This window comes from Bacillus marinisedimentorum (assembly GCF_001644195.2).
GTDB classification, from domain to species: Bacteria; Bacillota; Bacilli; order Bacillales; family Bacillaceae_O; genus Bacillus_BL; species Bacillus_BL marinisedimentorum.
Genome location: NZ_LWBL02000033.1, coordinates 1 through 57,671, shown reverse-complemented (window position 1 = coordinate 57,671; position 57,671 = coordinate 1). Strand labels below are relative to the sequence as shown.

Below are 57,671 nucleotides of genomic sequence, written 5' to 3'. Positions count from 1 at the left end.
CTTTCCATTTTATCGATTTGATCTTCTTTCTTTACTACCTCACGTGCCGCTTCCACATCCATGTCACTCAGTGACTGGATCGACTGGCGCAGGGTGGAAATCGTAAGATTGAACATTTCATCAAGATCTTCCATTGCTTCATCAGTCATCTTCACTTTATTCGCAATTTGATATTCGACCAATTCAACTACATTTTCAACGTGGTCGCCGACCCGCTCGATGTCACGGACCGAATCCATCAAAACGGAATGGGCTTCCGATTCCTGGTCAGATAAGGAAGCGGAAGAAAGATCGACAAGATAATCGGTAATCTTCCGGTCGAGATTATTGATGGCTTCTTCAAGCTGTCTTGCCATATCAGCATGCTTAGTCTGTTTCGTTTTCAAGAACTGATTTGACTCTTCAAGACCCTTCGCCGAAAATTCTGCCATGCGGAGGACTTCCTCCTTTGCCTGGCCGAGCGCTAGCGAAGCAGACTGCTGGATGAAAATCGGATCCAAGTGTTTCGGTTTGTATTCTACGATCGAATCTTCGCCAGGTATCAACTTTGTGACAATAATTGCAAGCATGGCGATGAAAGGAAACTGAATAATTGTATTCGACGCGTTAAAAATTCCATGCGCAAAGGCAATGGTCATTTTCGGATTCAGATCAAGTGATGTCTGGACAAAAGAAATGACATTTGCATACAGCGGGAGAATAAGCAAAAAAACCGTCGTGCCGATCAAATTGAAGAGCACATGTGTCAAAGCTGCACGGCGGGCAGCTATGCTGGCTCCGATTGCAGCCAGAATCGCTGTAATTGTTGTACCGATATTATCACCGAACAAGACCGGCAGCGCCGCCCCAAGTTCAAGCGACCCCTGGTTGAAAAGCTCCTGCAATATTCCGATTGTCGCACTTGAACTCTGTACAATGACAGTAAAGAGAGTTCCAATCACGACACCGAGGAGCGGATTTTGGCTCATATCAAGTGTAAGCTGCTGAAATGCTTCAAGAGAGCGAAGCGGCTTCATGCCGTCACCCATCAATTCCAGGCCATAAAACAGGGCACCGAATCCAAAAATCCCCTGCCCAACGTATTGCACCTTATGATTTTTAAAGAAGAAAAGCAACATCGTACCGACTGCAATAATTGGGAGAGCATAATCTGAAATTTTAATACCGATGATGAATGCTGTTACAGTGGTACCTATATTCGCTCCCATAATGACACCAATCGCCTGCTTCAGGGTCATGAACCCGGCATTAACAAGTCCAACCGTCAATACGGTCGTACCCGAGCTGCTCTGAATCATTACTGTCACGATTATTCCCGCCAATACGCCCATCAGCGGATTCGTCGTGAATTTATCCAATACATCGCGCAGTTTGTCACCGGCAGATTTTTGGAGGCCATCCCCCATATACTTTATTCCAAATAGGAAAATCCCCAGACCGCCGACGAACTGAAAGATCATCAATTGAATGTCCAATTCCACCAAGATTCAACCCCTCGAGAATATTTTGTCGTTCGACAATTATCAACACACCTTCACTATTATCTTTTAATACCCATTTGTTTGTAAAGATATTTATCCAATTTCTTTTCAAAAAATTAATTTCCCTTTTCCGATTGTGATTTGGCACTTCCTATTGCCGCCGCAAAATGTTTTGGTACAATTAAAATTAGCAGCAGAGAGACAAAAGGATGTGGTTGAATGAACGTATTTAAGCAATTTTATATGAGTTTTGCATCACCAAAGACCATGGCATCATTCCGGTTCCAGGGCATTGGAAAGACGATTTTGTACGTTTTCGTCATGATGCTCATTTCTATGATCCCAGCCTTCATTTCAATGTCGGTTTCGATAAATGCCTGGCTGGATGAAACAACAGCACTCCTGTCAGAAGAAGTCCCGGCATTTAAGATTGAAAACGGTGAATTGACTTCAGAAGCTGACAAGCCGATCATAAGAAAGGAACAGGACTTCACGTTTGTCTTTGATTCGACCGGCGAACTTTCAAGTGCCGATCTAAATGAGTACGAAAATGCTCTGGCCTTGCTGAAGAACCAGGCTGTATACAAAATGGGAGCGGATATCCAGACCCTTCCTTACGAAGGGCTTAGCGGAATGGAAATGAGCAAGGAAAGGCTGCTTACATTTTTGCAGGACAGCGATGACCTTCTATATATTTTGCTGCCGATTCTGTTTTTAATCATGTATATCTTCCAGACCGGGTTTAAATTTATTGGTATCACTGTACTTGCTTTTATCGGAATGATGGCTGCCAAATCACTGGCAAGGAAACTGACGTTCAAGCATATATGGGTGATGTCGGCTTATGCAGTTACAATACCGACAATCTTTTTTGCCCTTGTCAATGCTCTCGGCATTTTCATACCATTTTCTTTCTTATTATATTGGGCAACGGCAATTGTTATCCTCTATCTGGTCATAAAGGAAGTACCGCTCCCCAAAGAAAAAAGGCCGGATGCACTTTAAACCGAAAATGCACCGTTAAACCAATGGGTACTGAAGGTGAAAATTGCAATTGGCGGTTAAAATGGAATCGAATCAGCAGCAAATCAACAAGTAATTTAACATAGTAAATAACATTAAAATTGCTCAGGGCTTCTGATGAACTGCCCTGAGCAATTGTCTATTTATTGGCGTAATAATATATTGCATTTTAAACCGGGGAGTTGATTTCCGCTGCTGAGCTCACTGCCCGCCCCGCGGCAAAGAAGACACCGTATCAGTCATTTAGTTCATCGCCGGCTTTCCTTTCTGCTGCGGTAACAACTATTTTTGTGCCGTCAACTGAAACAACCTCAATCTCCCTGCCTGCTTCAAGCCATTTCCCGTCGGTCACAGCGCTGTATGATTGTCCGTCGATTTCAATTGTTCCGACCGGGTGAAAAGGCGTTTTCGTTACTCCTTCTTTGCCAATAAGGCCCCGATATCCCTGGTTTATTGAATTATAACCCGTTTCACCTGTAAGCCTGTCTCTCAGCGTGACCTTTTGCCATAACTCGCGGTGCGGAAAAATTTTCAGAAATGCCAGTGAAGCTCCGGCTCCCAGCACAAGCCCTGAGCCGGCCATGAACCCGTACACCCAACCGGGCGCCGGCAATGCAACAGATCCAACCATTACTATCAAACCGATGACAGCCAGTGTTCCGTCGTTCACCAGCTTTCCGTCGATCACAATCAATACAAGCCCTACAATAAATGCTGCTGCTGTCCAGGCAGCTGTCACCTCGGATAAATGGTAAGAAAAATAAAAGACCATCAGGCCTGCACCGACAAGGCCGAATATCCCCTTTGCTTTCACGAGGAGCTCTCCAAATAAAAATAATGACGCCAGCAGCATGATGAAAAAACCTGCCGCCGGATTGGCCAGCCATTCCATATGACTTCCCCCTTCATAAAATGTCATCCTGTATATTATGATATACGATTTTTCGGATAAATAGTTTCATTTTGTCATGCTTATATGATGGACAAGCATATAGTGATAAAGAAAGGACGCCGACTGGCAAGTCTTTAGGGAAGACAATGACGCAGCTGTTCTTATTTATATTTTTAATTTTGGCTGGTGCGCCGGAAACTTCCTTGTTGACATTTTATACTTTCCTATATGGTAAAAAAGGGGCTGTTTAACTTGAAACGATTTCTGCTTGCGGGCTGTGCCTGTCTTGTTTTTTACATCATCTATTTTGATTTGACGACTGGAACGCTTCCGGCAAATACTGTTCCGGCAGTTCATACTGCTGCCGCTGGCAAATCCGGTGACGATCTGGATATCCAATATCAAAACCGCGTCGTCAAACCAGGTGACACCGTCCTTTCAGTCGTAGAAAAAATCCACGGCGGAACAAGTCCAGTGCCGATTGATGAAATTATTTCTGATTTTGAAGCATTGAACCCTAATGGAAACCTTGCTGCTCTCCACATCGGCAAAACGTACCGTTTTCCATTTTATGAATAGCTGTTTCCCTATTTAAACCTTGCAGCTTCTAAAAAATTAAAGTAGCCTTTATAATGGAGAAGTATTCACATAAATAATTGACTTTAAATAAGGAGCGATTCCTGCATGAACGAAATAACACATCGCACAAAAACCCGCCCGGTTAAAGTTGGGAACCTGACAATCGGCGGAAACAATGAAGTTGTCGTACAGAGTATGACGACGACCAAAACGCATGATGTGGAGGCAACAGTCGCTGAAATCCTCCGTCTGGAGGAAGCCGGCTGCCAGGTTGTACGGGTGGCCTGTCCCGATGAACGGGCTGCAGATGCCATTTCTGAAATCAAGAAAAGAATAAATATACCGCTTGTGGTAGATATACATTTCAATTATAAATTGGCGTTGAAGGCAATTGAAGGCGGAGCAGATAAAATCCGTATCAACCCCGGTAATATCGGCCGCCGCGAAAAGGTTGAAGCTGTTGTAAAAGCTGCAAAAGAACGCGGAGTTCCGATTCGGATCGGTGTCAATGCGGGATCTCTTGAAAAACGGATTCTTGAGAAATACGGATACCCTACTGCTGATGGCATGGTCGAAAGCGCCCTTCATCATATTAAAATCCTCGAGGACCTTGACTTCCATGATATAATCGTTTCTTTGAAGGCATCAGACGTGAATTTGGCCATCGAGGCTTATGAAAAAGCGTCCCGTGCTTTCGATTATCCGCTCCATCTCGGCATCACGGAATCAGGAACTTTATTTGCCGGCACAGTGAAAAGCGCTGCCGGACTCGGAGCCATTCTCAGCAAAGGTATCGGCAACACGGTACGCATCTCTCTGAGTGCCGACCCCGTTGAAGAAGTGAAGGTTGCCCGAGAATTGCTGAAGTCCTTCGGCCTGGCATCAAATGCTGCAACACTGATATCATGCCCTACCTGCGGAAGGATTGAAATCGACCTGATTAGCATTGCCAATGAAGTGGAAGAATACATTTCTACAATAAAGGCCCCGATAAAAGTCGCCGTTCTCGGGTGTGCCGTCAATGGGCCTGGTGAAGCACGTGAAGCGGATATCGGCATTGCCGGTGCGCGCGGAGAGGGACTCCTCTTCCGCCATGGGGAAATTATCCGGAAAGTGCCTGAAGAAACAATGGTCGAGGAACTGAAAAAAGAAGTGGACAAAATCGCTGAAGAATATTTTTTACAGCAGAAATAAACGAAGCCTGGCGCCAAGCGCCAGGCATTTTTAATGCATTATGCTGTTTTGTTAAAAGAATGGAGCGAAAAACAGGCTGATCGCCAATGAAGCAATACCGATGCCGATCGCCCATGATCCAAGTGCGGCTGCTCCTCTGCGGCGGGCGACAAATCCGACAATGATGCCGGCTGCCCCCATCAACACTGGAAATACGAACAGTGAAATGATGGATAGGGCCAGTGCCGCATAGCCCACTCCTCGTCCTTCATTGGCAGCCTCATTGTTGCCTTCGAGACCACCCTCACCGTTTCGGCGGGTTTCCTCAGCTTCGTTCCTTTGCCTGAAAGCTCCCGTACCTGCTGTATCCGCAACCGGGACAGCCACCTCTCCGGCTGTTTCTTCGGAGTAATCATCTGATGCAAGCCTTTCACTGACTTCTCCTTGCCCGCCATAATAAAGGGCATCTCCTTGTTCTTCCATACGTCCTGGCATACTTATCCCTCGCTTTCTGTTGTGAGGAGCATTTATAGTATGAGCAATCCAGAAGCGATTATGGGTGTTAATGTTTGCTTATTAAAGCTCATGAAAGCCTGCCGCCCCATTCGCTGAATTTAACAAGCTGCCCGAATCGGACAGCTCTGCTTAGTGTTAGCTGGTATGTGAATCAGCAGCACATTCCGGACACCTTCCATAAATTTCGAATTTATGGCCGGTAACATCATATCCATTCAAACCCGGAATTTCTCTCATCGGGCACAAATCGACCCGTTCCGTCTTGCCGCAATCCGTACAAATGAAGTGATGGTGATGCTCGCTTGTTGAGCAGCGGAACCGGAAATGCTTCTCACCTTCAAGCTCAGTCATTTCGAAAATACCGAGATCGGCAAAAAGCGAAAGATTGCGGTAAATTGTATCAAAGCTCAATCCAGGATAATCATCCTTCAAATATGCTAGCACGTCTTTTGCTGTCATATATCGGGTAGTTGAAAAGAAAAGCTCCAGAATATCCTTGCGCTTATCTGTGTATTTGTAACCCTGTTCCTTGAGCAAATCCAATGCGCCTTTCACATTCATATTAATTCACCTCAACATCTCAGCCTTGCCGGCTTTTTTTCCAGAAAATCGCACCAATAAGAATAAAAATTGCAATGATGACGATTGTGCCGCCCGGTGCAAGATCCAAATGATAGGCAGCGAACAGCCCCCCCAGAACCGATACCTCTCCAAATATAACTGACAAAAAAATCGTTTGCTTGAACCCTCTCGCTATTCTGATACTAGCGGCCGTCGGCAATGTCATCAGTGAAGAAACAAGCAGGATTCCGACTATCCGCATCGAAGCCGCAATGATCAAAGCCGCCATCAAGATAAAGGCAAAGTGGATCCATTTTGCTTTGACGCCTGATGCGACTGCATGTTCCTCATCGAATGAAAGGAAAAACAATTCTTTATAAAAAAGACCGATAATGATCGCCACGGCTACCGTTATCACAAGAATAGTCCAGAGATCCATTCGGCTGACAGCTGTAACACTTCCGAATAGGTATCCGAACAAGTCCGCATTGAAACCGTCTGCGAGTGAAATGAAAATGACGCTTAAGCCGACACCGCCGGATAAAATGATCGGCACAGCAAGCTCCTGGTAATGCTTATATACATCTCTCAGGCGTTCCATGAAAAGCGAGCCGATGACAGAAAAAACCATCCCCATGTAAAGAGGATTTAAAAAGGCGAATCCCGCTGTTTGTTTCTGAATAAGCATGCCAAACGCAATGCCACCGAGGGTGATATGGGAAAGGGCGTCTGCGATGAGCGACAATCTCCTGACGACGATAAATACACCCATAAGCGGGGCAAGCAGGCCGATCATCATCCCAGTGAAAAAGGCATTCTGCAGAAACTCATATTGAAATAAACTGGAAATCATAACGTGTCCCACCTTCAATGTTCATGTGTCAGGGTTTGAAGCTGATGTCCATAAAAGCTTGAAAGTTCATCATCTTTCAACTCATCAAATTCACAGGCATCCCCATGGAAAAACATTTTTTTATTCAGACAGGCAATGTGTGTCGCCTGCTCTGTAATCGTTCCGATATCATGTGTGACAAGCAAAATTGTAATCCCGTCCTCATGAAGTTTTTTCAGCAGCCCGTAAAAGCTTTTCACATTTTTCGCATCGACACCGACTGTCGGTTCATCGAGAATTAACAGTTCCGGCTCACTTACTAGCGCTCTTGCAATAAAAACGCGCTGCTGCTGCCCTCCGGACAGCTCACCAATATTCCGGCCTGCATATTTTTCCATCCCTACCGTTTCAAGGGCCTGTCTGATTTTTTCTTTATCCTGTTTTCGATAAAAGCGGAAAAAGCCCATTTTCGATACGAGGCCCATTCCGACAACTTCCGAAACAGTTGCCGGAAAACCGGTATTAAAGCTGTTCGCTTTTTGGGATACGTATCCAATTTTAAAACGCTGCTGAAAAGATTGCGCCGGAATTCCAAACAAATTTATTTTCCCTTCCTGGACTTTCAAAAGGCCCAGGAGCAGTCTGATCAGCGTTGATTTACCGGAACCATTGGGACCTACCAGCCCAATAAACGCCCCTTTCGGAATGCAAAGATCTATATTCTCAAGAACATTCTCCCGTTCATATCTGTATGTCAAATCCTTAATGTCAACAAGGCAATCCAAATTATTCATTAGATATTCCCCTTTTATATTCCATTCTTGCCAGGCGGCCGGACATATATCGGCTAATGGATGTTTTTAGGAATCATTTCGATTTAGCTATGGATGTAGTATACCTAATTGTCCCTTTTTTGTAAATCCTCATGCCTTCGAATTCAGGAGCATGCGCATTCACACCAGTGTGCCCCTCCTTTTTCTTCACTATACAATTCCTCGCAAATATTAAAAAGACACCTTCTCTAAAAAGATAAAGGTGTCTCTGTCCCAGTATTCATCGTGCTGACGCGACAAAATCATGTTCTTCGGCACTTTCCTGAATTTCTTCGGCATACCAGCTTCTGGCGTGCCCATTTTCCTCAATATACTTTTCCATACCATATATACCGCGGTGGTAAGCAGTCAGTGCCTTGTCCCAATCCTTGAATCTCTTCTGCAGGAAATCAAGGTAAACGATTGACAGCTGGATGGAATAATAAGGATCAAACAACAACTCATCTTCGTAAGGCATTCCAGCCATTTCCGCAATCCACGGAGCTGTATTCTTCATGAATTGAGCCATTCCGTATGCATGTCCATATTCTGTCTCTGGTCCTTTTAATGTCGGTTCGAATTTCCCGCCTGACTCCACCTTCAACAACTCAAATACAAGATATGGGTCAATATCGCGGCGAAGTGCCTCATTCGCCATGAAGACACCCCAGTCTTTCTTGAACTTTCCGTCGCTTTTTTTCACAAGGTCATTGGCTATTTCATTTCCGCTTTTCCAGGTTAGATACCCGTTAACCAGTTTGTTCTTATTTTTACCTGTCTCTTTATCAAACGAGTCGAACATCTGTTTTCCCGCGAGTTCTTCATTTGCGGCCTGCAGGCTGTACACTTCCTTTTTCACCTCATGCAACTTAAATTCATAAAAGCCTATGAGCGCTATTACCACAATTACAAGTACAGCGGCATATCGGTTAAGCAGTTTACCCACTTTGTATTCACTCCTTTTGTCACATGACGTTTATCTTACGTGACAAAAGGAGTGGATGCAAGGGAACCGGTTCAGTGTATACACCACTAACAATCGGATATCATTAATTAGCTCACAAAAAGGCGGCGAGTCCTGATATTCTCGCCGCCAAACTTCCTCTTGCTGTAAAATGCTGGGCTATGGTTCTTTTTTCCTGTTTCTAATTTCCTAAATGACCAATTTGTGGATTATGTACTTACTTTTTTGCCCTCAATCGCCTGGCAATGTAAGCAGAGAATCATTCCACATAAATAATCTTTATCCGTCAGACAAACGGCAGAGTGAATGTCGTTCGTGTTCCCCGATCCGGTTCACTTTCAACTGAAAAGGTACCGCCATGATTCTCAATAATATTTTTGCTCAGAGGAATTCCGACGCCATTTCCGTTCTCTTTAGTGGTGAAAAACGGTTTACCCAGCTGCTCAAGAACCTCTGCAGGAATTCCTGGCCCATGGTCACACACATTCACAACATATTCACTGTCGGACACATATGTCTGAAGGATAAACTTCCGGTCTTTTTTAATGCCTTCGTAGGCTTCAATGCTGTTCCGGAGCAGATTTAGAAGAATCTGCTTGATCATCCCTTCATTAACTTCCACTTCCCGCTCCGTTTCCTCAATTTGATATTCAAAAGTTATATCATGCAAGAGACATTCTGATCTGATGATGTAAATCAAAGAGTGGAAAATGTCGGCCGGAATTTGCTTTCTCTTGGTTATTTTCTTTCTGGAAACAGATAAAAAGTCCTCAATGATTTCATTCATTCTCGTCACTTCTGAAAGGATGGTATGATAGTATTTCTTCCAGTCATTTGTAAGGAAAGAAAGCTGCAAAAACCCTCTGATGACGGAAAGTGGATTCCGGAGTTCATGGGCCACTCCGGCGGCCAGCTGTGAAACAGATTCCATCTGCTGTTTATATAACATCAGCTTTTCGAATCGCTGCTGATATGAACGGTCATGTATGCACATGAAAAGCGAGTCGCTGTCCGGAATATAGACCCCCTGGATATGATAAAGCGATTCATCTTCATAATAATAGCGTTCGATCGTCTTCCCGCTGCTGCGTAAATCCTGAACGAATTTCTTCAGTTCTCCCTTTAAAGGAATATCCGTTTCAAGTTCAGAAATGGTCCTGCCTTCAAAAACAGGTCCGCATGCCAGGCCAAACAGTTTACTGAAGGCTTCATTACAAAAAATCAGTTCATTGTTCCTGTTCAGCATAACAATCGAAAGATCAAGCTTTTGACTCAAAAACTCCCTTATGACCAAATCTTTGTCCGACAATTTAAGCAATTGATGGAGCGGAACCTGGTTTTCCGCCAGAACCCGAACATCCGGCATACCAGCCAGATACAGAAATTCACCTGACCGCTTTCCATTATATAAAGTTAATACATTGCCTTCTTCCATGGAATGATACAGAGAAAAACGCCGGGCAAACCCGTTATCTGAAATTTCTTTCAAAAATTGAAAAACTGTATCACGATGTGATGGATGAAAATAGTCGTAAAAACGCTCTTTTTTGTCACCCAGAACCCGGGCAGCGTTCTCATTCATTTCCAATACTTCACCATTGAGGCCAAGGACAAAACGCATTTCTGTCGTAATGTCGCAGTCTTTTTCACTCCCCGGCAGCCTTGCTGACTGTGAACCCAAAATAAGACCTCCCTTCGACCAAACCACACAAAATTACAGATACTATCCTTATTATACATAATTTTCCGCTTTGCCGATAGAGACAGTGTCCCGATTTTCAATTGCTTTTCAAATCTGTCACGTGATCAGCCTTTATTTCATACTGTATGAAAGGAAATTGACTAAATTCGAGGAGGCTTGTGATGAATCTGTTTCAAAGTGTGGTCAATCAGAAATTGAATACTCTTGACGCTGAGGAACTTTTGAAATATGCGGCCCTTTACAAGCTGAACATCTCCAAAAAAGAAGCACAGCAAATCGCTGCGATGATGAATGGAAAGAACATCAACATCTTCAATGACAGCGAAAGGAAAAAGCTGCTCCAAAAAATTGCCCGGCAAGTAAATCCCGAGCTGGCAAAGGAACTGCATCACTTGTTCAAGCAATTTATGAAGCTTTAGGCAAAAGGAAAGGATAAAATCGCAATGACACGAAAAAAGTGAAAACCAATTAAAAGTGCATATTAAATGGGAACAAGGTGAAACACAATATAATTAGGGGGCTCGACTCCTGCGGGAGCAGCGGGACAGCTGAGACCCCGCAGGAGCGCTGCGCTGCCTCCCCTTCACTTGAAGAACACCCCTGATTCTCACGTGGCAACATCTATTATCACGATTCTAAGCTATTTAAAAATAGACATAATCAAGAACAAAAGTGCAAGGCGCCCGGTTAGCGGCGTGCGCATAAGCGGGGGTACCCGCAGGAAGGTGATCTTTCCTTCCGAAGGGGATCACCACTTATGACGATAGCCGCTGGCGCCTGGAGCTGGATGACTCTCTTCTCGCTTTTTATCCACAACGCAATATTCTATAACTTCCTTAACAATGAAAAAAGCATACCAATTCCATACAAATTGATATGCTGATTCATCTGCTATTTATGCTGTTTCTCCTCGTAAACGCAACTGCTTATAAAATCGACTTCCCATTTTATTTTCCAGACATTATTTTGTTTTGCAGCTCTTCATCAAAAAGCTTGTCTTTGATCATGGCAATTTCATGTTTGTAAGGCGCCTTTTTATCTTTCTTTTCAACACCGACATACGGGGTCTCCAAAATTTTCGGGATATCGGCAAGTTCCGGATGATGCACAATATTGCTGAGAGCCTCAAAACCGATATGGCCAAAACCGATGTTTTCGTGCCGATCCTTTCCGGCACCGCGCTCATTTTTACTGTCATTGATATGGAGAACCTTTAAACGGTCAAGACCGATAGTATCGTCAAATTCCTTCAGGACCGAATCAAAGCCGTTCACGATGTCATACCCAGCATCATGTGTATGGCAAGTGTCAAAGCAAACAGAAAGCCGGTCATTATTTTCAACGCCGTCAATGATTTTTGCGAGCTCGTCAAATGACCTTCCGATTTCAGAACCTTTACCGGCCATCGTTTCGAGGGCAATTTGCACGTCGCTGTTATCGCTTGACAATACCTCATTCAACCCTTCAATTATTTTCTTGATGCCCGCGTCCGGCCCTGCACCTACATGGGCACCCGGGTGAAGGACAATCTGCTTTGCTCCGATAGCCTGGGTCCGTTCGATTTCTGAACGGAGGAAATCTACACCAAGTTGAAATGTTGCCGGCTTGGCGGTATTTCCGATGTTGATGATATACGGGGCATGGACAATAATTTCATCTATTCCATTGTCGCTCATATGCTTGCGGCCGGTTTCAATATTAAGTTCCTCAATCGCTTTGCGTCTTGTATTTTGAGGTGCTCCTGTGTAAATCATGAACGTAGTGGCACCGTAGGAAACTGCCTCCTCGCTGGAACCAAGCAGCATTTTTTTACCGCTCATTGAAACATGTGAACCTAATTTCATTTTTCTTACACTCCAATCTGGTCGCTATTGCTCATTCTCTCCCCCGTTATTTTACCATATTGTTATTAAACAGTTTACAGATTTGCAGGGATGCGGCCCTTTAAGTTATATCCCGGTTCCGCCGTTTCCGTTTTAAACTGCTTGATTACCGACAGCTTATGAAACAGATTTATTCTGCAAAAGGGTTAACGTACTAAACACTGCATGTAAAACGGCCAGGAGCTTCTGAAGGCTCTGACCGTTTCCATGTGTTGTACATATTATTTGAATAGGGGATTTAATACCGTTTCGTTTGCTGGATGAGACTCAAAAGCTCACCAGTTAGGGTTATTTTTCAAGTTTCCCCCTTTATTTATTACGTTTGCGCCGTTCCCGCTTCTTCATCGTTTCAATCTGCTGTTTCATTTTTTTCTTGTAGCCCGGTTTCACTTTTTTCGGCTTTTTCACTTTATTGCGGACCGTCTCGTCGATGTGGTCAGGCTGCCGTTTTCTCGCCTTTCTTTTATTGCGCGGTCCGATATCTTCGAGTTCGCCATTTTTCAAATCCACATTATGGAAGGAGATGTTTCGCTTTTCGAGCTTTTCGAGGCTTTCTTCATCCTTTTCCGTATAAAGGGTGTATGCGGTCCCTGATAATCCTGCCCTGGCTGTCCGGCCGACCCTGTGGATATAAAAATCAAGATCCTCTGGAAGCTCAAGGTTGATCACATGGCTGACACCCTGGATATCAATGCCCCTCGATGCCAGATCGGTGGCAACGACATACTGGTAACGGGCGTCTTTCAGGTCCTTCAGCATTTTTGTCCGTTCCCTCGGTGAGAGTCCGCCATGCATGCGCCCTGCTTCAATGCCTTTTGATAACAGATGATCAGCGGCTTCATCGGCTGATTTTTTTGTATTGGCAAAAATCATCACCAAAAACGGATTGAATGTTTCCGTCAGCTGAACGAGAAGTTCCAGACGATCCCTGTGTCTGAGCGGAATGGCATAATGCTCAATATTGGCTGCGGCAGCCTGCTTTGGCGCAACATGCGTAAAACGCGGATTTTCCATATATTTCTTGAGGAAAGGCTTCAATTTTTCAGGAATCGTGGCTGAAAATACAAGAAATTGTAAATTCTCCGGCATACGGGATGCGATCTGATCGACTTCATCAATGAAACCAAGATCGAACATCAAATCTGCTTCATCAATAACAAGTACGCCCGCTGTATTGAGGCGAAGGGCATTTTCCTTCATTAAATCAAGGATTCGCCCCGGCGTCCCGACGATGATATGCGGCTGGCTTTTCAGCTTTTCAATCGTCCGGAGCCTGTCCGTTCCGCCGACAATCAGCTTAGAGTGAATTTCAGGCTGGTGCTTTGTGATCTTTTGCAGCTCATCATAAATTTGCCTGGCCAGCTCCCTTGTCGGAGCGGTGATGACCGCCTGGACTTCATTGCGGCCAGTATCGATTCCGTTTAGCACAGGCAGCAAATAAGCGTGCGTTTTCCCTGTCCCGGTCTGGGATTGGCCGATTGCACTTTCGCCGTTCAAAATGGAAGGAATGATCCGTTCCTGGATTTCCGTAGGTTTGTAAAATCCCAATGTTTCAACTGCATCAATGAGAAATGGTTGTAAATTGAAGCGGGTAAATTTCGTTTCTTTCATAATAAAACTCCTCATCACTTGATTTACCTTTTCACTTGTATAAAGAGGCTTTGATATTAAGCTGTTCAGGTACCTCTTTGCCGTTCCGGTGGTCTTCGAATGCATTGAGCGCTGCTGTCATAATTTTATTGGCCTGCTGTACGAGCGTGGCATCCACCTTTCCAGTCGTTTTGATCAATTTCAGAATATCGGGGTTGCCGTCTACGCCAACCATGATTGTTCTGTATCCGGGTTTCATTTCCTCAAAAGCCGAATACACTCCTTTAAGGATATCATCATTGTGTGCAAATATAGCATCAATTTCCGTTTGCTCTTCTATAATTTTCAAAGCCGCATTTCTTGATACAATCGGATCGTAATCTCCATACACTTCAGCAGATATATTTATGCCGGGATAGCGGGAAAGGACTTTGTGAAATCCCTGTGACCTCTCAATTGTTGCTGAAACATCGGGCAGGCCTTTTACTTCGGCAACATTTCCCGCCGGTTTTCCGAAACGCCGCGTAAGCCTGTCCACGATATAATGGGCTGCCTGTTCACCGATATCTTCATTATCTGATGTGATTGTGGAAGTCAGCTTTCCGCCATTGATTTTGCGGTCAATAGCGAAAACAGGGATTCCTGCTTCGTTTGCCCGCTTTACTGCCGATACGATAAAATCCCCATCAAGAGCAGTTATAAATATTGCATCAACTTTCTGTTCAATTAAAAAATCGATATTCTTCTGCTCCTGGAGGCGGTCATTTTTCCCACTGACAATAAGCGGTACAAAGCCTCTTTTTACAGCTTCGTCTTCAAATTCTTCAGCAAGGCGTTCCGCATACGGATGCTTGAGACTGACAACGTGATACCCGATTTTCACTTCACGTTCTCTCGCTTCTTTCAAAAATCCTATGGAGGCAAGGGCTGCTATTATAAAAACAACAAGGATGATTGCATAGGCCTTTCTCATTTCTTGCCACCGGCCATTACAGGAAGTGATAGTGTGACAACCGTCCCTTTACCAGCCATACTGTCAATATGCAGGCTTCCGTCATGTTCCTGGATGATTTCCTTTGTCATGAAAAGCCCGAGTCCTGTGCCGGTCTTTTTTGTCGTGAAAAACGGCTTTGCGACATTATTCAGTTCCTCTTTACTCATTCCCTTCCCGGTATCCTTCACGGTTATGACGCAATTTTCATCCCCTGCGGCTGCCTTAAGTTCAAGTTTGCCCGTCTCTTGCCCCTCCATCGCTTCAATTGCATTATTGCAAAGATTGTAGAGGACCTGGATCAGAGCATCTTTGTTTCCCCATACAGGAGGCAGTCCTTCAGGGATCTGATAAGAATATAAAATATTCTTTTTGTAAAGGTTTGCTTCTACAAGAAGGTTCACCTGTTCGAACAGTTCATTCAAGTTGACCGGCAGCATTTTCTGTTTTTCATTGCCCGGCCTTGAGAATTCCAGCAGCGAATTGACCAGCATGTTGGCACGGTCAAGTTCGTCAATCGCAAGATCCACGTACTGGATTTTGTCCTTTGAAACATCCGTCCGGATGAGCTGTAAAAAGCCGCGGATCGGTGTAAGGGGGTTCCGTATTTCGTGAACAATCCCCGCAGAAAGCCGGCCGACTGTCGCAAGCTTTTCATTTTGAAGAAGAACCTTTTGCTGTGCGAACCGTTTTTGCTGTTCTTCATGCATGTCATGTGAAAAAGTGTTATATACATCCACAAGCGTTTCAAGTTCAGTATTGCCTTTTACGCTGACTTGATGCGGAAGAGGTTTTCCTTTCGAATGCTTGATTTGTGAAATGAGGTCCAAAATCGGACGCTGCATCCGCGCCGCTATTAAAGCTGCAAATAATATGCTGAAAAACAAAATCAATAAAAGCACAAGAAAGTTATACCGCCTTACTTCTTCCACCGGTTCATAAATATACTTGTTCGGTGTCTGAATGACCATGCTCCAATCCAAGTCATCGAGCGGGTAATAGGAATAAAGATTGGTCCCGTCATCAAAATGGCTGGCAAGTCCCGATTGGACGTCATTCTTTTCCTCAAGGATCCGGTAAACCTCTTCATTCACCCGGTAATCTTGTATAACCGGGCTGTTTGTGCCGAGCACTTTCCCGTTCTTATCAAGCAAATATATCATTGTATCCTTTTCAAGCGGCTTCAGCGACCGTTGAAAAATAGCGTTATGATCCAGTGAGACAGCTCCGCCAAGCACGCCCGTGATGACCCCATTATCATGGACAGGGCCAGCAACCAGGATATAGTCCTGATTCCCGGCCTCATAACGTCCGCTGAACGAATATTCGCCGTTATAAGCCTTTTTAATTGCATCAAGATCAGGGATATTCCCCTCAATCCGGTTATCACTTCCGGACAGCCAATCAATTTTTCCGTTAAATTTATTTATAAAAAAAAGTGAAGTGAATCCTTCGGAGGTATCGAGATATTCCTTGCCATCCTGCATATAATGGCTGCGGAAATCCGGATAACTCCTTTCCAGATCGGCCAGTTTGTCGATCAATCCGTACAGCTGGGGCTCCAAAACGAAATAGCTCGCTTCCGCCCCCTCCTCATGCTTGGAAAGCTGAACTTCTTTCATTTTATCCGACATATTGATGTCCAGCAGGACCACAATGATGATGCTGGATATCAATACAAGCGTGACAAGCGCTGCAGATATTTGAAAAAAATAGGTTCTGGACCAGGTTTTTATACGGTTCAACATGTATCATTACTCCATAATTGAAATTTAGCCATCAATGTATTATAACGAAAATCGACATTTTTTTCACTCCTTCACAAGGATTTCATATGATTTTACGATTTACAGTCTTTTTGTAATCCTGCTTTTTGTCCTTTATAATAGATATTGCATACTTGCGTTCGAAAGAGAGAAACCGGCTGTAAGTCCGGAAGCTGCACTAGATGGACTTCCGGAAGACAGGTACTGCTTTAAAGTAGAGGAGGGCCCATGATGGAGGTAATAAAAATATCACCACGCGGCTATTGTTATGGCGTAGTTGACGCGATGGTGATTGCACGCAATGCGGCAATGGATAAATCTTTGCCGCGTCCAATATACATTCTAGGAATGATCGTCCATAATAAGCATGTGACAGATGCGTTCGAAGAAGAAGGAATCATCACGCTGGACGGAAAAAACAGAAAGGATCTTCTTGAGAATATCGATACGGGAACGGTCATCTTCACCGCTCACGGAGTTTCACCCGAAGTGAAACAGCTTGCCCGGGATAAAGGACTCGTAGTCCTTGATGCCACGTGCCCTGATGTGACGAAAACACATGACCTGATCAGGACAGTAAAAGAAAAGGGCTACCACGTCGTTTATATCGGAAAAAAGGGACACCCTGAGCCTGAGGGTGCTGTAGGAATTGCACCAGACATCGTGCATCTCGTCCAGACGGAACAAGATGTCATGAATCTTGATATAGATAATGACAAAATCATTGTCACAAACCAGACGACGATGAGCCAATGGGATGTCGCCGACATAATGGAGCTTGTACAGAAAAAGTATCCACATGCTGAAATGCACCGGGAAATTTGCATGGCGACCCAGGTTCGTCAGGAAGCTGTCGCAGAGCAGGCGAAAGGTGCCGACTTGACACTTGTTGTCGGTGATCCGCGCAGCAATAACTCCAACCGCCTTGCCCAGGTGTCAGAAGAGGTTGCCGGCACGAAAGCATACAGGATTGCAGACGTGACAGAAATCGATCTTGAATGGCTGAAAGGTGTTGAGAAGGTGGCTGTCACGGCAGGAGCTTCCACTCCGACTCCGATCACGAAGGAAGTCATTAACTTTCTGTCGAATTACGACGAAAATGAGGAAACGACCTGGTTAAGGGAACGGAAAGTGACATCAACCAAAATACTGCCAAAAGTAAAAACAAAAAAATGACATCACACAAAAAGGAAGCCTTCACAAACAGGCTTCCTTTTTTATATGACCATCTGAAATTCAATGCCGTATTAATTGGCTGACTGGAGCCAACCGAAGGCCCGTCCAAACAATGCCGCCAACTGGACGTCGGGGCAAGTGACGGCCAAAGAGGGTCGACGAATGGCAGAAACCTCTGCTGATCTTGTTATAACACATAAACCTGCATATCTGGTGCAAATTCGGAAAGCACGCGGTTTTGTAGTATTGCGGGGCACTAAAGAACTCTTATCTATTCGAGGCAGCGTTTATTACCGAAACGTAAACGGCTCTGTATCAATCTTTGAAGCATACACATCCGTGCCAAGGTTCTTTGAAGATAGATATCTGTCCAAATATTCCTTCACACCCTTTTTCATAACCTTCTCAACGTTATGTCCCGGATCGATAACATTCAGCCCCTGCATCACAGCATCATGGGCGACATGATAATAGACGTCACCAGTGACATATACGTCCGCTCCTTTCATTTTGGCGTTTGACCAGTACTTGTTTCCGTCACCGCCGAGCACGGCGACTTTTTTCACTTTTTCGTCCATGTTGCCGGCAATTCTTACCGAAGGAACATCCAACGTCAGTTTGACATGTTCTGCAAATTGTTCGAGTGTCATCTCATCCGGCAGATAGCCGACCCGTCCAAGACCCAGCACCTCGCCTTTATTTTCAAGGGGGTAAATATCAAAAGCAGGCTCTTCATACGGATGAGACTTCACCATTGCAGCAAGTACTTTTTTCTCGAGGTGTTCAGGGAAACTCGTTTCAAGCCTCACTTCCTTGACGTACTCCATTTTGCCCTGGCTTCCGATATAAGGGTTCGTGCCCTCTTGAGGCAAAAAGGTTCCCGTTCCAGGGCTCTGGAAGGTGCAATGGCTATAATTACCGATATGACCGGCTCCTGCACGGCTGACAGCGTCCCTGACACGCTCAAGGTCATCTTCCGGGACAAACACCGCCAGCTTTTTAAGCTTGACTTCAATCGTCGGGACGAGAACATCTGTCTGGCCGAGGCCTAACCTCTCAGCGAGCAGGTCATTTACACCACCAGGGGCAACGTCCAGATTTGTGTGGGCTGCGTAAACAGCAATCCCTTGCTGCAGGCACTTTTCTATGATCCTGCCGTATGCTGTATCCGTCGCGATTTTTTTTAGAGGATGGAAAATGAGCGGATGGTGGGCAATAATCAGTTCCGCTCCAAGAGCAGCCGCTTCATCTACGACTTCTTCTGTGACATCGAGCGCTGTCAGCACCTTTGTCACCGGCTTATTCAAAGTTCCGATATGAAGGCCGATTTTGTCTCCTTCCATCGCATATGCTTTTGGGGAAAACGCCTCAAATGCCTGAATGATTTCCTGGCCGTTCGCTGCTTTTTTCATAATAGCGCCTCCTTTACAGTATCGATCTTCCACTGCAGCACCTGTTTTTTCGCGGCAACATCCTCCTGCCTTGATGCCTGCTTCAGTTGTTGAAGGACACGTTCCCATTCTAAAAGTTCCCGCTGCCACTTCTTGCGAAAAGCTTTATCGTTACGCCGCATCAGATATGGTCCAAGAAAAAGAGCCTTTTTCCGGTCAACGCCTTGATACGGCTTATCGGGATCGCCTTTTTCGGCAACAAGGATTTCATAGACTTTGTCTTCTTCCTCCAAAATGACTTCATCAATAAGCGTCCAGCCTTTATCAGCAAGCCAGATTCTGATATTGACTGCGCCGACGTTCGGTTGGAGGATAAGCCTTTCTACACTGTCCAGCTTGTCTATTCCCGCATCCAGGATATCACGGATCAGCAGGCCTCCCATGCCGGCGATGGTGACAGCATTCACCTCACCCGTTTCGACTACATCGAGCCCATTCCCTTTTCGTGCTTCAACAAGATCCTGTAACCCGGTTTTTCTGATTTGCTCCCTGGCAGAACGAAGCGGCCCGTCTGCCACTTCGCCGGCAATGCCTTTCTCGATTTTGGCGCCAAGAGCCAGATACGTAGGCAAGTAGGCATGATCCGAGCCGATATCGGCAAGACGCGCGCCCTCAGGAACCCATTCGGCAACTTTTTTTAACCGTGTTGATAACTGTAGCTCATTCATTTGCTTCACCTTTTTTATATATTTTCTTCATTCATCTTATCCGTTCCGACAGGGGTTTTCAACCGCTGGTGTCTTCCCGGACCAAAATCACAGCCGTCCCTCGGAAAAAAAGACACCGTGAGTGCGGCCGGAGGGAAGAAGAGCAAACTAAAAAGCTATCCCAAATGGAATAGCTTTTTTCATCATGTTTATTTTTGCTCTGCAAGATAATCAGCGACAGTCTGGGCATCCTTTTCCGGGACCAATCCGCCTGGCATGCTGCCTTTACCGTTTACAATGATATCCTGGATTTCATCCGCTTTGAGTCGCCCGCCGACATCCTTAAGTGAAGGACCGACTCCCCCTTCAAGGTTTTGTCCGTGGCAAGAAGTACAGCTCTGGTTAAGGATCTTTTCTGCGGCTGCGGCATTATCTCCACCGCCTTCTTCTTTGCCTTCATCCTTACCTTCTTCTTTGCCTTCATCCTTACCTTCTTCTTTACCGCCGCCTTCACCGCTTTTCGCGCCTCCAGCAAGCCATTCTGCAACGCCTGCTGCCTGGTCAGCCGGGATGACGCCTCCAGGCATGCTGCCTTTACCATTATTGATGATTTCCTCGATCTTGGCCGCATCAAGGCGTTCGCCGACATCCTTAAGTGAAGGGCCGACTCCCCCTTCAAGGTTTTGTCCGTGGCAGCTTGTACAGTTTTGCTTTACGATTTCCTCGGGATTGCTTGCGGCCTGTTCTTCACCACCGCCTTCTTCTTCCTTTGCCATTTCTTCCATATTATCGAGGCCGACAAATGAAAAAACAAGCATAAGTAAAATACCGATTGCTGCGATCATTGCAAACGGAATGAGCGGGTTACGCTTCATGACTCCATCCTCCTTATGTACTGCTATTTACTTTTTGCCTTTCTAACCGATTGAGACTACAACTTATTTTACTTTAAAAGACGGATAAGGAAAAGAGAAAAAGTTCACGGTTCTGACACTGAATATATTTTAACATAATATTCACTGTAAATTCGATGAAAAGTTATTTTTTGTCCAGGAAAGTGAAAATTGGGTGCATCAAAAAGTTTGTACAGATGCCCAATTGAATTTTATGTTATTTTTGAAAATTCTGAATGATATTATCCGCCCTTTATATTATAATGTTACTAAAGAGAGCAAAAAACACAAAAATTTACAGTTTCTTTTCCGATCTCCATCACGCTATCCAGGCAGTCAGCCAAAAACGGCTCAAAGGTTTATTTTCAATCCGTTTTGCTGCAAACTGCAGGAACGTAACTTCCCGCCTGTTTTGGCATAATGGCCAAATGCATCCCGGCAAGGAAAGGTATTTGATTCCAACACCAATTTGCAAATCAAAAAGCAATTGAGTAAAATAAATGACAGGAAATGTTAACGGCAGATCGAAGATGTTTACGTCAGGAAGCCCTTACCAGACAAACCCTTAAAGAAAACTCGCCGATTGGCGAACCTTTAGGCAAAGACAGAGGCACAGCTGCCCTTATCCATATTCTTGAAATTGGCTGCCGCATCAAAATGCTTCCTTGCTGACATGTTTCACTTCCTGTACAGCAAAAAAAGTTTACTCCACCGGTAACCGAATGAAGTAAACTTTTTTCCGAAGCTTTTATTCGAGAAAATCTTTCAGCCGTTTACTGCGGCTTGGATGGCGCAGTTTACGCAGCGCTTTAGCTTCAATTTGCCTGATACGTTCCCGGGTGACACCAAAAACTTTTCCGACTTCTTCAAGCGTCCGTGTTCGGCCGTCATCAAGGCCGAACCTCAGGCGCAGCACATTTTCCTCCCTGTCGGTCAATGTGTCAAGCACGTCTTCAAGCTGTTCTTTTAATAACTCGTAAGCGGCCGCATCCGAAGGGGATGTAGCGTCCTGGTCTTCGATGAAGTCGCCAAGATGGGAATCATCTTCTTCACCGATCGGAGTTTCGAGCGATACCGGTTCCTGGGCGATTTTTAGAATTTCCCTGACCTTTTCAGGTGTGAGATCCATTTCTTCAGCTATCTCTTCCGGGCTTGGGTCGCGGCCGAGATCTTGAAGGAGCTGGCGCTGCACCCGAATCAACTTGTTGATTGTCTCCACCATGTGGACCGGAATACGGATCGTTCTCGCCTGGTCTGCAATGGCACGGGTGATCGCCTGGCGAATCCACCATGTCGCATATGTGCTGAATTTATATCCTTTTCGATAATCGAACTTTTCAACAGCTTTAATCAAGCCCATATTGCCTTCCTGAATCAAATCGAGAAACAGCATTCCTCTGCCGACGTATCGTTTTGCGATGCTGACCACCAGGCGGAGGTTCGCTTCGGCAAGGCGGCGTTTCGCCTCTTCATCGCCCTCTTCGATTCGTTTGGCTAGGTTTATCTCTTCCTCGGCGGAAAGCAGGTCGACCCTTCCAATTTCCTTCAAATACATTCGGACAGGGTCATTAATTTTCACGCCAGGAGGAACGCTAAGGTCATTGAGATCGAACTCTTCTTCCTTTTCGAGCTGCTGGGTGTTCGGGTCCTCGTCTGTTTCAGAAACAAGTTCAACACCTTCATTGCCGAGCGTCTCATAAAACTCATCCATTTGATCAGATTCGAGTTCAAATGAAGAGAGCCTGTCAGCAATTTCCTCATATGTTAACACAGTGCGTTTTTTTCCGATTTCAGTTAATTGTTCTTTAACCTGTTCGAGCGTCAATTCGCTCTCGACTTCTTTAGAACGGGCTGGTTTTTCAGCCATGTGTTCCCCTCCTTCCAAACATTGACACAACTTCTATATGCTAAGGCAGGGATCAGCTTCCTTTCAGCTCCTTTTTCATGCGGATGACTTCCATCGCAATGGTAGCTGCTTTCACATAATCCTGCCGTTGTTCCGCTTCGTGCTTTTCTTCTTCTTTTTCTTTTATTTTTAACCATTTTGGATAATCTAACACCTGTTTTACATAATCACGCCATTCGCGATCCGTAAAGTTTTCATTGATCGGTAGCATGGCAAGCTCAGATACGGCTTTTTTCAGGCGTTTATCCTGCAGCCTTTCCATAAATGAACTGATATCCGGCTCATGGCCTTCTTCATAAAAAGCATATAAATAAGCTGCAATGGCATTATGCTCATCAATATTGAATGACAGGCCGATCTCATTCTGGATTTGTTCCGCCAGGTCGCGGTTATAAAACATGTGAGCGATTAGATGGCGCTCCGCATTCTGGTATGCTGGCAGCAGTTTGCCCTGTTTCGGCAGCGGTGCAATCTTCCGTTCATTTCTCCCGCCCCTTTGATCCGGGCTGCCTTCTTTTCTTTTTAGCTGCTTAAAAATCCGGAACTGTTCCTGTTTCAATGCATCCAATGAAATCGAAAACTCCTCGGAGAGCTGCCGTAAATAATGGTCGCGCTCCACTGCCATCGTAAGCTTGCTTATTTCCTCTAATACTTCTTCGATATAACGGATTTTTTCTCCTTCATTCTGAAGGTTTTTTCCCCGCCGCAAGTAATGAATCTTAAATGCTGTTGCTGTAAGGCTTCCCCCTATTACATCCTTCTCAAACCGTTCCGGCCCGAATTTTGAGATGTAGTCATCAGGATCAAGTCCTTCCGGCATGCGCGCAACTTTCACGTAACATCCCGCACTCTGCAGAACATCCAGCGCCCTAATTGCAGCATTGATTCCGGCATTATCCGAGTCATAGCAAATGACCACATTTTCTATATTTCTGCGGATGATTCTCGCTTGTTCATCGGTTAATGATGTCCCCATCGTGGCTATGCCGTTTTTTACGCCTGCTTTCCATGCGCTGATTACGTCAACATACCCTTCGAACAAGACAGCCTGCTGTGTTTTCCTGATATGCGGCCTCGCCAGATGAAGCGCGTAAAGCTGTTTGCTTTTATTAAAAATTTTCGTTTCGGGGCTGTTTAAATATTTAGGTTCGCCGTTTCCCAGAATCCTTCCGCCAAAGGCGATCGTTTTCCCCTGGTGGTCCCATACCGGAAACATGACCCTGCCCCTGAACCTGTCATAATACTTGTTTCTCGATGCATCTCTTCCGATGAGCCCGGTATCAAGCAGCATATCGGCGGAATAGCCGCGTTTGCTTAGAAAGGCGAAAGCCATTGTCGCTGAATCAGGAGCATACCCGATTTCAAACAGGTCAATTGCTTCTCTCGTAAAGCCACGTCCAGTCAAATACTCGAGGGCTTGCTCACCCTCCTTCGTATTGACAAGAATATGATGGTACAGTTTTTTCAAGAGGTTGTGGGCCTCCATCATTTCCTGATGCGGTTTCCCTTTTGAGCTTCCGCCCGATCCCGTGTCCCGGACAGTGTCCGCCGGCAACTCAAGACCTGATTTGTCAGCTATCGTTTTGACAGCTTCGATATAATGATACCCTTCGATCTCCATCAGGAATGAAAAGACATTCCCGCCTGCTCCGCAGCCGAAACAGTGATATATCTGTTTATCAGGTGAAACCGAGAACGAAGGCGACTTTTCTTGATGAAATGGACATAATCCGAAATAGTTCCGTCCCTGCTTCTTCAATTGAACATATTCACTGACTACATCAACAATGTCAACGGAAGTTCGTATTCTTTCAATCAAATCTTCGGGAATTCGATTTCCCATCCTTGCATCACCGTGCTTTATGAGTATTCGCTGTTCAAGAAGAAATCCCTTCATTCTTCGACAAAAAATCATGTAGTTCCTTGCTGAAATGGATACGGTCCGCCTCCTCAAATTTACGGGGGCCTTTTGTTCTTCCCCCGGCCTTCCGCTCCATTGCCGAAAGATATCTTCCCTGAAGCGCCATATCGATATTCCCTTCGTTCAGCCAGCGGCCCCTCGGTGAAATGACATGCACCCCCCGCGGAATCAGCAGACCTGCAAGGCCGATATCCTGGGTAACGGTCAGGTCACCCTTTTTTGAATGATTGACGATATATAAATCCACCTCTTCCTTTTCAGCATCGACATATACCCACTCGCCGCCGTAGGTTTTTTCCCCGGCATGATTGTAGGATGCGACATAAACTACAGGATTCTTATAGTTACGGGTTACTTCCGCGATTTCCGATTTAACCGGGCATGCGTCTGCGTCTACAAATATTTTACAATTATCTTCAGCCATAACTCATTATTCTACATCCTTCATGAGAATCCTTCTTACCTTAATTAAGTTTTAACTTTCAGAATTTTGTCGTATGATGTCAAACATCAATCTGCACCCGGGGGTATACCGTTCACACCATAAGTATAGACCTGGAATGTACTGTTTTAATCACGATTTTTAATTATAATATAAATGTACCCTTATTTCCACTCTCATATCTCTTAAATTTCAAGAAGTTTTGATACATAAGGGCTGCCTGGTGAATTTGCCGGGATACAACCACATCATGCTCCAAAACATAAATGATCTTTGTTAGACCTTATTGTTAAGTTTTGGGTCTTTGAGAAAAGCGGTTTCGTTGACTGGGAAATCAACTCTTTTTTAAAGGCTCAGTCATACGCAACTGTTGATACCTGCTGCAGGTACTCGCTTTCACGACGGGCGTAAATGCGACACCCGTTCCCGTTAGCCTTCTGTCGTGTTCACAATATCTTCTTGGCCGCGGGGCGGGCGGTGAGTCTCATCATACGCACTGGGGCCGCACCCTGTCCCGTTTCTTCCGCAAGACTTTAATAAGCACCCCGGATCTTCATTGCATGAAGGAAACCCGAAGCCTTTCCGAGGGGTCTCGCACCCCCGACCCAATCAACGGTTTATAAACAGAGGGGTTTTCCAATACGATTATAAAAACAGCAAAGAAATACTGCACAGCCTTCAAAAAAAGAAAGCTTCCATCCGGAAGCTGATTACTTTTGGTTGTTATTGTATAAGTTCAATATGATATTGGCTGTTTCCTCAACGGCTTTATTTGATACATCAATCGTATGGCAGCCAATTCTTTTAACGAGCTTATCGAAATATGCCAATTCCTGTTCGATCCTGTGCATATTCGCATAACTGGCATGGTCATTTAAGCCAAGTGATTTAAGACGTTCTTTGCGGATATTATTCAACTTTTCAGGGCTGATTTTCAAGCCGATGCACTTATCAGGTGATACCTTGAACAATTCTTCAGGCGGTTCCACTTCCGGCACAATCGGCACATTGGCCACTCTTAGCCTTTTATGGGCAAGGTATTGAGAAAGAGGGGTCTTAGAAGTCCTGGAAACACCTATCAATACGATGTCGGCGCGCAGTATTCCCCGCGGGTCCCTCCCATCATCATATTTAACTGCAAATTCAATCGCTTCGACCCGTTTGAAATAATCTTCATCCAATTTCCTGACGAGGCCGGGTTCCTGTCGCGGGGCTTTATGATATACTTCCTCCATTTTTGTAATCATCGGTCCGATGATATCGATCGTCTCAACGCCTACCTGCTTTGCTTCTTTTACGAGAAATTCGCGCAAATCCGGAACGACCAGGGTGAAACCGATAATCGCATTCTGTTCCTTCGCCTGAGCGACTACTTCCTTCAATGTCCCGGTATCTTCAACGTACGGAATCCGCTTGATTTCGATACCGGTATCAAGGAACTGGCTGGCTGCCGCTTTTACAACCAGTTCAGCTGTCTCGCCAACAGAATCAGACACTATGTATACGATAGGGTGGTCCATATTATCATCCTTTCTTAACGTGCTGCTTAGTGCGGCTTGTAAACTATTTTATATTGTCTCATCTGTTGCAATATCTACAAGCGCTTTCGTCATATTGGTCTTTGTCAGCCTGCCGGTCACTTCAAATCCGTTATCCGTCTCCTTCACGACTGGAACGGCATCAATCTGTTTGTCAATCAATTTCCGTGCTACATCGACAAGAAAATCGTCTTTGCTGCAAACAGTAATATTCGGCATCCGGGTCATGATGATATTGACCGGTATCGATTCAAGGCCCTGGTTGCCCATGCTTGCCCTGAGCAAGTCTTTCCTGGAAAGAACACCGACAAGTATCGCCTTCTTATCCACGACAAATAATGTTCCGACATCCTCCAGGAACATCGTCACAATCGCATCATATACAGACACCGACTCATCCACTACTACCGGTATGGATTGATATTCGAGCACTTTTATCTTTTTCACTTTTTCTGTTAGCAGCTGCGATCCCGTTTTCCCTGTATAAAAATAACCGACCCGCGGACGCGCTTCCAGATACCCGGCCATTGTCAATATGGCCAGATCTGGACGCAGTGTCGCCCTGGTGAGATTGAGGCGCTCGGCGATTTGCTCACCAGTAATCGGCCCGTTGTCTTTTACGATTTGCAGAATAAACTCCTGGCGTTTATTTAATTCCAATACATTCACCCCCTGCCAGCAGAACAAAAATGTCATACTTATCACCAAACATTATATACTAAATAAGGTGATGGAAAAAGATAAGATGGCATATATTATAAAAGAAAACACGCCGAGGGGCGAATTTTCAGGCCAAGAAAGAGGCATAATTGCCCATATCTGTATTCTTAAAATTGGCCACTAAACGAATTTGCTTCCTTATACGGTAAGAAAAGTGCACCCCGCCTTCCTAGCGTCAGATGCAAAAGCATATCCCTTAGTCGGAGCGATGCTTCTTACAAAAGCAGCAGCCGGCTGTTGAGTCTTTGAAAGATAAAAACCCCCTTCCGGCGGCGTTGCCGTGAAGGGAGACTGTCTGTCAGAAGTCTAACCGTTTGATCTGGTCAAGGAATCGCTTTGTCTTTAAGTATAATCCTGAATACTCTTCATAATATGCAGACAGCACCCTGCGAATCTCATTTTTCGTTTCTTCTTTTACTGAAACGTTGCCGAGACGATTCAGGTCAAAATGATAAAAAAGCCGCAATAACCTTGCTGCTGCCGGTGAAAGCTCTAATATATGCGGGTCCTGATGGAAACACCGGTGACAAAGCAGCCCGCCCTCCCTGATCGAAAAGCCGAACCTCCCTTCCGTTGCCCCGCATGAAGCACATTCATTAAGAGTCGGATGCAGCCCCGCTACTGCAAGCATCTTCACTTCATAAATGAACATCAGCACTTCATAATCAATCCCTTCATCAATATAATGAAGGGTTTGGTACAGCAATTCGAATAAATATGGATTCGGCTTTTTATCTTCTGTAAGCTTATCAGTGAGTTCAGCAACATAGGAAGCATAAGCGGTCGCAATAATATCCTGCCTGATGGACCGGAATGATGTGATGATTTCACCCTGCTGCATCGTTCCGAGTCCTGAGCCGGACTGGATAAGGAATTGTCCGTGCATAAAGAGCTGGCTGACTGTTGCGAGCCTGCTTTTCGGTTTTTTTGCTCCTCTTGCCATCAAGCCCATTTTTCCGCTTTCACGCGTAAATAATGTGACAATTTTATTCGTTTCTCCGTAACTATTCGTACGGATGACAATTCCTTCTACTTTATTGATCAAGCCGAAGTCACCTGCCACTTCACCTGAGTTTGTTTCTGGGGACAGCCTTTCCTACGCTGTTAAGTCTCCGGTTCCGCGGCAAAAACGGAAGGCCGGATACTTAACAGATCCCCCTCCAAAAACTCAGTTAATGTTCATTCAGGCTCCATTATAATAAAGTTTCATCTGCTGCCGTAATTTCCTGATCGGTTTCCGGTTCTTGATTTTCCTGCTCAAGTTCTTTGAAAATGAGGTACGTTTCAATATTGCCAGTTTGGCTGAATACTTTCCAGCTGAAATCAATCACTAGAAATCCTCCTTTGTAAACCAGCTTGAACCTTCATTTATAATGTTGCCCTGCTCCCTTTTTTCATGTCAGCAAATATTTGTCAATTAATACTCATCTTCCCGGTATCCGAAGTCCCGCAGCTGAGTCATGCGGTTACGCCAGTCTTTTTGGACTTTGACCCATAGTTCAAGAAAAACATTTGAACCGAGAAGGGCTTCAATGTCCTGCCTTGCCCGCTGGCCGATTTCTTTCAGCATCTTTCCCTGCTTACCTATGATGATTCCTTTCTGGGAGGAACGTTCCACCACGATGGTTGCAGCGACATATATGCTGCGCCCGTCTTCACGGCGCTCGATCTGGTCGATTATGACAGCGATTGAATGGGGAATCTCTTCTCGCGTTAAGTGCAGAACTTTTTCACGGATAAGTTCCTCGATGATGAAGCGTTCCGGATGGTCGGTCACCTGATCGGCAGGATAGTATTGCGGCCCCTCCGGCAGGTATTCCTCAATCGTTTCAAGCAGCCGGTTCACATTGTTTCCTTCGAGCGCTGAAATTGGAACAATTTCTTTGAATGGGTATCGATCTTTATACCCCTCGATAAGGGGCAGTAGTTTATCAGGATGCATCTGGTCGATCTTATTGATAACGAGAAAGACAGGCTGATCTGTCTTTTCAAGAATATCCAAAATGAATTGCTCTCCGCGGCCAAAGCCTTCTTCGGCATTGACCATGAATAGGATGAGGTCAACCTCTCTGAGCGTGTTCGTAGCCGTTTTCATCATGAAGTCACCCAGCCGATGCTTCGGTTTATGGATTCCCGGCGTATCAATGAAAATCATCTGGGAAGTGTCAGTCGTGAGCACCCCTTGTATTTTATTTCTTGTCGTTTGCGGTTTATCGCTCATGATTGCGATTTTTTGACCAATGACCCGGTTAAGGAAAGTGGATTTGCCGACATTCGGCCGTCCAATAATGGCTGCAAATCCCGATCGGAACTCTTGCTTCATTCCAGGTCCTCCGGTGAAAACGCGCCAGGGAGGAGTTCACTGACAGTCGTTTCTGCGATATCACCTTTCAGATTGGTTAGGACGACCTTCATATCGGAAGGACAAAGTTCAGATATGACCTGGCGGCAGGCTCCGCAAGGCGGTACAGGACGGTCTGTATCCGCCACCACAGCAAGGGCTTCATAGTTTTTGTCGCCTTCTGAATATGCTTTGAACAGCGCCGTCCTCTCTGCACAGTTGCACATGCTGTAGGCTGCATTTTCAATGTTGCATCCTTTATAGATTTGCCCTTCACTCGTCAGGAGGGCTGCTCCGACTTTAAATTTTGAATATGGCACATATGCAGCTTCCCTTGCTTCCATAGCCGCCTCGATTAGTTTCGCTCGATCCATTTGACATACTTCCTTTCAACTATTGATTACCGCTTGGCATCAGGCATTTTAGCCCAGCAAAGCCAATACTTTCGGTCCGAAAATCAGGATCCCTGCCATAAGGGCGATGATCGAAAAAATCAGCACAGCCCCTGCAGCTGCATCCTTGGCCTGTTTTGCAAGCGGGAGCCACTCGTCGGTTACGAGATCGACTGTTCGCTCGACTGCTGTATTCATCAACTCCAAGCTCAGCACACCGCCGATCACAAGAAGAAGAATAATCCATTCAAGCGTGGTAATGGAGAATAAAAATCCCATGATAACGGCTGCTGCGGCAGCAGCTGTATGGATTTGCAGATTCGGCTCATTTCTTATGGCATCGACTATTCCATTTTTTGCATTTACGAAACTCATGGCAAGCCGGCGGGCTTTTTTTTCCCTGTTACCTTGTGAGTCCATAAGCTTCCAAAATCTCTTTCTGCTTTTCGAACATTACTTTTTCATCTTCATGAGCCATATGGTCATATCCGAGAAGGTGGAGAAACCCATGAACGGTCAGAAAACCCAGTTCCCTCATGAATGAATGTCCATAGCTCTCAGCCTGTTCGATTGTTTTTGGAATGGAAATGATAATATCCCCGAGTACATAAGGCAGACCTTCACCGTGTATTTCCATTTCGTCTTGACCCATCTCCTCCATGGCGAACGAAATGACATCGGTGGGGGAGTCCTTTCCCCGGTAATCCCTGTTTATCTGCTGGATGACATCATTGTCAACAAACGTGACGGACAGCTCGGCTTCATCTTTAACATTTTCCACTTCAGCAGCTTTATTAAGGAGTTTTTCCAGTTCGGCAATGTGCTCTTCCTTTACATTACCCGTCTCGTCTGCAAAATCAATTGTGAGGGTCATGCTTCAATCACCTTCTTTGCTGATAGTTCTGGATATTCAATGCGTGAATGGAAAATTCCATGCACCGTTTCACACATGGCCGCTGCCGCCGTTTCCAATTCCTTTACCGTAATATCACATTCATTAAACTGGCCATCCTGCAGCCGGTCCGAAATAATGGATCGGACGAGGGACTCGACTTTTTCTGAAGTCGGTGCCCGCAACGATCTTACAGCCGCTTCCACAGAGTCAGCAATCCCCACAATCGCAGCTTCCTTCGTCTGCGGTTTAGGGCCGGGATAGCGGTAATCGTTTTCGGAAACCGACTCATCTGTATGTTCGGCCGCTTTGTGATAGAAAAACTTCAACAAGGTTGTTCCATGGTGCTGCTCGGCAATATCCACAATCTCCTTCGGCATCTTATGTTTTCTCAGCATCTCTGCCCCATTGGAGGTATGTGCAATGATAATATCCCTGCTCCGCTGGGGAGAAATATCATCGTGTGGGTTTCTTCTCCCCATTTGATTTTCAATGAAATAATGGGGCTGTTTTGTTTTGCCAAGATCATGATAGTAGGCGCCGACCCTTGCCAGCAATCCATTGGCGCCTATCGCCTCGCAGGCTGACTCGCTTATATTTGCGACCATCACACTATGGTGGTATGTTCCCGGTGTCTCGGTCAGAATTTTTCGCAGCAGGGGATGGTTGGGATTTGAAAGCTCAATAAGCTTCATTTCAGAAATCACACCGAAACCCGCTTCAAAAAATGGCATCATCCCGAGTGTGAGAACCGCGGCAAGCAAGCCTGAAAGCACGCCATAACCCAAAAACATCCCTATTTCAATACCGGAATAATGATTATACTTTAACAGTGTCAGGCCTGCAATGGACAAAATATTAATTCCGGCAATGACAATGCCTGCGGTCAAAATTTTTGAACGGCGGTTCTGCTTGTCCAGGAACAGGACCGCCCCCACTCCGCTGAACAGGAAATACATGCCCGCCGGGAAGTTGATGGAAGCAGGCATGCCGCCATTGAACATGATGCTTCCTGCAACCGCAAAAATCACCGATGTCATGACAGCCAAACGTTCATTCATGAGCATCTTGATCATCATGGCAGAAAAAGCAGCCGGGACAAGGTAACCGATTTCAAATTCGCCTAGCCCCTGGTAAAGGCTGGTCAGTTTACCGCTCACAAAGAGCAGCAGAAAAATAAGAAGGTACATAATATAATATACATTTTTATCCCTGCTTACCGGTTCAAACCCTTTAAAATAATAAGCAATCATAACAGTCAGCATGATGACGATAACGGCGAGGCCCATATACGGATAAGGCTTAACGGATCCAGATGTGATCCCCGTCAATTCAAGCTTCCGGTAATCCTCCCTTGTTATGACATCCCCTTTTGCCGCAAGGACCTCACCTGCGCGGATCATGACCGGCTGCACACCATCTTTCGCTTCATTTCGTTTTTCGATGGTAGCTTCAGGGTCAAAGACATAGTTGGGGATGACTGCAAATCCTGCAAGGTCAGCGGCAGCTTTCCTCATGGACTCATTCAAACTTGAATAATCGAATTTACCCGCAGCTTTCCTCTTTTCGGCCTGAATGTCACTGATGGTGACTTTGTTGCTCATGATATCGTGTACAGTGGTAACCGACATTTCACGGGCTATACTCAATTCATTTTCAGAAGCCGAAAGGAACGTCTCCAGGGTGGTGTCATCTATTCCGTTATTGACTTCTTCAGGCAAGATGCCCCGCACTTTCTCCAAAAGCGTTTCTGCTTCAGGATTTTCATCGGCCGGTCCATCATCAGCCTGTTCTTTAGCCTGCTCATCTTTCACCTTTTTGATTGCTGCAAAAAAATCGCTGACAAGATTTATCTGTTCTGTAACATAGTCAGGGTAATATGAATATTGGTCCTCGACTTCCGCTGCAGCTTCTATCCGCTTTTTCTCGGTCGCTGCCTGGTCTTCGACTGTAATCGGAGATATGATATCCTGCTCAGCGGTGCCCAGTACTTCGACTTCAATTCTGTCGGGTGCAACATTGCTGAAAAGGGACGCATACATGATAACTGCCAGCAGTATGTAAAAGACGCCCCTGATCGACCTTTCTTCACTTCGTAAAACGAGATTGAACCACTGCCTGACATGTTGAAATCTTTTCATAAACCCATTCTCCTCGATATGGATATTTTTAAAGAAAAGCAGAAGGCCCCTGCTCAGCAGTGTATGCATAAATAGGACATACGCTGGAATCTTCCTTCCTGCGGAAGCAATGCTCATGTCACTGGCACCGGCTTTGGCAGCAAAAAAAGCAGATGCTTTCTTTTAGACAGGCCTGTGATGCCCCTCTTGCCCCGGAAGTATAAAGAAGACCCGACGAAATAACGAAGGGTCTATAGTGACGGAGTCCTATTTTTCTCCTTTTTCATATGCTTCAATAATGCGCTGGACAAGCGGGTGTCTGACCACATCTGATTCCTCAAGATATATAAACGCGGACCCGCGGACATCACGGAGCTTTTTATTCGCCTCGGCAAGCCCCGATTTTGCCCCTTTCGGCAAGTCCACCTGGGTAACGTCACCTGTGACAATCATTTTTGAGCCGAACCCCAGCCTTGTTAGGAACATTTTCATCTGTTCAGGAGTGGTATTTTGGGCTTCATCAAGCAGGACGTATGCATCTTCCAGTGTCCTGCCCCTCATATAAGCCAGCGGCGCAATTTCGATGGTTCCGCGCTCAATAAGCCGGACCGTATGCTCAACGCCAAGCACATCATGTAGTGCGTCATATAGCGGACGCAAGTAAGGGTCGACTTTTTCCTTGAGATCTCCCGGAAGGAATCCGAGGCTCTCACCTGCTTCAACTGCAGGGCGTGTTAAAATAATGCGTTTCACATAACCGTTTTTCAAAGCCGCCACCGCCATGACCACCGCCAGATATGTCTTCCCGGTGCCTGCTGGGCCGATTCCGAAAACGAGGTCATTTTTCTTGATAGCATTTATATAGTTGCGCTGCCCCAGTGTTTTAATGCGGATGGATTTCCCTCTTGCCGTTTTGGTGATTTCTTCTTCATAAAGGTCAGGCAGCTGTTCCAGCAACCCTTTCTCAGCGAGCTGGATTGCATATATGACATCCCGTTCGCCTATCGTGATGCCGCGGCGGATAATATCAATCAATGCCATCAATATTTTTTCAACAAGTTGAACTTTGTCCTCTTCTCCGGTAGCCCTGACAGATTCTCCCCTCGTTACAATGGAAACCTTCAGCTTGTCTTCAATCTGCTTAAGGTTCGCATCATTGGCACCGAAGAGCGCCATGGCTTCGTTAGGATGTTCTAATTCGATGTTCATTGTTTTCAGATTTTCCGGCATTCCTCAATCTCCTTGATTAATGGTTTGTTCTCGCACAATATTCTCAATCACGGTAAAATGAATGATTACATTCACTTTACCATCTTGTTTTCCCAATTGTAAAACCTTTTCATCCTTTATTATAGCCTCTTTTTCCAGCTTTTGCATCAGTTCATCTTCAGCGGCCTGAATGGCTTTATTCTTCGCTTCCTGCAGTGTATACGTTCGAGTAACTGATTCTGTTTCATAGATAGTTGTATACGCGATGTTCAAAGGGAGTTTAATCTTAAAAAAATAAAGGGGGCGGACCGTCGATTCTGCTTCATATTGCGCAAATTCATGCTTTTTCCAAAAACCCCAGACGGGAAACCTAAAGGAACCGGCTTCCAAACGCCATTTCTTAATGTGTTCGCCTGTCAAAACATTGAACGTCGTCTCAAGCGGAATCGATACTCTGGATTTATACCACGTTTCCCCCAGAACTTCACCCTTTGCTCCGACTACTTTATTGTGATCCTCGCTGCCAATGATGCCTGAAACGAGGAGCTGGCCCCGATCCACAAAGTCATTGACTTCCACTTGCGCCTGTCCCTGCTCGACAAATAAGTCACGGACAACAGCTTTTCGGGCCGCCACAAGATGCTTCCTGCCGGTCTGTTCATCCTCTTCCGGCTGTTCTTTCTGTACGACTTGCAGATGATAGGTCGTCCCATTCAAGCGGACGCCTATCCAGGTTATGTTCTCCATCTTGCTCATGACCAGTGTCTGAATCTCGTCGTTATCCGGCATGTTAAAATGGAAGGAGCCTTTTTCTATACCGTTTTCCTTGAGCACGTTTCTGAGGTGGTGCTCCGTTTGCGGATCAGCTCCCTCAATTTCGATTCCCCATACCATATTTGAAAGCAATGCGAATATGATAAGAAAAAACAGGCCGCCGGCCGCAATTCCGGTATTTGAAAAAATACGCCGCATAAAGAAAGGCAGGCCGTGTCTCGATTTGAAGGACAGCTTGCAGCCGCTGCTGCGGACAGTGTTCCTTAACCGGCTGACATCCTCAAGGCGCACTTTCCCGGTGAGGACCGATTCATCAAGGCGCTTCACATTCCATATGTAAATGCCTTCCCGCATGCAGCGGTTCAGGAAACGTTCTGCCCCTGTTCCCCTGATTTCCACAGTAATGTAACCTGTAAAATAATGAATCCACTGGTTTTTCATAGCGTTCCCATCCCATCTATTTTTCATCATTCAAAAAGTACACCTGGTCAATCTGGCCTTCGAGGAGGATTTCCTCCGGTAATATATTCTTTAAAACAAATTGCCTGCCTTTAATGAGCAGCTGTCCCTGTTTCAAAAGGAGCCTCAATTCATTTTCCGAAAACAACAGGACACCCCGATGATTTTCAATGTATATGTGCAGCTGACCGATCATGGTGATTCTGGGCAGGTCCATGACTACATCCGCAGGAAGTTCCATCTTGTTTGTCATCCAACGTTTTATCCGCTGTCCCCATTTTGCCATGCACGAACCCCCTTCATTTCATATGTATGAAAAAGGCTTCGCTTCTATCACCACTTACACTAAACCCTTTTCCACGCGGGCTGCCTGATCGGATAATGGGATTTCGGACAAAAAAAAGATGAGCCGTAAATCGGCTCATCTTTTCATCCGCGGATTGATGGGGCGTTTCGAACGGGGCGGGCTTAAGATTTCAGCCCAGACCACCCCTTCCGCCGCTCTTTCTTTATTAATGTGGCCCGGATGGCTGCGAATCGCCTGTTTCTTAGGCAGGCCAGGTTTGGCAGGCTTGCGCACCCTTCCACTGTCATTTATTTCCTTTTGGCTCACGAGATCCTTATATTGCTGGTGCAAGTTATTTTGTGCAGTTTGATAAGTTTGCTCTGCAGGCGCCCTGTCCCTTTGCCTGTTATCCGGTTCTGCTTCCCCGGTTTCCGGCTCGAAGTATGGAGAATCCGGACGAGGCTCCCGGTTTTCCCTTTGCCTTTGGACCGGCGGTCTTTCCTGCTTATTTCCCTCTTCACCAAGACGTTTCAGGAAACTGTATATTCCACCGATGATAAGAAAGAGGAAAAAGTTATCAAAAATGAAAGTCAGCAAAGATTCGATATTCATGGGTGAAACCCCCTTACATTATCTCTCGTCCTCTTCGCTCTCATCTTGCATTTTTCCGATTGATTCACGCATACCCGTATCTGCGTCGATGTTTTTCAAATTCATATAATCCATTACGCCCATGTTTCCAGAACGAAGTGCTTCTGCCATAGCGAGCGGCACCTGTGCTTCGGCTTCGACCACTTTCGCCTGCATTTCCTGGACACGCGCACGCATTTCCTGCTCCTGGGCAACGGCCATGGCCCTGCGTTCTTCTGCTTTCGCCTGGGCGATGTTCTTATCCGCTTCCGCCTGGTCTGTTTGGAGGACGGCGCCGATGTTTTTGCCGATATCGATATCAGCAATATCAATGGAGAGGATTTCAAAAGCTGTTCCGGCATCAAGACCTTTTGACAGCACAGTCTGCGAAATCATATCGGGATTTTCAAGAACTTTTTTGTGGTCATTGCTTGAGCCGATTGTGGATACAATCCCTTCACCGACACGGGCGATGACCGTATCTTCTCCTGCTCCCCCGACCAGCCTGTCAATGTTGGCGCGTACTGTGATTCGGGCTTTCGCTTTCACTTCAATACCATCCATTGCCACACCAGCGATGAACGGAGTTTCAATGACTTTAGGGTTTACACTCATCTGGACAGCTTCCAGAACATCACGGCCAGCAAGGTCGATTGCTGCTGTCCGCTCGAAACTTAGCTCAATGTTGGCACGATGGGCTGCAATCAAAGCATTCACGACCCTGTCAACATTACCGCCGGCGAGATAGTGACTCTCCAGCTGGTTGGTGTTCACATCAAGACCTGCTTTGTACGCTTTGATCAAGGGATTGATGACACGATTCGGGATAACCCGGCGGAGCCGCATCCCGATAAGCGTGAAAATGCTGACGCGCACTCCGGCAGCCAATGCTGATATCCAGAGCGTTACCGGCACAAAAGTAAAAAGAACGGCAAGTAAAATTAAAATAAAACCGATCAATAAAATGGGGGTTAGTAAACTGGCATCCATTAATAATTTCCTCCTTAAATTACTGCTCAGACTTAGATTTGTCTGCTGCAGGTCTGTTGATTTCTCTGACGATTACTCTTGAACCTTCTGTTTTGACAATCTTTACCGGCCGTCCGGAAGCGATGAAGCCGCCTTCGCTGACGACATCAATTCTCTCATCATCAAAAACGCCGGTCCCGGAAGGACGAAGCGGCGTCAGCGCTGTTCCTTCTTTCCCGATGAGGTCAAGCCTCGTTTTACTCGAAACATAACCCTGTTCTGTCCTTGTTGCATCAGAGAGAATGATTTTTTTAAAAACTCCGCTCTTAAAACCGAACAATCTGAAGAATAAAATGGAAGCAACAGCTGTAACGGCTAGAGCGATTGAAACTGACAGCGTCATATGTCCGATGTCTTCAGCGGAAACAAAGAAACTGCCGATAACCGCTCCTACACCTATGATTCCAAGAATCCCGCCCGGCACAAAGAATTCGGCAACAATCATGATGATTCCAGCCACAAGAAGCAGCAAAGCTTCAAATCCAGCCAGTCCAGCGACCATATGTCCGTAAAAAAACAGTACAAGCGCAATAATGCCCATCGACCCGGCAATCCCGAAACCTGGTGAATACAACTCGAGGACAAGCCCCAGACTGCCGATTGACAGCAAAATCGGTACGACAACGGGGTGGGTGATGAAACGTGCAATTTGCTCTGCGAACGAGACATTAATCTCTTCCACACTGGCATTTTCAAGACCGAGTGTTTTCAGGAGTTCGTCACGATTTTCCACGATCTCCTCAGCATAGCCCACTTCTATTGCTTGCCTGGCTGTAAGGGTCAGCAGTTCCCCTTTCCCGGCTCCAAGTTCAGGCAAGTCAATGTCTTCATCTGCCATTGCCATTGCATACTTGGGATCACGCCCGTTCAGTTCAGCTGCATTTTTCATTTCAGCAAGCCAGTAGGACTGCGCTTTTTTATCGGCTGCATTCCCGTCTCCTGTAATGACCGCAGCTGAACCCATCTTCGCACCGGAAACCATCATGATCTGATCCGCGTTTAGTGCAATGTATGCACCTGCAGACAGGGCATTGCGATTCACGAACGCTGTCAGCGGGATATCCGTTTCTGACATCCTTTTCGCAATGTCTGCTGCAGCATCCACTGCTCCGCCAGGCGTATTGATCTCAAATATGATATGGCTGGCGTTATTTTCTTCAGCAGTGGTGATGGCCCTGTCCAAAAAGGAATAAAGGCCCTTTTCGACAGTCTTTTCGAGCGGAACGATATAAACCGTCCCCTGGCCGCCGCTTTCTTCAGCTTGCGGTGCAAAAGGGGCAAAAACACTCAATAAAATCGCTGCTCCGATCAAAAAGAAGGAGAGCTTTCGCATTTTCTTCCCCCCTTTCACGTTGAAGTTCCGGGTAAATTCCCCACTATGTAGTACGATAGGTTTATAAAGAAGTTTCATTTTTTTTGCAAGAAAGCATTATCTTAACCCTTGTACAGAAACTTCCATTATATATTGTATTTCCATTTCGCATGGACATACATCAATATTTAAAAAAAGCACCGGAAACCGGTGCTTTTATGATAAATTCTGCTGCACCATGCGGTTAACGACCGCACCGTCAGCTTTACCTTTTACTTTTGGCATGATTGCGCTCATCACTTTTCCCATATCCGCTTTGGAAGAAGCACCCGTTTCGGCGATCGTCTCTTTGACGATCTCCTCAAGTTCTTCATCGGAAAGCTGTTCCGGGGTGTAGAGCTCAACAATTTCTATTTCCTGGTTCGTCTTCTCGACAAGATCATTCCGACCAGCTTTTTCAAATTCACGGAGGGAGTCTTTTCGCTGCTTTAATTCGCGACCTAACACAGTTAGTTCTTCCTCTTCTGACAGCTCGCTTTTTCCCAGCTTGATCGCTTCGTTCTGCAGCGAGGACTTAAGCATGCGAATGACTGTTAATTTTTCTTTATCTTTTGCTTTCATCGCTTGTTTCATATCTTCGTTCAGCCGGTTAACAAGAGTCATCCTGAAGAAGCCCCTCTCTTAGAATTTACGTTTTCTTGCTGCCTCAGATTTTTTCTTGCGCTTAACGCTTGGCTTCTCATAAAATTCGCGCTTGCGATATTCTGAAAGCGTGCCGTTTTTGGAAACGGAGCGTTTAAAGCGGCGAAGAGCGTCTTCCAGCGACTCATTCTTACGCACACGGGTATTAGACATTCTACTTTCCCTCCCTCCGAAACAATCCAGTACAATTCACATCGACACGTTTTTATAAAACATGTCTTTTGCAATTATAATATAAGTGGTATAAGTGGTCAACTGTCAAACAGCCTTTTCTTCTTAATTATTTTCAGGCGTTAAGCCTGTCATTTCCCTGTCCATTCCTCCATATAAATAGGGATAAGGGGTGAGGGCTTTGCCTGAAATCGTTACTTTCTTTGCTGTTTTCATTACCATCTTTCTAAGCGGTATGGCTGTACTCAGGACAGGCTTGAAGCAGTTTGCACCGGGGAAGATCCAAACTGTCATGGCTGCAGCAGTAAGAACACCTGTACACGGGCTTGCCGCAGGAGCTTTGATTACCGCCCTCGTCCAGAGCAGTTCTGCTGTCATGGTGATGGCTATCGGACTGATCGCCGCCGGCCACCTGTCATTCAGGCAATCCATCGGCATCATACTCGGTACAAATATCGGAACAACTTTCACAGCGGAGATGCTCCTCATTAATATTGAGAAAATGGTTGTTCCCCTGCTTATCATTGGCGCAATCCTGCTGCTAAGCAGTAAGGCGGGCTTGTTCAATTTCGGCACAGTGATATTCGGCCTGGGCTGTATCTTGACGGCGATGCAGGGATTTGAACGACTCGCCCCATCGCTTTCGGCTATACCGGCCGTACAGGATATCCTTCTGCATGCCGGGGATGTTTCTCTTGTAGGAGTTGGACTAGGGACACTTTTAACTGCCGTAATCCAGTCCAGTTCTGCCGCGACCGGAATCGTGATGGGGTTCATGAACAGCAGTTCAATCAGCCTCCAGGCAGCCATCGCCATCGTCCTTGGCACAAATGTAGGCACTTGCATCACTGCTTATCTAGCGAGTCTGGGTTCAAGCCGTGAAGCGAAGCTGACAGCATATGCCCACATTTGGGTGAACGTATTAAGTGTGCTTCTATTTCTGCCGTTCATCAAGACGCTTAACGAAATACTCCCCGCCATTGCCGCCAATCCAGATTCTCAAATCGCCCATCTCAGTGTTGTCATCAATGTTGTCACCTCAGCAGTGGTACTGCCGTTTGCCGGCCCGTTTGGAAAGCTGATCGAGAAGGTCCATGGAAGTTGACTGAACGGGGGTATATGCTGGTAACGGTTTTTCCGGAGGGGGACTATTAGTATCATGTGTTCGGATTGGTTTTGGGCGGATTCCACGGGAGAGCATGTTTCAGGTGTTTTTGTTTTTGTTTTAGTTCTCTGAAAGTGGGTTTGATTTTATTCGGGGACGATTTCGCCTTTTCGTATTTATATATTTCGGCCAGCGGTCCTTTTGGGAGGTGATTCAGCCTCCCCAGATATTTTATATCAAGAGACTAATATGGAACAAAAGCGCAAGGCGCCCGCTTAGCGGCGTACGCATAAGCGGGGGGGCTACCCGCAGGGAGGTGTTCTTTCCTCCCGGAGGGGATCACCGCTTATGACGATAGCCGCTGGCGCCTGGAGCTGGATGACTCCCTTCTCGCTTTTTATCCACAACGCAAAAAATTTTATAATTTCCTTAACAGTCAAAAAGGAGCCTGCCGGCTCCTTTTCTTAGTAATCGCTGTTCGATGTTTCTCCTTCTACGATGGCAATACCGGAACTTGCTCCAATTCGTGTCGCTCCGGCTTCAATCAGCGCAAGAGCAGTTTCCCGTCCGCGTACGCCGCCTGATGCCTTTACGCCGATATCAGGGCCGACCGTTTTGCGCATGAGGGCGATATCTTCCACTGTGGCACCGCCGCCGGAAAAACCGGTTGATGTTTTAACAAAATCCGCACCAGCCCTGACGGAAAGTTCGCATGCGCGCACTTTTTCCTCATCAGTAAGCAGGCTTGTTTCAATAATGACTTTTGTCAATGCCTTTCCGCTGGCCGCATCAACAACCGCACGGATATCACGTTCTACAAGCTCATTGTCTTTACCCTTCAATGCACCGATGTTGATGACCATATCAACTTCTGTCGCACCTTTTTCGATCGCATCCTTCGTCTCGAAAGCTTTCGTTTCCGGTGTTGTTGCACCAAGAGGAAAACCGATAACAGTACAAACCTTAACATCCGAATCCTTTAAAAGCTCCGCTGATGAATATACCCAGCCCGGGTTCACACATACTGACATGAATCCGTATTCTATTGCTTCATGGCACAACTGTTCAATCTGATCTTTCGTCGTATCTGGTTTTAAAGCCGTGTGGTCAATCATTTTAGCAAGGTTCATTTACCTTCATCCTTTCGTGGAACAAGTTGTACGTACCTCCATTATGATACCACTTCCATTTTGAAAATACTACACCAGGCGGACGGTTTCAGTCAGTGCAGGCTGCCGGCCCGTTTGATCCGTCCAAAAAAATACAAACGCCCGGTCCACCATGAATCGGGCGATTAATCATACAGAAAGTTCAGTCTGCTGGCCGGGATCTTCGAGCACCCTGACAAATTGGCCTTCGTTGTATGGATAACCGGCTTTTGTCAATTTCACTTTCACTAATTTGCCGACCATCGTCTCGTCTGCCTCAAACACTACTTTGAGATAGTTATCTGTATATCCTTCATATAATCCGCTTTCCGGGTCTTCCTTATATTTTTCTTCCGGAATCACTTCAATGACTTCGTTTTCAAAAGTGGAAGCATATTCTTTGGCAAGCTGGTTGGACAGTTCGATCAGCTGATGGACACGTTTGTTTTTCACTTCTTCATCAACCTGGTCTTCCATGCGAGCAGCCGGCGTGCCGGTCCGCTTGGAATACGGAAAAACATGGAGTTCAGCGAAGCGGTGTTTTTTGATGAAATCATATGTTTCCTGGAACTCTTCATCTGTTTCTCCCGGGAAACCAACAATGACATCAGATGTTAGAGCAAGCCCCGGCAATGCTTCCCGCAGACGGTCAAGACGCTCCGAAAAAGCTTCCATTGTATATTTGCGGCGCATCCGCTTCAATACGGAATTGGAAGCTGATTGAATCGGCACATGCAGATGACGGACGATTTTATCCGAACGTTTGAGGACGTCGATTACATCATCCGTGATCTGACTCGCCTCGATGGACGAAATGCGGATTCTTTTGAGCCCTTCCACATTCCGGTCAAGACTGTCAAGAAGCATGGCGAAGTTGTACTCTTTCATATCTTCTCCATAACCGCCGGTATGGATGCCTGTAAGGACGATTTCCTTGTAGCCGGCATCGACTAGCTGCTGCGCCTGTTTTACGACTTCCTCAGGATCCCTTGATCTCATCAAGCCTCGGGCCCACGGAATGATGCAAAATGTGCAGAAATTGTTGCAGCCTTCCTGTATTTTAAGTGAAGCCCGGGTCCTGTCGGTAAAGGAAGGAACATCCAGCTCTTCATAAACTCTTGCTTTCATGATGTTGCTGACACCGTTAATCGGCTGGCGTTCTTCTTTATATTTTTCAATGTAGTCAAGCATTTTTTTACGATCCTGGGTACCTACGACGACGTCTACACCCGGAATAGCCATTATTTCTGCCGGAGAAGTCTGGGCATAGCACCCGGTTACACAGATGACGGCATCAGGGTTTTTTCGGATTGCACGGCGGATCACCTGGCGGCTTTTTTTATCGCCTGTATTCGTTACAGTGCACGTATTGATGACATAGACATCCGCTGCCGTCTCGAATTCTGTCCGTTCGTATCCGGCTTCCTGGAACAGCTGCCAAATCGCTTCCGTTTCATAGTGATTGACTTTGCAGCCAAGTGTATGGAATGCCACTTTCGGCATAAAACTCACCTCATTAACTCTAATTGATAGCTTACGGCTGAAAGAAGATAGAGCGGAGCCGTTTCGGTCCGTAAGATACGCGGGCCAAGCCCGCACAGGATGAAGCCGTTTTGCTCAAGTTCCAGAGCTTCCTCAGGAGTAAGCCCGCCTTCCGGACCGATGACGGCCAAAATGGAGTCACCGGGCCTCGCATTCGAAAGTGCTGCGGTAAGCGCCTGCTGCTCTCCTGCTTTTGCCGCTTCTTCGTATGCCGCAAGTTTGATTGTAAAGGACTGGGCAGTTTCTAGCAACGCTTTAAATGATAAGATTCCATCAATATCGGGGATTTTACTGCGATGCGACTGCTCTGCCGCTTCTTTGCCGATTTTTTTCAGCCGGTCCACTTTCTTTCCAGCCTTTTTTTCATCCCATTTGACGATAGACCGTCCCGCCTGAAACGGAATGAAAGCCGAAGCCCCTAGTTCAGTCCCCTTCTGGACAATCATTTCCAGTTTATCCGCTTTCGGAATGCCCTGTGCGATTGTAACGGATACAGGCAATTCAGTTGTCTCATCCATCCACTCGATGATTTGGGCGCTGACGTGTTCTGCTTCAATTTCTTCTATTTTACAAAGGGCGGTTCGGGAGCCCGGCGAAACGCATAAAATTTCATCGTCCGGCCTCATCCTCATCACCCTTGAAATATGGCGGGCGTCTTCCCCTGTTATCACGACAGATTTCCCTTGAAACGCTTCCTCCTGCAAAAAATATCGCTGCACCCTGTCCACCTGCTTATGCTTGTTTTTTGGCTATGATCGCAATCCAATCTTCCATCTGCAACGTCTCTTCGATTTCAAAACCGCATGATGCCAGATAATCCTTTATTTCCTGCTTTTTCCCTTTGATAATTCCAGACGTGATGAAGCGGCCGCCCGGTTTTAACAAGCGGTAGGCATCTTCGCCGAATTTCATGATGATTTCTGCAAGGAGATTGCCGATAATGATATCCGGCTCTCCTTTAATCCCTTCCAGCAGGTTGTTGCGGCTTACATCCACCTTTTCGCTGACTTTATTCAGCTTCACATTTATCCGGGCGCTTTTCACTGCGACATCATCAAGGTCATACGCCTCAACATGCCCTGCTCCGAGTCTGGCTGCAGCGATGCTTAATACACCTGAGCCTGTGCCGACATCATAGACGATGTCACCGGTCCCCACCGTCCGTTCAAGCGCCTGTACACACATGACGGTCGTTGGGTGTGTGCCTGTTCCGAACGCCATCCCAGGGTCGAGTTCAATGATGATTTCGTCTGTGGATACAGGCTTATAGTCTTCCCATGTCGGTGTGATCGTTATCTTTTCGGATATCTTGACAGGCTTATAATATTTTTTCCATGCCGTCGCCCATTCCTCTTCATTTACTTCGCTGATTGTGACGCGGTTGCGGCCGATATCGATATCATATACGAGCAATGAATTGATCGCTTCTTTGATTGATTCAACCGTTTCACCGAGGAAGCTGTTGATCGGCAAATATGCTTTTAAAATGACACCTTCTTCTGGATAATCATCAGGATTCAACTGGTAAATCTCGCCAAGCGATGTATCCCATGCTTTCACAAGGTCTTGCGGGTCTTCAATCACCACTCCGCTCGCTCCGGCCTCATGAAGGATATTTGAGATAGGTTCAACTGCTTCCTGTGTTGTATGGATGCTTATTTCCGACCACTTCATAGATTTACCAGCTCCATTTCATTATTCGCCTTTGAATGCCCGTTTCACTTTCGAAAAAAAGTTGTCATGCTGTTCGTCATGAACTTCATTGCCGCTGATTTCATCAAATTCACGAAGCAGTTCTTTCTGCTTTGCTGTCAGCTTTGTCGGTGTGATCACCCTGATTTTGACGTGCTGATCGCCCTGTCCGTATCCCCTGACATTGGGAACACCTTTGCCGCGCAGGCGGAAGTTGGTGCTGGTCTGGGTTCCCGCAGGCACTTTCAGCTTCACTTTACCGTGGACTGTCGGTACTTCGATATCATCACCAAGTGCTGCCTGTGAAAATGTGATGGGCATCTCCACATGTATATCATCACGGTCCCGCTGAAAGAATTCATGGGGACGGATATGGAAAACGACATACAAGTCGCCTGCCGGGCCGCCGTTAACACCAGGCTCACCCTGTCCGGCTACCCTGATTTGCTGGCCTTCATCAACGCCTGCAGGTATCTTGATATGGATTTTTTTGCGTTTATTCACCTTGCCGTCGCCGCCGCATGTGCGGCACTTATCCTTCACAATCTGCCCGGATCCGCTGCAGACCTGGCAGATACGGCGATTGACTACCCTGCCGAACGGAGTATTCTGCTCAACATTCATCTGGCCGCTGCCGCCGCAATGGCTGCATGTTTCCGGCTTTGTGCCGGGTTTGGCGCCTGAGCCGCCGCATGTCTGGCATTCTTCTTCTTTCGGAATTTCGATGTCGGTTTCTTTTCCGAAGACAGCTTCCTCGAAATCAAGCGACATCGTATATTGAAGGTCCGCGCCCTGTCGCGGTGCATTCGGATCGCGACGGCGTCCACCGCCGCCGAAAAACATATCGAAAATATCGCCAAATCCTCCGAATTCAGCACCACCGCCGCCGAAGCCCTGATTCGGATCGGCATGGCCGAATTGGTCATATTGAGCGCGCTTCTGGTCATCGCTCAAAACTTCATATGCTTCTTTTGCCTCTTTAAATTTTTCCCCGGCGTCCTCTTCTTTGCTGACATCCGGATGGTATTTCCGCGCCAGCTTTCGATAAGCCTTTTTTATTTCATCTTTCGTGGCATTCTGTTCAACACCAAGAACTTCATAATAGTCCCGTTTACTCATTTCATCCACTCCCGATTCATTCACATAACGCTAATATTATCATTTCCTTACTCCTGCTTCAACTTTGCTGAGGCGGAGGAGTCTTTCACAAGGGAGCTTCATTTCCAGCTTCCGCCATCGGAAGTTCCCCTTAGCCTCCTTACAAGAAAAAAGTCAAAGCCAGGTATACCCTGACTTTGACAAACTGTTTGCCTGTAGATGCTGCAATCCAGCATGGATGCAGCCTTCATGAGTGTTTGCCAGGATTATTTTTTGTCCTGGTCGTCATCTACTTCTTCATATTCTGCGTCGACCACGTTGTCATCTCCCGGCTGTCCGCCCGGCTCCGCGCCTTCGCCTTCCTGGGCCTCTTTGGCAGCTTCTTCATAAAGCTTTGTGGAAAGCTGCTGCACGATCTCCTGAAGAGCGTCCTTCTTTTCGCGGATTTGCTCGATTTCATTCTGCTCAAGTGCTTGCTTCAAAGCATCCTTGGCTTCATTCGCTTTTTGCACTTCACCCTCGTCAATCTTGCCTTCAAGGTCTTTGAGTGTCTTATCGGTCGTGAAGACGAGCTGGTCGGCTTCATTGCGAAGTTCCGCTTCCTCACGGCGTTTTTTATCCGCTTCGGCGTTTTCCTCGGCTTCACGCACCATTTTTTCGATTTCATCCTCTTCAAGGCCGGAAGAAGACTTGATCGTGATGGACTGTTCCTTGCCTGTTCCTTTATCTTTCGCACTTACATTAACGATACCGTTCGCATCAATATCGAAGCTGACTTCGATTTGCGGAATGCCGCGCGGCGCCGGCGGAATATCCGAGAGCTGGAAGCGGCCGAGCGTTTTGTTGTCCTGGGCCATCTGGCGTTCCCCTTGCAGGACATGGATATCAACGGATGTCTGGTTGTCAGCTGCTGTTGAGAACACCTGGGACTTGCTTGTCGGGATTGTTGTGTTCCGCTCAATCAATTTCGTGAACACGCCGCCCATTGTTTCGATGCCAAGTGAAAGCGGGGTGACATCAAGCAATACAACGTCTTCCACTTCACCGCCAAGGACACCGCCCTGGATGGCAGCACCGATTGCAACAACCTCATCCGGATTGACCCCTTTATGAGGCTCTTTGCCGATTTGCTTTTTGATCGCTTCCTGTACGGCCGGAATGCGTGTTGAACCTCCGACTAAGATGACCTGGTCAATCTCGGAAGTGCTCAACCCCGAGTCTTTCAGTGCCTGGCGTGTCGGCCCCATTGTTTTTTCGATCAAGTCTGAAGAAAGTTCTTCAAACTTCGCACGTGTCATGTTCAACTCCAGGTGCTTCGGCCCTGATTGGTCAGCAGTGATGAACGGCAGGGAAATTTGTGTAGAAGTGACACCGGACAAGTCTTTTTTCGCTTTCTCAGCCGCGTCCTTGAGGCGCTGCATCGCCATTTTATCCTGTGAAAGATCAATGCCGTTTTCTTTTTTAAATTCTTCAACAAGGTAATCGATGATGACCTGGTCGAAGTCATCGCCGCCGAGGCGGTTGTCGCCGGCAGTCGCCTTAACTTCGAAAATCCCGTCTCCAAGTTCAAGGATCGAAACGTCAAACGTTCCGCCGCCAAGGTCAAATACAAGGATCGTATCGTTCTGGTCTTCTTTATCCAGGCCGTAGGCAAGAGCAGCAGCCGTCGGTTCGTTGATGATCCGTTTCACATCAAGACCGGCGATTTTACCTGCATCCTTTGTTGCCTGGCGCTCGGCGTCATTGAAATATGCCGGCACGGTAATGACGGCTTCCTGCACATCTTCGCCCAGATAATCTTCTGCATAAGACTTTAAGTATTGAAGAATCATCGCAGAAATTTCCTGCGGTGTATATTCCTTTCCTTCAACATCAACTTTATAGTCTGTACCCATATGGCGTTTAATGGAAAGAACTGTGTTCGGATTGGTGATCGCCTGACGTTTTGCGACTTCACCAGTCTGGCGTTCGCCGTTTTTGAACGCTACTGCTGATGGTGTTGTGCGGTTGCCTTCCGGATTTGGAATGACCTTTGCTTCGCCGCCTTCCATAACAGCAACGCAAGAGTTTGTGGTACCAAGGTCGATACCGATGATTTTACCCATGATTGATATCCTCCTTTAATGTCTGTATGTAACAAATCGTTATTGATTTACTTTTACCATTGCCGGCCTGATGACACGGTCTTTGAGTTTATACCCTTTTTGGAATTGTTCAACCACCTGATTCGACTCATAGCCCTCTTCCTGAACTTGCATCACTGCCTGGTGGTAGTGCGGGTCGAATTGTTCTCCCTCTGCTTTAATTTCCTCAAGTCCTTCTTTCACCAGGGCGTCATTCAGCTGGCGGTACACCATTTCCATCCCCTGCATAAGGGACTTTGCATCCTCTGAAACAGCTTCCACAGCCATAGCCCGCTCAAAATTATCGAGAGCAGGAAGCAAATCTGTAATCAGACTCTGGGCTCTATATTTTTCCGCAGTCTCCTTTTCCGTTTTCGAACGGCGGCGGTGATTGTCAAAATCCGCCTGAATGCGGAGCATGCGGTTTGTCGTTTCATTTAGTTTAGCCTGCAATTCAGCCATTTCTACGGATGGTGTTTCCTCCGCTTCACTTTCTGTTCCCTCAAGAACTTCACTTTCTTCCGCGATGTCCCCTTCCGGCCGGGCAGTTTCTTTCGCTTCTGCAGTATTTTCATTTTCAGATGTATCCTGCAAGTCTTCCATTTCATTGTTTCGGTCCTTATCCATTCTTTCACCTCCTGAAACTGAGTGCATTTCCTTGCTGTATGATGAACGAAGGAAAAGCAGGCCGGAGAATAATTGAATGAGTTCCGGTCTCCTGCTTTCTCTTCAATCGATCAACATATTCGTTGGTACACGCTCGTGCCTGATAATACAAGATAGCCAAAGTTACCTGTTTTGATACAATGTGGTCAGCCTCTTTGTCAAATCACGGGAAAATACATCGAGCAATTTGATGACTTTCGAATATTCCATCCTTGTCGGCCCCAAAATGGCAATTGTCCCGAGGTCGACCGAACCGTTCGAATAGGTAGCTGTAATCAGGCTGCAATCCTGCATGGATTGATGTTCATTTTCATGACCGATTTTAACATGGATGCCCTTTTTACTGTCGGAACGCAGCATATGATAAAGCAAATCTTCCTGTTCGATCATCGCCATTAGGTTCCGCACTTTTTCAACATCGTTGAATTCAGGCTGTGAGAGCATATTTGTCTTGCCCCCGAAATAAAGCTTTTCAGCCTGCTGGACGGAAAACGTATCCGACAGAATGCCCATGATGTTTTCATAGTTGTGGATATGTTTTTTCAAATATCCGGCGACTTCCTTATAAATCCTATCATGAAGTTCGACAAGCGGAACACCCTTTAGCCTCTCATTCAATATATTGACCAGCTTTTCAATATCTGACGAATGAATGCCGGGCGGCATAGTGAAGGTACGGTTTTCCACATGCCCGGTATCCGTCACGATAATTGCGACGGCCGTTTCGCTCGACAGCGGAATGATTTGGATTTGCTTCACTTTGGTTTCGTACATTTGCGGTCCAAGCACGATAGATGTATAGTTTGTCAGTTCCGAAAGAATATGGGCGGACTGCTGAACCACTTTTTCCAGTTCATAAATTTTTTCTCTAAACAGCGTGCGGATATGTTCGATCTCCGGGTTTGTCAGTTGAAACGGCGACATCAGGTGATCGACATAAAAACGATATCCCTTTTCCGACGGGACCCGTCCGGAAGAGCTGTGAGTCTTTTCAAGGAATCCCATGTCTTCAAGGTCCGCCATTTCATTGCGGATTGTTGCCGGACTGTAACTCACTTCTTCTTTCTTAGCAATGGAACGCGATCCCACTGGCTGGGCTGTACGGACAAAATCGTCAATAATCACTTGAAGGATTAACAATTGCCGGTCGGTTAACATCCACATCACCTCTGTTAGCACTCTAATGTGACGAGTGCTAAATCTAATAATAAATTAACAGAAGAAAAAGGAGATTGTCAACGGTTTGATTCGCTATCCTGAAAAAGAACAGAAACGGTCATTTTAGAAACGCCTGGAACACTTCATTGCCGAGCAGTCTTCCTTCTTTCGTAAGCGTATACCCTTCTTCAGTTTGCTTAATGAGACCCCTGCCGGCAAGATCGTCCAGCTCCCTCCCGAACACGTCATTCACAGGCCGTCCGTATTTGGATAAAAACGTATCAGCTCTGATGCCCGCCGCCCTGCGCAATCCAAGGAACAGCTCTTCCTCCATTTTTTCCTGTTCGGTGACAGTATGCTCTTCAATATATGCCGTCCCTTTTTCGTTCACAAATTGAAGGTAGTGGTTCAGCGGGCCTGCGTTCGCTTTCCTTTTACCGCCTAGGTAGCTGTGTGCGCCCGCACCGAAACCGTAGTATTCTTCATTCGCCCAGTAGGTTAGATTGTGGCGGCTTTCAAAGCCTTTTTTCGCAAAATTGCTGATTTCGTATTGGAAGAAACCCAGCCCCGCCATCCTTTCCATCAGTGTTTCATACATATCCGCTTCGGTATCTTCCGGAGGCAGGGATAGTTTACCGGCGCGCATCAAGTTATAGAAAACCGTTTTCGGCTCAACTTGCAGCGAATAACTGGAGACATGCTGAATGTCAAGGCTTCCAGCGGTAACGATGCTTTCCTCGAACATCGCCATTGTCTGGCCGGGCAGACCGTACATCAGGTCGATTGAAATATTGCTGTAGCCGGCTTTTTTGGCGTCCTCGACGGCCTGCAGCGCCTCTTTGGAGCGGTGGGTCCTTCCAATCTTCTCGAGGAGTGGGTCATGGAATGTCTGGACACCGAGGCTCAATCTGTTCACACCCATGTTTTTCATGAGAGTGAGCTTATCCATTGTAAGATCGCCGGGATTCGCCTCCACCGTAAACTCCATTTCTTGCGGGCTGTAAATAAGAGTTCTGTTGAGGCCCTCCAACAGGTTTTCAAGCTGAGTGGCGCTGAGCGAAGTTGGTGTTCCGCCGCCGATAAAAATCGTCTTCAGCTCATCGTGCGGATGCTGCCGCAGCGTTGCCTCTACTTCCCGCTGGAGCGCATCAAGGTATGCTTCGACCGGCTGGTTTTCAAGGTAAAATTTATTGAAATCACAATAATAGCAAATTTGTTCGCAAAACGGGATATGAATATAGGCGGCTTTCACCATAAAGGATCACTCTTTTCTTAAAATGATGAAGAAAACCGCAAGACATTGTCCTGCGGTTCTTTTTCTTTATTTATTGTCCTTATTGTCATCCATGCTCAGTACAGCCATGAACGCTTCTTGCGGCACCTCGACAGAACCGACCATTTTCATGCGCTTTTTCCCTTCTTTCTGCTTTTCGAGAAGCTTCCGTTTCCGGGAAATGTCACCGCCGTAACATTTGGCGAGGACGTTTTTGCGCATCGCTTTGATTGTTGAGCGGGCCACAATTTTATTACCGATCGCAGCCTGGACAGGAACTTCAAACTGCTGGCGCGGAATAAGTTCCTTCAGCTTATCGACTATCACCTTGCCCCGATCATAAGCAAAATCCCGGTGGACGATGAAAGACAGGGCATCAATTTTTTCAGCATTCAAAAGGATTTCCATTTTAACGAGTTTCGATTCTTTGTAGCCAATGAGCTCATAATCGAAAGACGCGTAGCCTTTCGTGCTCGACTTCAGCTGGTCGAAAAAGTCGTATACAATTTCGGACAGCGGAATGTCATATACGATATTGACCCTTATTTCATCAAGATATTGCATATCCTTGAAAATGCCGCGTTTGGCCTGGCAAAGTTCCATGACCTGGCCGACATAGTCATTCGGGACCATGACCGTTGCTTTTACATACGGCTCTTCAATTTTTTCAATAACCTGGGGGTCCGGCATCAATGATGGATTGTCAACCTGTTTGGTTTCCCCGTCTGTCTGCGTCACAGTGTAAACAACACTTGGAGCAGTCGTGATCAGATCGATGCCGAATTCCCGCTCGATCCGTTCCTGGATGATCTCCATATGAAGCAAGCCGAGAAAACCGCACCTGAATCCGAATCCGAGCGCCTGCGATGTTTCCGCTTCATATTGAAGCGAAGAATCGTTCAGCTCAAGGCGTTCAAGTGCTTCACGAAGGTCATTGTATTTATTTGAATCAATTGGATACAAACCGCAGTAAACCATCGGGTTCAACCTTCTATATCCCGGAAGCGGTTCAGCTGCAGGACGCTTCGCATGTGTTATCGTATCCCCGACCCGGGTATCCCCGACATTTTTAATCGAAGCGGTCAAAAATCCGACATCACCGACAGTCAGTTCGTCCTTCGCCACCGGCTTCGGTGTGAAAACACCGATTTCGGTCACTTCAAATTCTTTTCCGGTCGCCATCATCCTGACCTTGTCGCCGACTTTGACGCTCCCTTCGACAATCCTGATATAGGCGACAACCCCCCGGTATGAATCATAGAGAGAGTCAAAGATCATCGCCTGCAGCGGTGCCTCAGGATTTCCTGCCGGTGGCGGAACCTTTTCGACAACCTGTTCGAGAATATCTTCAATGCCGATTCCCGCTTTGGCTGAAGCAAGTACGGCTTCTGAGGCATCGAGGCCGATGACATCTTCAACTTCCTGACGCACGCGTTCGGGATCGGCGCTCGGCAGGTCAATTTTATTGATGACCGGCAAGATTTCAAGGTCATTATCGAGGGCCAGGTAGACGTTTGCCAGCGTCTGGGCTTCGATTCCCTGGGCTGCATCAACCACGAGAACAGCCCCTTCACAGGCCGCCAGGCTACGTGATACCTCGTATGTGAAATCGACGTGCCCCGGGGTATCAATCAGATGGAAAATGTATTCCTCCCCGTCCCTGGACTTATATGTCAATTGGACCGCATTTAGTTTTATCGTAATTCCGCGTTCACGCTCAAGGTCCATTGCATCAAGCATCTGGTCCTTCATTTCGCGCTGGGTGAGCGCGCTCGTCTTTTCAAGGATCCTGTCGGCAAGGGTGGACTTGCCGTGATCGATATGAGCGATGATCGAAAAGTTGCGGATCCGTTCCTGTCGTTTCAATTTCTCGTCTTTATTCATAAATCTCACTCCTACCATTATCGGCAAACTGCACTAGTTTCGATTATAGCAATAGTATGAACTTTGTTCAATCGGCAGCTGTCCATCGCCCGGGATATAGACAAGTTGCAGCCTGATGCAGGTTCGCTCTCCGCCGGCGCTGCAAGCCAAAAATAAAAAACCCGAAAATCACTCCGGGTTTGCTGCAGTCTTCGATTGAGTTGACGGCCTTGAAGTGTATGGGGCTGTTACAAGTGACGTTGCCTTTATCAGGTCCAAAAGTTAAACGGAACGATAAATCCGAGCAGTTTGCCGAGCACCATCGACATTGCATTGAACATCCAGCGGAAAGCGGTGCCTGCGGCGTCGGCCAGTTTTGCCCCCATCGAAGAAAATACGTTGAAAGCTTCGGCCTTCTCCAGCTTTTCCTGTTTCTCCCGGAGGTCCTGCCGGGTAATGGACTGACCCAGAACTTCCGCTTCCATTTTCCCGTCATCAGCCTCCGAGATTTCAAAGGCTCCTGAAAAAGAATTCTCGAAGCCTTTCATATTCCGCATGCCGTCATTAGCCTGCTGCATTCCGATCAGGACGCCGACGAGCAAAACAGATATCATAAACAGCGTTTTGAGCATAAAATTCGCCATGGCCGCGTCCTCCTTTATTTTTGTCATACCAGTCATTTTCCGGTTTTTTCAGCTTCCCAGTAATAATCGCTGAATACTTCTGCGACCGCTTCGGCTGTCCGGTACACTTCATCAAGCTTGTTGCCGACTCCGCCCATTTCGATAATGATTGAGTTATCCGAAAGGTCTTGATTGAATTTCCCATTCGTCCCCGGGCCGCTTTTCGTTGTCACACCCCTGCTCAAACCCGGATATGCTTTTTCCATCGCGTGGTGCAGATCGGTAGCAAGCTCCTTGTTCTGTTCATACCTGGCATGCTCTCCGCCGATCACGAAAAAGGTCCTGGCGTACTCCTTGCCGTTTATCGATACTGTCGTAAGGTCTTTTCCGAGATAATCCCGGTGAATATCAAAGAAAAATTTCAAATCACCGTCTTGTTTCATTGCTTCTACGACGGCCGGCCGCGATGCATCATAGGATTTTGGGTGCTTCCATCCGTTTTTCTTAAGGACTTCCGTGAAGTCGGTGTCATTCACCTGTGCTCCTATTCCCCTTGCTTCCAGCTCCCGGGCAAGCCGTTCCCCGACAAGGGTGACGTTCACCTCAGGATGGTAAGCATGGTCAGCAAGCGTGCCTTCCGGCAGGTGCGGTAAATACGATTCCCTCGTGTGAGAATGGTAAATGAATACAACCTTTTTACCGTTGGTCGTGGCAGCCGGCGTCTTTGTGTTTGGCTCCGGAGCCGTTTCTTCGACTTCTTCAATTGATGCCTCACGTTCTTCGAGCAGCACTTCAAGCGGGGCGGAGGATTCAATCGGCATATTCGTATAGTTTGTCCCTTCGCCAGCCACGATTATTTCCCCGTCAAAAAGCGAAAAGCCCGGCAATTCGTTTCCGAGCAAACTCCGCGGATCATCCGGATTGAAGCTTGTCATCATTTCAAACGCCATTTGGGATAACCCCAGTTCCGATTTTTCACCGGAGACTCCGCTTGAAAAGTAGGCATTTTCAAACGCAATCAAGTTTATGAGGGACTCGCCGGTAAAATGGGTTGTCAAGTCATTCAGTGACGATGAAGAAACACGGTACGGTTCTTTTATGGAAGTGATCATACCTGCAAGTACAAGTATGGTTATAACTGCAAAAGTAAAGATCACGGCCAGCTTTTTAAGGCCTGTCCCATCAATCGCTACAACGATTCCGGGCATTCGGTTCATTCGCATATTCCCACCCTTTCCGGCTTGTCTACCACAATTTATGAAAGAGCGGGATAAAGTAGAACGGATTTTCAATGATCAATGTGTATATTCACCGGTATTATCCTGGTCCACTCTCCTGTGCAAAGCGGCATTGAGGCCTGAAGCTATGACATTCGCCATATCTTCTATGAATACATCAACTTCCTTCGGCGTCACCATCAGGTTATGGCCGAGCGGCGCCAGCACTTCATGGATGAGCTGGCGTTTTTCCTGATCACCCAGTTTGCCGATGATGCCCATATACATTTGCCGTTTTTCTTCATCCGGCAAATCTTCTTCAGTAAGCACCCTTTTTTCTCCAAACGTCATACCGGCAGGAGCAAGCGATCTTGAAGGACGGTCTTGATCTTTCGTTTCCCGGCCGAAATGCTTTAAAATAAAATCGATTGTATCGCTCGTGATCGTCACAGCATCAATGACTGTTGGGATGCCGATGGCGATAACCGGAATGCCCAATGTATCCATGCTTAATTCTTTTCGTTTGTTGCCTACACCAGAGCCCGGGTGAATTCCGGTATCCGACACCTGGATGGTTGCATTGACCCGTTCAACGGCCCGGGAAGCAAGGGCATCGATTGCAATGACAAAATCGGGTTTCGTTTTTTCGATGACACCGAAAATAATATCACTTGTTTCAATGCCGGTTATGCCCATTACTCCCGGTGCAATCGCACTTACCGGCCGATACCCTTCCTGCACACTTTCAGGCTGCAGCTCAAATAAATGGCTCGTCACCAGCAGATTTTCAACTGCAATCGGACCGAGCGCATCAGGAGTCACATTCCAGTTGCCGAGACCGACGATAAGACAGCGCGCTTCTTCTTCAATTCCAAGATCTTTCAGGAACCGGCTGAATGATGATGCAAAAACCCGTTCGACTGCTGCCTGCAATTCAGTATCCTGCCGGCGGATGCCCTGCGTTTCAAAGGTAAGATAACGGCCGGCCTTTTTTCCCATTTGGGCAGCGCCTTCCTCAGTGATGTGCACATCGCTGATTTTCACCCCTTCTTCCTCCCTTTCCTTCACGATCACACCTGACAAGGAGCCCTTTGTACCCTGTTGTTCTTCTACAAGCTCTTTGGCTTCAACAGCAAGGTCAGTCCTCACTTGATATTTACTTAAGTCAAGCTGTCCACTCACAGCGCATTCCTCCATTCTGATGCATAATCCAATATTATTAGGATAGCCTGCTGTTGTGTTTCTCATTCGTTTTAGGGGGGAATGGGGACAGCGGGATTTGGAAAGCAGTATTTGACTTGGAGCGGTTTTCAGCGGGAAGACTGTTTTATAGAGGGCTTGAACGCCGATTAAGCGGGTTATGGGATTGTGCTTGAAAAAACGGGGAGGTCTGCGCGTGCGAGCCTGGGATGAAGCCTCACGTTTCTGGCGTGAATTGCGGAATTTGGCATGAAAAGGCTTTTGTTTGGCGTGATAATCCGTGTTTTTTGGAAAGAAGCAGTGTACTTGCGTGAAACTAGCAGAGTACTTAAAAACATACTCGTTCAGCTAAAAAACCATTTTTTTGCAGCACTTTACTACCGGTTACTGGTTAAATTCAGACCGTGATTACTCGCCAGTTTTATTGCTTCATTCGCAAATTTCCGGACAATTGCCGCCAGTGACGAAATGTTACTTGCCGGTTCCCCTCGCCTGGTTTCGAAGGCAATGCCAGCAGACGAACACTTTCATAACTTCCTCGCTCTGAAGTATTGCATTTCAGAAATCCGTCTGGTAGAATACTTTGTGTTCTATGCAAACCGTGAAGATAGGTATTTCGGTTTTTTTGTAGGAGGTGAAAGGAATGCCAAACATTAAATCTGCTATTAAACGCGTAAAAGTAAGCGATGAGCGCCGTACCCACAATCAGGCGATCAAATCTTCAATGCGTACTGCTGTCAAGAAAGTCGAACAGGCAGTCGCTGAAAATGATATGGATACAGCAAAAACTGCTTATGCAACTGCTACTTCAGAGCTTGATAAAGCAGCACAAAAGAACATTATCGCTAAGAATGCAGCCGCTCGCCAAAAATCACGTCTAGCGAAAATGATCAATGCTTAATCATGGAAAAGAGTAAAAACGATCCAGTACGGATCGTTTTTTTATTTGCGGTAAGATAAAAAAATGCAGAAGTTTTTAGTGAACTCCGTTTATTCAGCTTCAACTATAGCCCCCTTTAATGGAATAAAATGTTTAATGAATATAGTCACAGGCTATTCTAGCTTACCCGTTTCTTTCCGCTGCAGGTATTCGATTCAGTTAAATACATCCATTTTCCAAAAACTTAGTAATCCTTGCTATAACAAGAACAAAAGCGCAAGGCGCCGCTTAGCGGCGTACGCATAAG

At 46.4% G+C, this 57,671-nt stretch carries 54 protein-coding genes and 2 pseudogenes (1 of these 56 running past the window's edge); 7 read left to right on the top strand and 49 right to left on the bottom strand.

The features are described from left to right. Positions 1–1,481: the 5' portion of a Na/Pi cotransporter family protein gene (locus tag A4U59_RS10215; RefSeq protein WP_211274924.1), read on the bottom strand. Its footprint begins 148 nt before the window's first position; 1,481 of the gene's 1,629 nt are visible here — the first part of the coding sequence; the start codon lies at positions 1,479–1,481; its stop codon lies beyond the left edge, outside the window. A 219-nt stretch (positions 1,482–1,700) separates the two neighbouring features. Between A4U59_RS10215 and A4U59_RS10210 the strand changes: the two genes are divergently transcribed. After that, complete coding sequence (locus A4U59_RS10210) at positions 1,701–2,486, top strand: DUF1189 domain-containing protein (RefSeq protein ID WP_070120660.1); 786 nt, start codon at positions 1,701–1,703, stop codon at positions 2,484–2,486. Between the two features lie 253 nt (positions 2,487–2,739). On the opposite strand, the gene A4U59_RS10205 is transcribed toward A4U59_RS10210, so the two are convergent. Beyond that, positions 2,740–3,396 carry an NfeD family protein gene (locus tag A4U59_RS10205; protein WP_070120659.1) on the bottom strand — a complete coding sequence of 219 codons (657 nt, stop codon included), beginning with the start codon at positions 3,394–3,396 and terminating at the stop codon, positions 2,740–2,742. Positions 3,397–3,648: 252 nt separating this feature from the next. On the opposite strand from A4U59_RS10205, the gene A4U59_RS10200 reads away from it, so the two are divergent. Both A4U59_RS10200 and ispG read left to right on the top strand, forming a co-directional pair. Next, positions 3,649–3,975: a hypothetical protein gene (locus tag A4U59_RS10200; RefSeq protein ID WP_070120658.1), complete on the top strand. Its 327-nt coding sequence runs from the start codon at positions 3,649–3,651 to the stop codon at positions 3,973–3,975. A 105-nt stretch (positions 3,976–4,080) separates the two neighbouring features. Beyond that, positions 4,081–5,169 (top strand): flavodoxin-dependent (E)-4-hydroxy-3-methylbut-2-enyl-diphosphate synthase, encoded by a 1,089-nt coding sequence (gene ispG, locus A4U59_RS10195; RefSeq protein ID WP_070120657.1) that lies wholly within the window; start codon positions 4,081–4,083, stop codon positions 5,167–5,169. Between the two features lie 51 nt (positions 5,170–5,220). On the opposite strand, the gene A4U59_RS10190 is transcribed toward ispG, so the two are convergent. From A4U59_RS10190 to A4U59_RS10165, 6 genes are all read right to left on the bottom strand, one after another. Then, positions 5,221–5,643, bottom strand: a complete 423-nt coding sequence (locus A4U59_RS10190; RefSeq protein ID WP_106406319.1) for a DUF308 domain-containing protein — start codon at positions 5,641–5,643, stop codon at positions 5,221–5,223. Between the two features lie 156 nt (positions 5,644–5,799). Then, entirely contained in the window at positions 5,800–6,225 is a 426-nt protein-coding gene (locus A4U59_RS10185) for a Fur family transcriptional regulator (protein ID WP_070120655.1), read from the bottom strand. 19 nt (positions 6,226–6,244) lie between these two features. Next, positions 6,245–7,078 (bottom strand): metal ABC transporter permease, encoded by an 834-nt coding sequence (locus A4U59_RS10180; RefSeq protein ID WP_070120654.1) that lies wholly within the window; start codon positions 7,076–7,078, stop codon positions 6,245–6,247. 14 nt (positions 7,079–7,092) lie between these two features. Next, complete coding sequence (locus A4U59_RS10175; protein ID WP_070120653.1) at positions 7,093–7,851, bottom strand: metal ABC transporter ATP-binding protein; 759 nt, start codon at positions 7,849–7,851, stop codon at positions 7,093–7,095. A 259-nt stretch (positions 7,852–8,110) separates the two neighbouring features. Beyond that, positions 8,111–8,815: a lytic transglycosylase domain-containing protein gene (locus tag A4U59_RS10170; protein ID WP_245680533.1), complete on the bottom strand. Its 705-nt coding sequence runs from the start codon at positions 8,813–8,815 to the stop codon at positions 8,111–8,113. Between the two features lie 304 nt (positions 8,816–9,119). Beyond that, the gene (locus A4U59_RS10165) at positions 9,120–10,514 is read right to left on the bottom strand and encodes a two-component system sensor histidine kinase NtrB (protein ID WP_070120652.1); all 1,395 of its coding nucleotides are present in this window, start codon (positions 10,512–10,514) and stop codon (positions 9,120–9,122) included. Positions 10,515–10,696: 182 nt separating this feature from the next. Here A4U59_RS10165 and A4U59_RS10160 point away from each other — a divergent pair, with 182 nt between their 5' ends. Continuing rightward, positions 10,697–10,954: a DUF2624 domain-containing protein gene (locus tag A4U59_RS10160; RefSeq protein ID WP_070120651.1), complete on the top strand. Its 258-nt coding sequence runs from the start codon at positions 10,697–10,699 to the stop codon at positions 10,952–10,954. A gap of 528 nt (positions 10,955–11,482) precedes the next feature. On the opposite strand, the gene A4U59_RS10155 is transcribed toward A4U59_RS10160, so the two are convergent. The 4 genes from A4U59_RS10155 to A4U59_RS10140 all read right to left on the bottom strand — a co-directional run bounded on the left by A4U59_RS10155 (position 11,483) and on the right by A4U59_RS10140 (position 16,747). Beyond that, a complete protein-coding gene (locus A4U59_RS10155) occupies positions 11,483–12,379 on the bottom strand; it encodes a deoxyribonuclease IV (protein WP_070120650.1) in 897 nt (298 codons plus the stop codon). 348 nt (positions 12,380–12,727) lie between these two features. Then, positions 12,728–14,029: a DEAD/DEAH box helicase gene (locus tag A4U59_RS10150; RefSeq protein WP_070120649.1), complete on the bottom strand. Its 1,302-nt coding sequence runs from the start codon at positions 14,027–14,029 to the stop codon at positions 12,728–12,730. Positions 14,030–14,060: 31 nt separating this feature from the next. Further along, positions 14,061–14,981, bottom strand: a complete 921-nt coding sequence (locus tag A4U59_RS10145) for a sugar ABC transporter substrate-binding protein (protein ID WP_070120648.1) — start codon at positions 14,979–14,981, stop codon at positions 14,061–14,063. After that, positions 14,978–16,747 carry a sensor histidine kinase gene (locus A4U59_RS10140; protein ID WP_070120647.1) on the bottom strand — a complete coding sequence of 590 codons (1,770 nt, stop codon included), beginning with the start codon at positions 16,745–16,747 and terminating at the stop codon, positions 14,978–14,980. Before A4U59_RS10140 ends, A4U59_RS10145 begins: the two co-directional genes overlap by 4 nt. Before the next feature lie 249 nt (positions 16,748–16,996). Between A4U59_RS10140 and A4U59_RS10135 the strand changes: the two genes are divergently transcribed. Continuing rightward, positions 16,997–17,941 (top strand): 4-hydroxy-3-methylbut-2-enyl diphosphate reductase, encoded by a 945-nt coding sequence (locus A4U59_RS10135; RefSeq protein WP_070120646.1) that lies wholly within the window; start codon positions 16,997–16,999, stop codon positions 17,939–17,941. A 290-nt stretch (positions 17,942–18,231) separates the two neighbouring features. On the opposite strand, the gene A4U59_RS10130 is transcribed toward A4U59_RS10135, so the two are convergent. From A4U59_RS10130 to rpsU, 24 genes and pseudogenes are all read right to left on the bottom strand, one after another. After that, positions 18,232–19,353, bottom strand: coding sequence for a Nif3-like dinuclear metal center hexameric protein (locus A4U59_RS10130; protein ID WP_070120645.1), 1,122 nt, complete (start codon positions 19,351–19,353; stop codon positions 18,232–18,234). Beyond that, positions 19,350–20,060 carry a tRNA (adenine(22)-N(1))-methyltransferase gene (locus A4U59_RS10125; RefSeq protein WP_070120644.1) on the bottom strand — a complete coding sequence of 237 codons (711 nt, stop codon included), beginning with the start codon at positions 20,058–20,060 and terminating at the stop codon, positions 19,350–19,352. The genes A4U59_RS10130 and A4U59_RS10125 overlap by 4 nt, the downstream gene beginning before the upstream one ends. Positions 20,061–20,248: 188 nt before the next feature. After that, a pseudogene (locus A4U59_RS22215) lies at positions 20,249–20,458 on the bottom strand (c-type cytochrome); the annotation flags it as partial. A gap of 111 nt (positions 20,459–20,569) precedes the next feature. Continuing rightward, positions 20,570–20,914, bottom strand: a pseudogene (gene cccA, locus A4U59_RS22210) (cytochrome c550); the annotation flags it as partial. A gap of 766 nt (positions 20,915–21,680) precedes the next feature. After that, complete coding sequence (rpoD, locus tag A4U59_RS10115; protein ID WP_070120642.1) at positions 21,681–22,799, bottom strand: RNA polymerase sigma factor RpoD; 1,119 nt, start codon at positions 22,797–22,799, stop codon at positions 21,681–21,683. Between the two features lie 52 nt (positions 22,800–22,851). Beyond that, complete coding sequence (gene dnaG, locus A4U59_RS10110; protein ID WP_070120641.1) at positions 22,852–24,681, bottom strand: DNA primase; 1,830 nt, start codon at positions 24,679–24,681, stop codon at positions 22,852–22,854. A 34-nt stretch (positions 24,682–24,715) separates the two neighbouring features. Then, complete coding sequence (locus tag A4U59_RS10105; RefSeq protein ID WP_070120640.1) at positions 24,716–25,183, bottom strand: YaiI/YqxD family protein; 468 nt, start codon at positions 25,181–25,183, stop codon at positions 24,716–24,718. Between the two features lie 728 nt (positions 25,184–25,911). Then, on the bottom strand, positions 25,912–26,721 hold the full coding sequence (locus A4U59_RS10100) for a pyruvate, water dikinase regulatory protein (protein ID WP_070120639.1): 810 nt from the start codon (positions 26,719–26,721) through the stop codon (positions 25,912–25,914). 48 nt (positions 26,722–26,769) lie between these two features. After that, positions 26,770–27,435: a transcriptional regulator CcpN gene (gene ccpN, locus A4U59_RS10095; protein ID WP_070120638.1), complete on the bottom strand. Its 666-nt coding sequence runs from the start codon at positions 27,433–27,435 to the stop codon at positions 26,770–26,772. A gap of 322 nt (positions 27,436–27,757) precedes the next feature. Beyond that, positions 27,758–28,504 carry a DNA repair protein RecO gene (gene recO, locus A4U59_RS10090; protein WP_070120637.1) on the bottom strand — a complete coding sequence of 249 codons (747 nt, stop codon included), beginning with the start codon at positions 28,502–28,504 and terminating at the stop codon, positions 27,758–27,760. 148 nt (positions 28,505–28,652) lie between these two features. Further along, positions 28,653–28,790: a YqzL family protein gene (locus A4U59_RS10085; RefSeq protein WP_070120636.1), complete on the bottom strand. Its 138-nt coding sequence runs from the start codon at positions 28,788–28,790 to the stop codon at positions 28,653–28,655. 86 nt (positions 28,791–28,876) lie between these two features. Continuing rightward, a complete protein-coding gene (gene era, locus A4U59_RS10080; protein ID WP_070120635.1) occupies positions 28,877–29,782 on the bottom strand; it encodes a GTPase Era in 906 nt (301 codons plus the stop codon). Further along, the gene (locus A4U59_RS10075; protein ID WP_070120634.1) at positions 29,779–30,174 is read right to left on the bottom strand and encodes a cytidine deaminase; all 396 of its coding nucleotides are present in this window, start codon (positions 30,172–30,174) and stop codon (positions 29,779–29,781) included. The genes era and A4U59_RS10075 overlap by 4 nt, the downstream gene beginning before the upstream one ends. Before the next feature lie 48 nt (positions 30,175–30,222). Next, positions 30,223–30,612: a diacylglycerol kinase family protein gene (locus A4U59_RS10070; RefSeq protein ID WP_070120633.1), complete on the bottom strand. Its 390-nt coding sequence runs from the start codon at positions 30,610–30,612 to the stop codon at positions 30,223–30,225. Next, entirely contained in the window at positions 30,596–31,066 is a 471-nt protein-coding gene (gene ybeY / locus A4U59_RS10065) for an rRNA maturation RNase YbeY (protein ID WP_070120632.1), read from the bottom strand. The genes A4U59_RS10070 and ybeY overlap by 17 nt, the downstream gene beginning before the upstream one ends. Next, the gene (locus A4U59_RS10060) at positions 31,063–33,225 is read right to left on the bottom strand and encodes an HD family phosphohydrolase (RefSeq protein ID WP_070120666.1); all 2,163 of its coding nucleotides are present in this window, start codon (positions 33,223–33,225) and stop codon (positions 31,063–31,065) included. Before A4U59_RS10060 ends, ybeY begins: the two co-directional genes overlap by 4 nt. A 246-nt stretch (positions 33,226–33,471) precedes the next feature. After that, positions 33,472–34,434 carry a PhoH family protein gene (locus tag A4U59_RS10055; RefSeq protein WP_070120631.1) on the bottom strand — a complete coding sequence of 321 codons (963 nt, stop codon included), beginning with the start codon at positions 34,432–34,434 and terminating at the stop codon, positions 33,472–33,474. 3 nt (positions 34,435–34,437) lie between these two features. Then, positions 34,438–35,628, bottom strand: a complete 1,191-nt coding sequence (gene yqfD, locus A4U59_RS10050) for a sporulation protein YqfD (protein ID WP_070120665.1) — start codon at positions 35,626–35,628, stop codon at positions 34,438–34,440. A gap of 16 nt (positions 35,629–35,644) precedes the next feature. After that, on the bottom strand, positions 35,645–35,932 hold the full coding sequence (yqfC, locus tag A4U59_RS10045; RefSeq protein ID WP_070120630.1) for a sporulation protein YqfC: 288 nt from the start codon (positions 35,930–35,932) through the stop codon (positions 35,645–35,647). 135 nt (positions 35,933–36,067) lie between these two features. Next, on the bottom strand, positions 36,068–36,544 hold the full coding sequence (locus A4U59_RS10040; protein ID WP_070120629.1) for a hypothetical protein: 477 nt from the start codon (positions 36,542–36,544) through the stop codon (positions 36,068–36,070). Between the two features lie 18 nt (positions 36,545–36,562). Next, on the bottom strand, positions 36,563–37,552 hold the full coding sequence (gene floA / locus A4U59_RS10035) for a flotillin-like protein FloA (RefSeq protein WP_070120628.1): 990 nt from the start codon (positions 37,550–37,552) through the stop codon (positions 36,563–36,565). Between the two features lie 19 nt (positions 37,553–37,571). After that, positions 37,572–38,924, bottom strand: a complete 1,353-nt coding sequence (locus A4U59_RS10030; RefSeq protein ID WP_070120627.1) for an NfeD family protein — start codon at positions 38,922–38,924, stop codon at positions 37,572–37,574. A 195-nt stretch (positions 38,925–39,119) separates the two neighbouring features. Next, a complete protein-coding gene (locus A4U59_RS10025) occupies positions 39,120–39,566 on the bottom strand; it encodes a GatB/YqeY domain-containing protein (RefSeq protein WP_070120626.1) in 447 nt (148 codons plus the stop codon). Between the two features lie 18 nt (positions 39,567–39,584). Then, on the bottom strand, positions 39,585–39,758 hold the full coding sequence (rpsU, locus tag A4U59_RS10020) for a 30S ribosomal protein S21 (RefSeq protein WP_070120625.1): 174 nt from the start codon (positions 39,756–39,758) through the stop codon (positions 39,585–39,587). A 199-nt stretch (positions 39,759–39,957) separates the two neighbouring features. On the opposite strand from rpsU, the gene A4U59_RS10015 reads away from it, so the two are divergent. After that, positions 39,958–40,881, top strand: coding sequence for a Na/Pi symporter (locus A4U59_RS10015; protein ID WP_083270785.1), 924 nt, complete (start codon positions 39,958–39,960; stop codon positions 40,879–40,881). Positions 40,882–41,345: 464 nt separating this feature from the next. Here A4U59_RS10015 and deoC read toward each other — a convergent pair whose 3' ends face one another. The 13 genes from deoC to gpr all read right to left on the bottom strand — a co-directional run bounded on the left by deoC (position 41,346) and on the right by gpr (position 56,466). Beyond that, positions 41,346–42,011, bottom strand: a complete 666-nt coding sequence (gene deoC, locus A4U59_RS10010) for a deoxyribose-phosphate aldolase (RefSeq protein ID WP_070120624.1) — start codon at positions 42,009–42,011, stop codon at positions 41,346–41,348. 168 nt (positions 42,012–42,179) lie between these two features. Further along, positions 42,180–43,532 carry a tRNA (N(6)-L-threonylcarbamoyladenosine(37)-C(2))-methylthiotransferase MtaB gene (gene mtaB, locus A4U59_RS10005; RefSeq protein WP_070120623.1) on the bottom strand — a complete coding sequence of 451 codons (1,353 nt, stop codon included), beginning with the start codon at positions 43,530–43,532 and terminating at the stop codon, positions 42,180–42,182. A gap of 5 nt (positions 43,533–43,537) precedes the next feature. After that, positions 43,538–44,290 carry a 16S rRNA (uracil(1498)-N(3))-methyltransferase gene (locus A4U59_RS10000; RefSeq protein WP_070120622.1) on the bottom strand — a complete coding sequence of 251 codons (753 nt, stop codon included), beginning with the start codon at positions 44,288–44,290 and terminating at the stop codon, positions 43,538–43,540. A 13-nt stretch (positions 44,291–44,303) separates the two neighbouring features. Continuing rightward, positions 44,304–45,245 carry a 50S ribosomal protein L11 methyltransferase gene (gene prmA / locus A4U59_RS09995; RefSeq protein ID WP_070120621.1) on the bottom strand — a complete coding sequence of 314 codons (942 nt, stop codon included), beginning with the start codon at positions 45,243–45,245 and terminating at the stop codon, positions 44,304–44,306. A 21-nt stretch (positions 45,246–45,266) separates the two neighbouring features. Further along, positions 45,267–46,382 (bottom strand): molecular chaperone DnaJ, encoded by a 1,116-nt coding sequence (gene dnaJ, locus A4U59_RS09990; RefSeq protein ID WP_070120620.1) that lies wholly within the window; start codon positions 46,380–46,382, stop codon positions 45,267–45,269. Between the two features lie 245 nt (positions 46,383–46,627). Further along, a complete protein-coding gene (gene dnaK, locus A4U59_RS09985) occupies positions 46,628–48,466 on the bottom strand; it encodes a molecular chaperone DnaK (protein WP_070120619.1) in 1,839 nt (612 codons plus the stop codon). 39 nt (positions 48,467–48,505) lie between these two features. Next, complete coding sequence (grpE, locus tag A4U59_RS09980; protein ID WP_106406320.1) at positions 48,506–49,087, bottom strand: nucleotide exchange factor GrpE; 582 nt, start codon at positions 49,085–49,087, stop codon at positions 48,506–48,508. Between the two features lie 186 nt (positions 49,088–49,273). Beyond that, the gene (gene hrcA, locus A4U59_RS09975) at positions 49,274–50,308 is read right to left on the bottom strand and encodes a heat-inducible transcriptional repressor HrcA (protein ID WP_070120617.1); all 1,035 of its coding nucleotides are present in this window, start codon (positions 50,306–50,308) and stop codon (positions 49,274–49,276) included. A 118-nt stretch (positions 50,309–50,426) separates the two neighbouring features. Then, complete coding sequence (gene hemW / locus A4U59_RS09970) at positions 50,427–51,560, bottom strand: radical SAM family heme chaperone HemW (protein WP_070120663.1); 1,134 nt, start codon at positions 51,558–51,560, stop codon at positions 50,427–50,429. A 69-nt stretch (positions 51,561–51,629) separates the two neighbouring features. Then, positions 51,630–53,465 (bottom strand): translation elongation factor 4, encoded by a 1,836-nt coding sequence (gene lepA, locus A4U59_RS09965; RefSeq protein ID WP_070120616.1) that lies wholly within the window; start codon positions 53,463–53,465, stop codon positions 51,630–51,632. Positions 53,466–53,713: 248 nt separating this feature from the next. Then, a complete protein-coding gene (locus tag A4U59_RS09960; RefSeq protein WP_070120615.1) occupies positions 53,714–54,088 on the bottom strand; it encodes a DUF3679 domain-containing protein in 375 nt (124 codons plus the stop codon). Between the two features lie 32 nt (positions 54,089–54,120). Then, positions 54,121–55,290, bottom strand: coding sequence for a stage II sporulation protein P (gene spoIIP / locus A4U59_RS09955; protein ID WP_070120614.1), 1,170 nt, complete (start codon positions 55,288–55,290; stop codon positions 54,121–54,123). 72 nt (positions 55,291–55,362) lie between these two features. Then, on the bottom strand, positions 55,363–56,466 hold the full coding sequence (gene gpr / locus A4U59_RS09950) for a GPR endopeptidase (protein ID WP_106406318.1): 1,104 nt from the start codon (positions 56,464–56,466) through the stop codon (positions 55,363–55,365). A 661-nt stretch (positions 56,467–57,127) separates the two neighbouring features. Between gpr and rpsT the strand changes: the two genes are divergently transcribed. Beyond that, the gene (gene rpsT / locus A4U59_RS09945) at positions 57,128–57,385 is read left to right on the top strand and encodes a 30S ribosomal protein S20 (protein ID WP_070120612.1); all 258 of its coding nucleotides are present in this window, start codon (positions 57,128–57,130) and stop codon (positions 57,383–57,385) included. Positions 57,386–57,671: the final 286 nt, after the last annotated feature.

What these genes read in the sequence shown, in the direction of transcription:
- A4U59_RS10210 (WP_070120660.1), top strand. Translation starts at nt 1,701, where the DNA reads ATGAACGTATTTAAGCAATTTTATATGAGTTTTGCATCACCAAAGACC.
- A4U59_RS10205 (WP_070120659.1), bottom strand. Translation starts at nt 3,396, where the DNA reads ATGGAATGGCTGGCCAATCCGGCGGCAGGTTTTTTCATCATGCTGCTG.
- ispG (WP_070120657.1), top strand. Translation starts at nt 4,081, where the DNA reads ATGAACGAAATAACACATCGCACAAAAACCCGCCCGGTTAAAGTTGGG.
- A4U59_RS10190 (WP_106406319.1), bottom strand. Translation starts at nt 5,643, where the DNA reads ATGCCAGGACGTATGGAAGAACAAGGAGATGCCCTTTATTATGGCGGG.
- A4U59_RS10185 (WP_070120655.1), bottom strand. Translation starts at nt 6,225, where the DNA reads ATGAATGTGAAAGGCGCATTGGATTTGCTCAAGGAACAGGGTTACAAA.
- A4U59_RS10180 (WP_070120654.1), bottom strand. Translation starts at nt 7,078, where the DNA reads ATGATTTCCAGTTTATTTCAATATGAGTTTCTGCAGAATGCCTTTTTC.
- A4U59_RS10175 (WP_070120653.1), bottom strand. Translation starts at nt 7,851, where the DNA reads ATGAATAATTTGGATTGCCTTGTTGACATTAAGGATTTGACATACAGA.
- A4U59_RS10160 (WP_070120651.1), top strand. Translation starts at nt 10,697, where the DNA reads ATGAATCTGTTTCAAAGTGTGGTCAATCAGAAATTGAATACTCTTGAC.
- A4U59_RS10155 (WP_070120650.1), bottom strand. Translation starts at nt 12,379, where the DNA reads ATGAAATTAGGTTCACATGTTTCAATGAGCGGTAAAAAAATGCTGCTT.
- A4U59_RS10150 (WP_070120649.1), bottom strand. Translation starts at nt 14,029, where the DNA reads ATGAAAGAAACGAAATTTACCCGCTTCAATTTACAACCATTTCTCATT.
- A4U59_RS10145 (WP_070120648.1), bottom strand. Translation starts at nt 14,981, where the DNA reads ATGAGAAAGGCCTATGCAATCATCCTTGTTGTTTTTATAATAGCAGCC.
- A4U59_RS10140 (WP_070120647.1), bottom strand. Translation starts at nt 16,747, where the DNA reads ATGTTGAACCGTATAAAAACCTGGTCCAGAACCTATTTTTTTCAAATA.
- A4U59_RS10135 (WP_070120646.1), top strand. Translation starts at nt 16,997, where the DNA reads ATGGAGGTAATAAAAATATCACCACGCGGCTATTGTTATGGCGTAGTT.
- A4U59_RS10130 (WP_070120645.1), bottom strand. Translation starts at nt 19,353, where the DNA reads ATGAAAAAAGCAGCGAACGGCCAGGAAATCATTCAGGCATTTGAGGCG.
- A4U59_RS10125 (WP_070120644.1), bottom strand. Translation starts at nt 20,060, where the DNA reads ATGAATGAGCTACAGTTATCAACACGGTTAAAAAAAGTTGCCGAATGG.
- rpoD (WP_070120642.1), bottom strand. Translation starts at nt 22,799, where the DNA reads ATGGCTGAAAAACCAGCCCGTTCTAAAGAAGTCGAGAGCGAATTGACG.
- dnaG (WP_070120641.1), bottom strand. Translation starts at nt 24,681, where the DNA reads ATGGGAAATCGAATTCCCGAAGATTTGATTGAAAGAATACGAACTTCC.
- A4U59_RS10105 (WP_070120640.1), bottom strand. Translation starts at nt 25,183, where the DNA reads ATGGCTGAAGATAATTGTAAAATATTTGTAGACGCAGACGCATGCCCG.
- A4U59_RS10100 (WP_070120639.1), bottom strand. Translation starts at nt 26,721, where the DNA reads ATGGACCACCCTATCGTATACATAGTGTCTGATTCTGTTGGCGAGACA.
- ccpN (WP_070120638.1), bottom strand. Translation starts at nt 27,435, where the DNA reads ATGACATTTTTGTTCTGCTGGCAGGGGGTGAATGTATTGGAATTAAAT.
- era (WP_070120635.1), bottom strand. Translation starts at nt 29,782, where the DNA reads ATGAAGCAAGAGTTCCGATCGGGATTTGCAGCCATTATTGGACGGCCG.
- A4U59_RS10075 (WP_070120634.1), bottom strand. Translation starts at nt 30,174, where the DNA reads ATGGATCGAGCGAAACTAATCGAGGCGGCTATGGAAGCAAGGGAAGCT.
- A4U59_RS10070 (WP_070120633.1), bottom strand. Translation starts at nt 30,612, where the DNA reads ATGGACTCACAAGGTAACAGGGAAAAAAAAGCCCGCCGGCTTGCCATG.
- ybeY (WP_070120632.1), bottom strand. Translation starts at nt 31,066, where the DNA reads ATGACCCTCACAATTGATTTTGCAGACGAGACGGGTAATGTAAAGGAA.
- A4U59_RS10060 (WP_070120666.1), bottom strand. Translation starts at nt 33,225, where the DNA reads ATGAAAAGATTTCAACATGTCAGGCAGTGGTTCAATCTCGTTTTACGA.
- A4U59_RS10055 (WP_070120631.1), bottom strand. Translation starts at nt 34,434, where the DNA reads ATGCCGGAAAATCTGAAAACAATGAACATCGAATTAGAACATCCTAAC.
- yqfD (WP_070120665.1), bottom strand. Translation starts at nt 35,628, where the DNA reads ATGAAAAACCAGTGGATTCATTATTTTACAGGTTACATTACTGTGGAA.
- yqfC (WP_070120630.1), bottom strand. Translation starts at nt 35,932, where the DNA reads ATGGCAAAATGGGGACAGCGGATAAAACGTTGGATGACAAACAAGATG.
- A4U59_RS10040 (WP_070120629.1), bottom strand. Translation starts at nt 36,544, where the DNA reads ATGAATATCGAATCTTTGCTGACTTTCATTTTTGATAACTTTTTCCTC.
- floA (WP_070120628.1), bottom strand. Translation starts at nt 37,552, where the DNA reads ATGGATGCCAGTTTACTAACCCCCATTTTATTGATCGGTTTTATTTTA.
- A4U59_RS10030 (WP_070120627.1), bottom strand. Translation starts at nt 38,924, where the DNA reads ATGCGAAAGCTCTCCTTCTTTTTGATCGGAGCAGCGATTTTATTGAGT.
- A4U59_RS10025 (WP_070120626.1), bottom strand. Translation starts at nt 39,566, where the DNA reads ATGACTCTTGTTAACCGGCTGAACGAAGATATGAAACAAGCGATGAAA.
- rpsU (WP_070120625.1), bottom strand. Translation starts at nt 39,758, where the DNA reads ATGTCTAATACCCGTGTGCGTAAGAATGAGTCGCTGGAAGACGCTCTT.
- deoC (WP_070120624.1), bottom strand. Translation starts at nt 42,011, where the DNA reads ATGAACCTTGCTAAAATGATTGACCACACGGCTTTAAAACCAGATACG.
- mtaB (WP_070120623.1), bottom strand. Translation starts at nt 43,532, where the DNA reads ATGCCGAAAGTGGCATTCCATACACTTGGCTGCAAAGTCAATCACTAT.
- prmA (WP_070120621.1), bottom strand. Translation starts at nt 45,245, where the DNA reads ATGAAGTGGTCGGAAATAAGCATCCATACAACACAGGAAGCAGTTGAA.
- dnaJ (WP_070120620.1), bottom strand. Translation starts at nt 46,382, where the DNA reads ATGAGTAAACGGGACTATTATGAAGTTCTTGGTGTTGAACAGAATGCC.
- dnaK (WP_070120619.1), bottom strand. Translation starts at nt 48,466, where the DNA reads ATGGGTAAAATCATCGGTATCGACCTTGGTACCACAAACTCTTGCGTT.
- grpE (WP_106406320.1), bottom strand. Translation starts at nt 49,087, where the DNA reads ATGGAAGACTTGCAGGATACATCTGAAAATGAAAATACTGCAGAAGCG.
- hrcA (WP_070120617.1), bottom strand. Translation starts at nt 50,308, where the DNA reads ATGTTAACCGACCGGCAATTGTTAATCCTTCAAGTGATTATTGACGAT.
- lepA (WP_070120616.1), bottom strand. Translation starts at nt 53,465, where the DNA reads ATGAATAAAGACGAGAAATTGAAACGACAGGAACGGATCCGCAACTTT.
- A4U59_RS09960 (WP_070120615.1), bottom strand. Translation starts at nt 54,088, where the DNA reads ATGGCGAATTTTATGCTCAAAACGCTGTTTATGATATCTGTTTTGCTC.
- spoIIP (WP_070120614.1), bottom strand. Translation starts at nt 55,290, where the DNA reads ATGCGAATGAACCGAATGCCCGGAATCGTTGTAGCGATTGATGGGACA.
- rpsT (WP_070120612.1), top strand. Translation starts at nt 57,128, where the DNA reads ATGCCAAACATTAAATCTGCTATTAAACGCGTAAAAGTAAGCGATGAG.